This window comes from Enterobacter sp. K510 (assembly GCF_055804875.1).
On sequence record NZ_JBNRLQ010000009.1, the window covers coordinates 172869 to 224292 of the forward strand.

The window sequence follows — 51424 nt, forward strand, 5'->3', positions numbered from 1 at the left end:
AGTTTTACCCGCCGCAGCCTGACTGTTATGCTGCCCGCTACTTTAAATGCGATGAAAGGAAAACCCATGACAACCCCGACTTTTGACACTATCGAAGCGCAGGCAAGCTACGGCATTGGCCTTCAGGTAGGGCAACAACTGAGCGAGTCTGGCCTGCAGGGGCTGTTACCGGAAGCGCTGGTAGCGGGCATTGCTGACGCGCTGGCAGGCAAACAGCCGGCGGTACCGGTCGACGTCGTACACCGCGCGCTGCGTGAAATCCACGAACGTGCTGACGCCGTCCGTCGCGAGCGCTTCGAAGCGATGGCGTCTGAAGGCGTGAAATACCTGGACGAAAACCGTGAGAAAGACGGCGTGAACAGCACCGAATCCGGTCTGCAGTTCCGCGTGCTGACCCAGGGCGAAGGCGCAATCCCGTCCCGTACTGACCGCGTGCGCGTGCACTACACCGGTAAACTGATCGACGGCACCGTGTTCGACAGCTCTGTCGCCCGTGGCGAACCGGCTGAATTCCCGGTTAACGGCGTGATCCCAGGCTGGATCGAAGCGCTGACCCTGATGCCGGTTGGCTCGAAGTGGGAACTGACCATTCCGCAGAACCTGGCGTACGGCGAGCGTGGCGCAGGCGCGTCTATCCCTCCGTTCAGCACCCTGGTCTTTGAAGTGGAATTACTGGAAATCCTGTAATTTCCCGCAAAGTAACCCTCTCCCGTAACCGGGAGAGGGTATTTTCTCTCCGCACATATGCCGTTCTTTAGCTCAGAGTCGATATTTAATGTTGCAAATGCATTTGTTGCGTGTATTTTTGTGACCTGATTCGCACAGACGAAGTGATATAACACTCAGTTTAAACATAAATTTAACATCTCATTCAAAACACAGTATTCATCCCTCCGATTCTTACCTACTATCGATGAGTCAAAAAACCAAGGCATTGTCACGCACGTGACACTATGAAAGGCCAGAAGAGCCTCAACAACGCAGACAGGTACAGGAATAAATACATGGTAGATCAAACGAAGGTCGCCGCTGACCAGCAGGCTCCGGCGGAGCAATCGCTACGGCGCAATCTCACCAACCGTCACATCCAGCTTATCGCCATCGGCGGCGCTATCGGCACCGGCCTGTTTATGGGCTCAGGAAAAACCATCAGTCTGGCCGGGCCGTCGATCATATTTGTCTATATGATCATCGGCTTTATGCTGTTTTTCGTGATGCGCGCGATGGGCGAACTGCTGCTGTCAAATCTGGAATATAAATCGTTCAGCGATTTCGCCGCCGATTTGCTGGGGCCGTGGGCGGGTTACTTTACCGGCTGGACCTACTGGTTTTGCTGGGTGGTTACCGGCATGGCCGACGTGGTGGCGATCACCTCTTACGCACAGTTCTGGTTCCCCAACTTATCGGACTGGGTGGCTTCGCTGGCGGTGATCCTGCTGTTGCTGAGCCTCAACCTCGCGACGGTGAAGATGTTCGGCGAAATGGAGTTCTGGTTCGCGATGATCAAGATTGTCGCTATTGTCGGCCTGGTCGTGGTGGGTCTGGTGATGGTGCTGACCGAATTCACCTCGCCGAGTGGCGTACAGGCCTCTTTCGCGCATCTGTGGAATGACGGCGGCTGGTTCCCGAAAGGCATCAGCGGTTTCTTTGCCGGTTTCCAGATCGCGGTGTTTGCCTTTGTGGGGATTGAACTGGTCGGCACGACGGCCGCAGAAACGAAGGATCCGGAAAAATCCCTGCCGCGCGCCATCAACTCCATTCCGATCCGTATCATCATGTTCTACGTGTTCGCGCTGATTATTATTATGTCGGTGACGCCGTGGAGCTCGGTAGTGGCAGAGAAGAGCCCGTTCGTTGAGCTGTTCGTGCTGGTCGGCTTACCGGCGGCGGCAAGCATTATCAACTTTGTGGTGCTGACCTCGGCCGCCTCGTCGGCAAACAGCGGCGTGTTCTCCACCAGCCGTATGTTGTTCGGTCTGGCACAGGACGGGGCCGCGCCGAAAAGCTTCGGTAAGCTGTCCAAGCGCGCCGTACCGGCCACGGGCCTGACCTTCTCCTGCATCTGTCTGCTGGGCGGCGTGGTGATGCTGTATGTTAATCCGAGCGTGATCTCTGCCTTCACCATGATCACCACGGTGTCGGCGATCCTGTTCATGTTTGTGTGGACCATTATTCTTTGCTCGTATCTGGTCTACCGCAAACAGCGCCCGCACCTGCATGAGAAGTCGATTTATAAGATGCCGCTCGGCAAGCTGATGTGCTGGGTGTGTATGGCGTTCTTCGTCTTCGTGCTGGTTCTGCTGACGCTGGAAGAAGATACCCGCCAGGCACTGATCGTCACGCCGCTGTGGTTTATCGTGCTGGGTGTGTTCTGGTTCTTAGTGGGTAAGAAACGTATGGCGCGTATGCGCCGCTAGTCGCCTGTAATGCAGGATGGCGCTGCGCTTATCCGGCCTGGACAATAATCCCGTTCACGTAGGCCCGGTAAGCGTAGCGCCACCGGGCAACGTCGTTACTCCCCGCTTAACGCCCGCGGAAACAGCACATTATTTTCCAGGCTGATGTGCTCCATCAGATCGTCAATCAGTTCATTAATGCCGTTATACATCGCTTTCCAGGTGGTGCAGGCTTCCGGCGGCGGCGTCACGTTATTGGTGGTGTGTTTGATCACCTCCAGCAGTTCCCCCGCTTCATCATGTTCGCTCTCCATGACGTTAATCGGCCCGGCGGCGTGGCTGCCCATGCCCTGTTTGATCATCGGGAAGAGGATCTGTTCTTCTTTCATCATGTGGCTGGAAAGCTCCTGATGCAGCATGGTCAGGTATTTGGTCAGGCCGCGCGGCACGTTGGGCTTATCGGCGTGGACACGTTCGACTTTGGTTGCCTGTAAGATCAGCTCCGGCAACTGCTCGCGGTGGCGATCGTGATAGCGCACGATGATATGGTCGATGATGTTGGCAAGCGGTTCCACGCGCCAGTCTTTCTCCACCGGCTGTTCGGCCAGTTTCGCCAGCTGCGCTTCAATGACCGCTACGTCCAGCTCTTTGCGCGCCGCGGCACGTGCCAGCGTTTGCTTGCCCCCACAGCAGTAATCCATATCGTATTGACGGAACAGGGCAGAAGCGCGGGGGATAGACAGCGCCAGCTCACCTAAAGGTTGATCGCGAAAGGCCATGACAGTTACCTCGTTAGTCGGAATATAAGATGCATTTTAAATGCATCTTTAAGCCGCGGCTATACCCCTTATGAGTGACGGGATTTATTTGCTGTAAATTGTGCGCTACGTCACAAAAATTTACTTACCATAACGTATTGAAACCCCTTGCGAAAGTGAACGACTGGTATCGAGCCTGCAATATCTTCGTTAAACAAGCGTTAAAACCTGCCGATATACCCCCGTCACATAAAAATCCTGCATCCGATAAAAGGTTCCCGATGTTTAAACGTGTAAAAGTTATAACCCTGTTGATAATGGTGCTTTTCGTGCTCGGCGCGATGCAACTGATTGCTGCGGCCGTTTTTATCGGCGCACTCAACAATGACAAACAGAATTTTAATGTCTCCCAGGTCTCCAGCCAGAACGTGGCGGAATTTACCGACGCCTGGATCAGCCTGAACCAGGCCCGCGTGACGCTTAACCGCGGGATGTTACGTCTGCAAAGCAGCACCGCGAGCCAGATCAACGGCGGCGAACTGGGTGAGCTGGTAAAAACCGCGAAACGCCTGCTGGACGATGCGCAAAAGCACTATGAAATCTACGATGCGTTGCCGGAAACGCCGGGCATGAACCCCAGCCTGCCGCCGGAGCTGGAAAAGCAATACGGCATCTATTCCACTACCCTGACCGAAATGAACCGTCTGCTGGCAGCAGGCGATCTGGAGGCGATGTTCAGACAGGGCGCAGAGAGCAAACAGGTCGCTATGCAGAGCGTCTATCGCGAATGGCGTGCCGCGCAGGCTGAGCTGGCGAACAAAGGCGTCATCGATAACGAAAATGATTATCAGCGCATCATGTGGATCCTCAGCGCCATCATGCTGCTGGTGGTACTGGTGATCGTCGCCAGCTGGATCGCCATGCAGCGCGTGCTGCTGAAGCCGTTACATGAAGTGATGGCCCACATCCGCCACATCGCGGCGGGCGATCTGACCCATGAAATCGATGCGGAAGGCAAAAACGAAATGGCGCTGCTGGCGTCAAACGTACGTGAAATGCAGCAGGCGCTGGCGACCACCGTCAGCGTGGTGCGCGATGGCGCAGACACTATCTTTACCGGCGCCGGTGAGATCTCCGCAGGCAGCAACGATCTCTCCTCCCGTACCGAGCAGCAGGCCGCTTCGCTGGAAGAAACCGCTGCCAGTATGGAACAGCTGACCGCGACCGTGAAGCAGAACGCCGATAACGCCCGTCAGGCGACGCAGCTGGCGAAAACCGCCTCGGAAACCGCGCAGAAAGGCGGCGCAGTGGTCGACGGTGTGGTGCGTACCATGGATGAAATCGCCACCAGTTCCAGCAAAATCGCGCAGATCACCAACGTAATCGACGGTATTGCCTTCCAGACCAATATTCTGGCGCTGAACGCCGCGGTGGAAGCCGCCCGTGCCGGTGAGCAGGGTCGTGGCTTTGCGGTGGTAGCCGGTGAAGTTCGCACCCTGGCAAGCCGCAGCGCGCAGGCCGCCAAAGAGATCAAAGCCTTGATCGACGATTCCGGCAGCCGCGTGGATGCAGGTTCGGCGCTGGTGCACGAAGCCGGTGAAACCATGGCGGAAATCGTCAGCGCCGTAACCCGTGTGACCGATATTATGGGCGAAATCGCCTCGGCGTCCGACGAGCAGAGCCGTGGTATCGACCAGGTGGGTCAGGCTGTGGCGGAGATGGATCGTGTGACGCAGCAGAACGCCTCGCTGGTGGAAGAATCCGCGGCAGCAGCAGCGGCGCTGGAAGAGCAGGCCTCCCTGCTTAACGATACCGTGGCGGTGTTCAAAGTGAAACGTCGCGCCCCGGCTGCCGTAGCAAACGCGCGTCCGGCGGCGGTGAAAATGAAGCCGGTTGCCGCGACTACAGACGCGAACTGGGAAACCTTCTAAGCCTGATGCCCGGCGGCGCAGGCTTGCCGGGCCTACATACTACATGTTCATCATCATGTAGGCCGGGTAAGGCGAAGCCGCCACCCGGCACTATCACACGTTCACCACCCGTTTTACCCGCACCGCGATCACCACTCCCACCACCAGCAGCGCAATCCCCGACACCGTCAACAGCGGCGGCACGCTCTGGCGCAGCAAAAAGGTATACAGCAAGCCCGCCAGCGTTTCGAAGACGATCAACGGTCCAAGGATCACCGTCGGCAATTTCTGGCTGGCCAGGTTCCAGCACAGCGCCCCCACCCATGAACACAAAATGGCAATGGCGGTCATCAGGCCAATAAATACCAGCGGGCGTGGACCAAACGGCAGCGCAAATCCCGGCTGATCCGCCTGTAACCACACACAGGCCGCAATATAGCCCACCAGCGACACCGGCAGCGTCACCAGGCCCTGCGCCGTCGCCCACATCATCGGATGTCGCGTCGGGTTTTCCCGCAGCCAGCGGGCATTGCGCAGCGCATACCATGCCCAGCACGCCACCGACACCAGCGCCAGCGCGATCCCCGAACCATAGCGCCACCCGCTGAAATTCGGCAGCCCGTGCCGCAGTTCGGCGATATTCACACACACCAGCCCTGCGGCGATGCACAGCAGCGCGGGCGCAAGGCGCAGCCACGGCAGCTTGCCGTCACGCTTGCTGTAGAGCAGATTCGCCAGCACCGGCAGCACCACCGGCAGCGTGCCGATGATCATCGTTGAGACGGGCGCGCCGGTACGCTGAATAGCGCTGGCGAGACAAACGTAATAAACCAGGTTGCCCGACAGGGTCAGCGCCAGGGCGATCAGCCAGTCGTTACGGCTTAACTGACGCAGACGTACGCGCCCCAGCCAGGCCAGCGGCACGGCGATAAGCCCGAGCGCCAGATAACGTCCGGTCGACTGCAAAATCGCCGGATAGTCCGGCACCAGCAGCGGCCCGACAAAAATCAGTCCCCACATTAACCCTGCGGCCAGGGCATACAGCACACCACTAATCATCCTGCCATCCATATTATTCATGTTGATCGGCAGTGTAGGGCAGGGCAGAGGAAGAATATTGTATGAGGTTGCGCATCAGCGGCGGGCGACCTGCTTCTGGTAGCGTACCGGCGTGATGCCATAACGGCGGGTAAAGGCGCGGGTCAGGTGCGACTGATCGGTCAGCCCGGTCAGGGCGGCGACATCGGCGGCGGGCAGGCCGTGGGTGAGGAAATTCTTTGCCCGCCACAGGCGGATCGCCATCAGCATCTGGTGCGGGGTGACGTGATAATGGGCTTTAAACTGACGCTGGAAATGGTACGGGCTGAGGGACGCCACGCGCGCCAGTTCGTCGAGGGTCAGCGGCTGCATATAGTTATCATGCAGATACTCCCGTACGCGCTCAAAACGGTGCGCCCCTTCGGCACTGACCGGCGCATGACGGGCCAGCGGCTGAAAAGCGTCGATCAAATCGAGCAAATACCCCTGCTGCGCCAGGGTGTCATCGCTATGCCACAGGGCATGGATCAGGGCGCAAATCTGCCGCGAACGCAGCGGATCGTGACGGGAGGCGTCAGCAAACCACCAGTGACGGATGCCTGTGACCTGCTCCAGCAGTTCAGGCTCCAGATAAATCATGCGATAGCGCCAGCCGTCAGCGGTTTCCGCCTCGCCGGTGTGCAGTTCATCAGGATTCATGGTGACGACGGAGTTCACCGGGGCGACGTGCTGCGCGCCGCGATAGCGAAAACGCTCGGCACCGGCTTCTATAGCGCCAATGCCGAAGGCTTCGTGGGTGTGCGGCTCAAAGGCGTAGCGGGAGATATGGGCCTGATACAGTTCGACGCCCGGTAACTGCGGCAGGTGCCGAAAACGGGCGCGGTCTTTCTCATCGCTGAACTGTTCCGGTACGCCTTGCACATTCACTCTCCGCCTGGGCCATGCCTTCATTATTAAGGATGACCCGGCGGCATGCTACAAAAATTAACCAGTTTGTAACAATTACAGTATGGCTTTGATGCTCGTGGCAATCGGCGTGGTCGGGCGACCAATCAGTTTGCTGAGCGTATGGCTGTCATCAAACAGACCGCCTTTAGACGCGCCGGTGTCGGAGTCCGCCAGCAGGCTGGCAAAGGCATCCGGCAGGCCGACACCGCGCAGGGCGGCGGCAAAATCAGCTTCGCTGAGGTTCTGATAGACCACGGTTTTACCGCTCTGCTTAGACAGTTCCGCCGCCAGCTCGCTCAGCGTCCAGGCCTGATCGCCCGCCAGTTCATACACCTTACCGGCATGGCCGTCTTCGCTGACCACTTTTGCAGCGGCAGCGGCGTAGTCCTCACGGGTTGCCGAGGCGATTTTACCGTCGCCCGCCGCGCCGATAAACACGCCGTGCGCCAGCGCAGGCGGAGCGCTGGCGAGATAGTTTTCGCTGTACCAGCCGTTACGCAGCAGGGCGTAAGGAATGCCGGAGGCGGCGAGCAGTTTCTCCGTTTCGATATGTTCTGCGGCGAGGCCGAGCGGTGAGGTATCCGCATGCAGCAGGCTGGTATAGGCAATGAAACTGACGCCTGCGGCTTTGGCTGCGTTGATCACATTGCGATGCTGAGCGGTGCGCTGACCCACTTCGCTGGAGGAGATGAGCAGCAGTTTCTCAACGCCTTCCAGCGCACGGGTTAATGCCGCTTCGTCGCCGTAATCCGCCTGACGAACGACAACGCCCTGTTGCGCCAGCGCGTCGGCTTTCGCGGGGTTACGCACAATGGCGACGATCTGGCTGGCGGGAACGGTTTTTTGCAGGGCGGCGACAGCTAACTGACCAAGCTGGCCGGTGGCTCCGGTAATAGCAATCATGGAAAACTCCTTCGTCTCTGGGTTGTGTTATGAGACACTACCACCCTGACTCACTTTTAGTAAGTACGTACAAAAAGGTTAGTATGAAGAAAGTTGAACGTCCTGCCACCCTCAGCGAGCAACTGCGTGACGGCAATTTATTCGCCGAGCAGTGTCCGTCCCGGGATGTGCTTAAACATGTGACCAGCCGCTGGGGGGTGTTGATCCTGGTGGCATTACGCGACGGCACGCACCGTTTCAGCGAACTGCGCCGCAAGATGGGTGGCGTCAGTGAGAAAATGCTGTCGCAAAGCCTGCAATGGCTGGAGCAGGACGGCTTTATCAATCGGGTGTCCTATCCGGTGGTGCCGCCCCATGTGGAGTACAGCCTGACGCCGCTGGGCGAGCAGGTGAGCGAGAAAGTGGCCGATCTGGCGGACTGGATCGAGCTGAATCTGCCGCAGGTGCTGGCGCTTCGCGACGAGCGTGCGGCGTAAACCGTGATATATGCCGGGTGGCGGCTTCGCCTTACCCGGCCTACGGGATGGTGAACATGTAGGCCCGGCAAGCCTGCGCCGCCGGGCGTTTAGTCGGTTGATGTGCGGCGTGATTTATTTGCCGCTTAAATCTAACTGATAAATCGCGAAACCGATGTCATCGGTGCCGGTATTTTTCATCGGATACTGCGCTTTCTCTTTGATAAAGGCCGCCGCTTTTTCCGACGGCGAGGTTTCAAAGCGAATATCGAGCGGCGCTTTACTGTGGATAGGGGCCAGACGCCAGTTGTTATCCGCCGCCGGGTGGATCTCGCCCGCGCGCGCCGACTCGTCGCCGATCCATTTCGCCAGCACCGCGCGGTTTTCATCCGGCGAGGCAAAAGCGATATGGCTGTCGCCGGTACCGGCAAACTTGCCGCCGTAAGCGCGGTAGTTATTGGTGGCGACAAGGAAGGTCGCCGCCGGATCGACAGCTTTGCCGTTGAAGGTCAGATCTTTAATGCGCTCCGCTTGCGGATTCACGCTCTGGCATTCACCGTCGTAACGCGCGGGCTGGGTGATGTCGATCTGATATTTTACGCCGTCGATGACATCGAAGTTATAGGTGCGGAAACCGTCCCAGTTGATCAGCGACTGCGGTTTGATGCTGTTCACATCGATCTGATTAAACTGCCCGGCGGAGCACTCCAGCCACTCTTTCAGTTCGCTACCGCTGACTTTCACCACCACCAGGGTGTTCGGATACAGATAGAGATCGGCGGCGTTACGGAAGGTAAGCTGGCCTTTTTCCACCTCAACAAAGCTCGCCGGATCGTTTTTACGACCACCCACTTTGAAGGGCGCGGCGGCAGACAGCACCGGCAGTTTCGCCAGATCCGGATCGCCCTGAATGAAATGCTCAACGTAGGCTTTTTGCGCGTTGTTCACCACCTGCACCGTCGGGTCGTCCTGCACCAGCGCCAGATAGCTGTACATGTTGTCGGCGGATTTGCCGATCGGCTTGCTGACAAATTCCCGCGTCGCGTCGTGGTCATGCTTCAGCACGTCCACCAGTTTGCTGTCTTCAGCGGCCAGCGATTTTTTCGCCACCGCGTCGTAAATCGGACGCGCTTCTGCTTTCGACTGCGTGACCTGCCACTTGCCGCTGTCATTGCTCAGCGTCAGATCCACCACGCCAAGATGATCGCCCCACATGCCCGGCATCACTGACGGCACGCCGTTCAGCTTGCCGTTCTCCACGTCTGCGCCCTTGATACTGGCGAAGTCTTTCGACGGGAAAACGGCATGGGCGTGGCCGAACAAAATGGTATCCACGCCCGGCACCTGACTTAAGTAGTACACAGAGTTTTCCGCCATCGCCTGATACGGATCGGCAGACAGGCCGGAGTGGGCCACTACCACCACCAGATCCGCGCCTTTCTCACGCATCTCCGGCACATAACGGCGCGCGGTTTCGGTGATGTCGTTGACCGTGACTTTACCGTCGAGATTGGCTTTATCCCAGGTCATGATCTGCGGCGGCACGAAGCCGATATAGCCGATACGCAGCCTATGCTCTTTACCGTCTTTATCTTTAACCTGAGTGTCTTTAATGATGTAAGGAGTGAACAGCGGCTTTTTGGTGTTAACGTCGATGATATTGGCGTTAACGTACGGGAATTTCGCCCCTGCCAGCGCGTTGTGCAAGAAATCCAGACCATAGTTGAATTCATGGTTGCCGAGGTTGCCCACCGCATAATCCAGGGTATTTAACGCCTTATAAACCGGGTGCACCTCGCCTTTTTTCAGTCCGTGGCTGGCAACATAATCGCCGAGCGGGCTGCCCTGGATCAGGTCGCCGTTATCCACCAGCACGCTGTTAGTGACTTCACTGCGGGCGGCGTTGATCAGGCTGGCGGTACGCACCAGGCCGAATTTTTCTGTCGCGCTATCTTTGTAGTAATCGAAGTCCATCATATTGCTATGCAAATCAGTGGTTTCCATAATGCGGAGATCCACCGTTGCGGCCTGCACGCTGGCGGCGATCAGCGTGGCCAGGAGCGTTGCGCTAAACTTAATCATCAGAGATGTCCTTTTTAAGATCTAAGCCACAAAAGAGAATGTATTTACATTTTGTTGCTTACAGAATTGTGAATCTTGCCATAAAAGTTGCCATGGAAACCGGAATCACTATCACAGATGGCGGATCCCTTTATGATGCGATATAAGTAAAACAACGAGTTAACCCACTGAAATAAAAAAGAGGTGGACGATGTTAGATGCAATTTGTCAGCTTGCCCGCGAGGCAGGGGATGCGATTATGCAGGTGTACGACGGCCATCAGCCGATGGACGTCACCAGTAAAACCGATGACTCACCCGTAACGGCGGCAGACATTGCCGCTCATCAAATTATTGTGCAGGGGCTGGTGGCATTAACGCCGGATATTCCTGTGCTCTCGGAAGAAGATCCGCCGTCCTGGGAAATTCGTCAGCACTGGCAGCGCTACTGGCTGGTGGATCCGCTGGACGGCACCAAAGAATTTATCAAACGCAACGGCGAGTTCACGGTGAACATTGCGCTGATCGAAAACGGCAAGCCGGTGCTCGGCGTGGTCTACGCGCCGGTGCTTAACGTGATGTACAGCGCCGCCGACGGCAAAGCCTGGAAAGAAGAGAGCGGCATCCGCAAGCCCATTCAGGTGCGCGATGCCCGTCCGCCGCTGGTGGTGATCAGCCGCTCGCACAGTGATGATGAGCTGAAAGAGTACCTGCAACAGCTGGGCGAGCACCAGACCACGTCCATTGGCTCGTCGCTGAAATTCTGCCTGGTGGCAGAAGGGCAGGCGCAGCTTTATCCGCGCTTTGGGCCGACCAACGTCTGGGATACGGCGGCGGGCCATGCGGTGGCCGCCGCCGCCGGGGCGCACGTTCACGACTGGCAGGGTAAAACCCTTGACTATACGCCGCGTGAATCCTTCCTCAACCCCGGCTTCCGGGTTTCTATTTACTGAGCAACTGGCGCAGCAGGGCGACCACCTGCTGCGCTTCGGCTGGCGTCAGCGCGCCATCTTTCGCCCACTGGACCCGTCCGTCTTTATCCAGCACCGCCACCGCAGAGCTTTCTTCATCCAGTTGCCAGGCTTTACGCGCCACGCCGTCGCTGTCGACGATAAACTGTGACCAGGGATAGAGCTTTTTATTGCTCTCAATGCTGCTGCGCACAAACATCGCCGAACCGGGAATGGCATCATCGGTATTAATGATGGTGGTGGTCTGGTAACGGTCGTGGGGCAAATTCGCCGATTTGATCGCTTCGATCAGCGCGGCATTTTTCTCTTTTGCTGACGAACGACCGGCAATATGTTGCACCACCCGCACTTTTCCAGGCAGCTGCGCGCTGTTCCATTTTTTGTAGCTAAACTCATTATTACTGAGGATCAGCTCCCCTCTGTCGGCGATGCCGACCGGCGGAACGCGCTGATTGTTCTCAAAGCGATGGGCAGAGGCCATCAATGGCAGGAGCAGGCAGGTGGCTGCCAGCAGAGTGCGTAAGGTCATGAGGTTTCCTTCTGTATTATTGTTTGCAGGTGATCCGACCACTTGGTCTTAACATTTTAATCATAAGTGCGATCAATGGTGTTTTCCCGCAATCCCGGTGCCACTTTGCGGCGTAACGCACACATCTGTAAAAAAACGACGACTTATACTGCCTCTGATTAAGCATGGAAAAGAATATTCTGATTAATTGTCATGAAACGGTAAATAACCTGCTGCAAACTGGGTAACAGGTGGTTTGTGATCTATAGTCATTGGGCAACAAAATTTGCGTTCATAACAGTCGGTCCGATTGTGGTACCGCAAGGGCGTAGACTCAGCAGAAGAGAGACAACAATGAAAATTTTCCAACGTTACAACCCGCTTCAGGTAGCAAAATACGTAAAAATCCTGTTTCGTGGACGGTTGTACATCAAGGACGTCGGGGCTTTCGAGTTTGATAAGGGTAAAATCCTGCTGCCGAAAGTAAAAGACAAACAGCATTACTCCGTAATGTCTGAAGTTAACCGCCAGGTACTGCGTTTGCAGTCTGATTTGGCGTAATCGATGTGCTATGCAGTAATTAGTGAATAACTAAAATGCAAACGGCCCCTGAAGGGGCCGTTGATGTTTCTGGCACAGGTAAAAGTTATGCCGCGCCTTTCTCACTGCCATCCGGCATCTTCGGCACCAGCACCGTTGGCTTGCTGTCGATACGCGTCACCAGCAGCTGATCGATGCGGAAGTTATCAATATCCACCACTTCGAACTTAAAGCCGTTGAATTTCACCGAGTCGGTGCGTTTCGGGATTTTACGCAGCATGAACATCATAAAACCGCCGATGGTTTCATAGTTGCCGGACTGCGGGAACTCGTCGATATCCAGTACGCGCATCACGTCGTCAATCGGCGTACCGCCGTCAATCAGCCATGAGTTCTCGTCACGCGCTACGATCTGCTCTTCCTGACCCTGGCCTACCAGATCGCCCATCAGCGTGGTCATCACATCGTTCAGCGTGATAATGCCCACCACCAGCGCGTATTCATTCATGATCACCGCGAAGTCTTCACCCGCCGCTTTGAAACTTTCCAGCGCTTCCGAAAGCGTCAGCGTATCCGGCACGATCAGGGTGTTGCGGATCTGCACGCCGTTCACCAGCGTCAGGCTCTGGTTGCCAATTACACGGTTCAGCAGATCCTTGGAATCCACATAGCCGATGATATGGTCAATATCTTCATTACAGACGAGGAATTTGGAGTGCGGATGCTGCGCCACTTTATTCTTCAGGCTCTGCTCATCTTCATGCAAATCGAACCAGATGATGTTCTCGCGCGAGGTCATGGACGACGGCACGGTACGGGATTCCAGTTCAAAGACGTTCTCGATAAGCTCGTGCTCCTGCTTACGCAGCACGCCCGCCAGCGCGCCCGCTTCCACCACCGCATAAATATCGTCGGAGGTGATGTCATCTTTGCGCACCATCGGCAGTTTGAAAATGCGGAAAATCACGTTTGCCAGGCCATTAAAGAACCACACCAGCGGCGTGAAGATAAACAGGCAGAAGCGCATCGGGTTGATGATGCGCAAAGCCACCGCTTCTGGCGCAATCATACCGATGCGTTTCGGAGTGAGATCCGCAAACAGGATGAACATACTGGTAACAAGGGTGAAGGAGATCATAAAGCTCAGCTGATCCGCCAGCTCCGGTGACATGAAGTTGATTAGCACGCTGTAGAAGGCCGGGGAGAACGCCGCATCGCCCACGATACCGCCGAGAATGGCGACCGCATTCAGGCCGATTTGCACCACCGTAAAGAACATACCCGGCGTTTCCTGCATTTTCAGGATGCGCATGGCATTGATATTGCCCTCATCGGCCAGCAGCTTAAGTTTAATTTTACGGGACGCCGCGAGCGAAATCTCCGACAGCGAGAAAAACGCACTCACAGCGATCAGACAGAGTATTAGTAAAATACTGTTTAACATATCTTATCCAGCCATAGGCCAGATCCTCGAAAGGGGGAAGGTTGAAAATCTATGTGGTAAAGCTAAGTAAAAGCGGGCCGTGGAAGGTTGACCCGCAATTTCAGGGGGTAGTATAGCCTAAGGCAGCGTTGGGTTGCCAGAACGGGCTTGGTCAGTAATACACCGCCTTCATTGCGCCAGGCTTATCCATTGCCGGATCTGCGAGGAGCGGTAGATCGCCTCGACTATCGCCTGCGCGCATGCGGCATCCTCAAGGGAGATATGCACAGGCCGTGTGGGATCGCGCACGGTGGCATAAAACTGCTGGATCGCCCGCCGGTGGCCGTCGCCCCAGTAGTTTCTGGCATCGCCTTCAGGCGGCGTATCCTGCGCCAGCAGCGTGCGGGCATTGCCGGTAATGCGCCAGAGCTGATTTTCCTCCAGCCGTAAGCGTCCCCGTTCGCCGTCGATCTCAAGGGAAAGCGCGGCATCTGCTGAGTAGCAGGTGGTGGCATGAAACACGCCATACGCCCCGCCGCTGAATTCCAGCGTCGCCATCGCGCTGTCTTCCGTCTCGATCACCCCGCTTAATAAAGTGCTGTCGACCACGCCTTTCACCCGCGTCACGCCGCCCGCGAACCACTGCATCAGATCGAGGGTGTGGATCGCCTGGTTGATCAGCAGGCTGCCGCCCTCGGTGGCAAAGCGTCCGCGCCAGCCGCCAGGCCTGTAGTAATCCCCGCCGCGCGACCACGTCAGGCTGGCCTTCATGCCCCGCAGTTGGCCGATGCCGCCATCCGCCAGCTGCGCCCGGATCGCCTGGCTGGTGGGGTTATAGCGATTCTGAAAGCACAGGCCGAGCACGCCCTCAGCACCGGCAGCCGCTTCACGGATCTGCGCCACCTCTGCCAGCGACAGGCCGACCGGCTTTTCGCTGAACACCTGCTTTCCGGCGGCAAGCGCCGCGATGATCATCTCCCGGTGCAGATGGTGCGGCGTACAGATATGTACCGCGTCGATGTTCATATCCGTGAGCATCTCACGATAATCCTGATAAAAGCGGCAGCCGTAGCGGCGGGCCAGCGCCGCGCCTTTTTCAGCGTCAATGTCCACCAGCGCGCGCAGCGCCACCCCAGGCGTATGTCGCAGCGCCGCCACGTGACAGCCGTGGATTGCCCCCGCGCCCGTAATGGCGACGTTAAGCCTGTCCATTTACGCCTCCGGCTGACGGGCGTTCGCCAGCATTTGCGCCCGTACGCACAGCTCTGCCGCTTTGAACGCGTGAGCCTGGGTCATGGCGTTTTCGGTGCGGTGCAGACAGTCGAGTATCAGCGCGCCAAAATAGGGGAAGCCAATTTTTCCGGCGACGGGATAACGGAATTCGCCCGCCTGATTCACCAGATAGACCACGTCCTGCTCGCCGCGCGACAGGTCGATGTATTTGCGGATCTCGATATAACCTTCGGTGCCGAGCAGCGTCAGGCGGCCGTCGCCCCAAGTGGACAGTCCGTCCGGCGTGAACCAGTCACAGCGGAAATAGCCGCTCGCGCCGTTCTCCCCCGCCAGCATGGCATCGCCAAAATCCTCAAAGGTGGGGTACTGCGGATGGTTAACATTGCGCACCTGGCTTGCCAGAATGCGCGCGTCCTGGTTGCCGGTATAAAACAGAAACTGTTCGATCTGATGGCTGCCGATGTCGCAGAGAATGCCGCCATAATAGCGGCGATCGTAGAACCAGTCCGGGCGGCCGTGGCCTTCGCGGTGCGGCCCAGTGCCGAGCGTCTGGATCACCCGACCAATCGCCCCCTGCGCCACCAGTTGTCCGGCAAAGACCGCGCTTTCCACATGCAGCCGCTCGCTGTAGTAGACCGCGTATTTGCGCCCGGTTTTCGCCACCATCGCCTTCGCGTCCGCCAGCTGTTCCAGGCTGATAAGCGGCGCTTTGTCGGTGAAATAATCTTTTCCGGCGGCCATTACCTTAAGCCCCAGCGGGCAGCGTTCCGATGGAACCGCCGCTGCCGCCACCAGCTTCACCTCAGGATCGTTGAGAATGGCGTCCAGCGACGCTGCCGCCTGCGCCTGCGGATACTGCTGACAGAATTTTTCGACCTTCGCCGCATCCGGATTGTAAACCCATTTCAGGGTCGCGCCTGCCTCCGTCAGGCCGTTGCACATACCGTAAATATGCCCGTGATCGAGCGCCACGGCGGCAAAGACAAATTCCCCGGGCACCACCACCGGCTGCGGTTTGCCCGTCGGGGCATAATGCATTCCATCCTGCTTGTTCATCTCTGTCTCCTTTGGCAATCACCAGGTACCGGAAGCGTCCAGGGTGCGGTTTTCAACGTTTTTCTCTGCCGATTGCGCGATGCGCTCCTGCAACAGTTGCAGATAGCGCGCTTCGTCCAGCGGCAGTTCAACCCAGTCGTCCGTCCAGGTGGAGAGGTGCATGGCGTTGGAGAGCGTCAGGCCGTGGATGCCTTCACAGCCTGGCGCTATCAGCGGCTCGCCGCGCAGAATGGCGGCGGTGAAATTGGCGGTAATAACCTGATGATCGCTGCACGGCGCGGCGACGGGTAGGGTAACTTGCCAGCATTCCGGCTCGCCAAAACCGTGCTGCCAGCGGGCATTGAAGTCCGGTTCGGATTCGCGCAGACGCCAGAAGCGTAAAGCGCCGTCTTCCACCACCACTTTGCCGCGATCGCCTGCGATCTCCAGGCGATTAGTCCCCGGCGTTTCGGCGACGCTGGTAATAAACACGCCGGTTGCGCCGTTGGCGTATTCGGCGTAGGCGGTAACCTCATCTTCCACTTCAATCTGCCGGCGCTTGCCGAAGTGACAAAACGCCCGCAGGCGCACCGGCATCCCCACCAGCCACTGCCAGAGATCGAGCTGGTGCGGATCCTGATTCAGCAGCACGCCGCCGCCTTCGCCTTTCCACGTCGCCCGCCAGCCGCCGGAGTTGTAATAGCTCTGCGAGCGATACCAGTTGGTGATGATCCAGGTCGAGCGGCGAATTTCTCCCAGTTCGCCGCTGACAATCAGATCCTTCACTTTCTGATACAGCGGCATCGGGCGCTGGTTGTACATGATGCCGAACACCACATCGCACTCGCGCGCGCAGGCGTTCATCTCCCGCACCTGAGCGGTGTAGACGCCCGCCGGTTTTTCGCACAGCGTATGGATACCCTGGCGCATCGCCATCATCGACAGCCGGGGATGATCGTAGTGCGGCGTGGCGACGATCACCGCGTCGATAAGCCCGCTTTGCAGCATCGCCCGGGCGTCATCAAACAGCGGCACGGCCTCGCCCACCAGCGCGCGTATCGCCGCATGTTTCGCAGAATTGTTATCACAGACGGCGGCAAGGCAGGCGTCGCCGATTTTTCCGGCCAGCAGATAGCGGGCGTGCACCGTGCCGATATTGCCGATGCCGATAATGCCAAAACGAACCTTTTTCATTGCTCACCTTTGGGGATCAGGGGGAATAACGGGAAAATAGAGACGCGGCAAACCGGCGACAAACACAATTTGTGAGAATGCTCGCAGGGAGGCGAGGAAACTGCGCGGCACTCTGAAAAAGGGTTTTAAAATCATCATACTGGCGCTGCAAAAATTTGCAGGCATTGATTGCGAGCAGGATCACACTATGGCAGGAAAGCTGAAAATGGACGCCATTGCCGCGCAGACGGGCTACTCCGTCAGCACCGTCTCGCGGGTATTAAGCGGCAAAGCCGCCACCAGCGCGAAGGCGCGTGAGACGATTGTCAGCTGCGCGCGGCGGCTCGGCGTGCTCGATGCGCTGGCCTGCGGCCGTCTGCTGATCAACGACATTGCCGTATTCGCCCCGGCACGCACTTTCAGCATGGGTGGCGATCCCTTTTATCACGCGGTGACGCGCGGTATTGCCGGGGCCACCGCCGCCCATGATGTTCACCTGAGCTATTGCAGCCTGGAGGAGCAGGACGCCGATCTGGCGCGCTTTCTGGCAAAAGCGGGCCATAAAAATATCAGCGCGCTGATCATTATCGGCATCGACGATCCGGCGGTTCACCGGCTGGCGCAGACGCTCGGTAAACCCTGCGTGCTGATCAACGCCAGTAACCGTGAAAGCCGCCTCGACGCGGTGTCGCCGGATCACCGCGCCATCGGTTTTAACGCCGCGCGGCATCTGCTGGCCCACGGGCACCGGCGCATTCTCACCATCACCACCCTGCGGCGCGAAACCCTGTCTGTGCGGCTGGAAGGCATCCTGGAGGCGTACCGTCATTTTCATGTGGCCTTTGAGGCGGCAACAGATCTGCTGGTGACGGAAGGCTTTGGCGGCGACGAGGCCGCCCAACGGCTGGCGCAGTGGTATGACACCCGGCCTGCGGATCAGTGGCCGCAGGCGCTGCTGTGCGGCAGCGCCGATATGACGGCGGGTATTCAGCGGATGCTGGCGCAGCGCGGGCTGCAGGTACCGCAGGATGTGTCGCTTATCAGCACGGATGTGGAAGGGCAACTGGACGGCAGCGTGACCGGTATTGCGGTGCCCTGCCGTGAGCTGGGCGTGGAGGCGGTACATCTGTTACAGACACGGCTTAACCGCCCGCAGGCCCCGGTGTTTAATCTGCTGCTACCGGGGCGGCTGGTGGAGTTCGGGACGGTCAGCCAGGCGACCCGCCATGCAGCGCAGGCGGGGTAAGCTTACGCCGTGCCCTGCGGTGGCAGACAGACGCCGATACCGCCGATACCGCAGTAGCCGTACGGGTTTTTATGCAGATACTGCTGGTGATCATCTTCCGCATAGTAAAACGGCCCGGCGGTCTTGATTTCGGTGGTGACCGTGCGGTCATCCCCCGCCGCGCGCATGGCGGCCTGGAAACGCTCAAGGCTGGCTTTCGCCGCGGCGTCCTGTTCCGGCGTCAGGGGGTAAATCGCCGAGCGGTACTGGGTGCCGTGATCATTGCCCTGACGCATCCCCTGAGCGGGATCGTGATTTTCCCAGAACACCTGCAACAGCTGTTCATAGCTGATAACGTTCGGATCGTAGACCACGCGCACGGCTTCGGCATGGCCGGTCTGGCCGCTGCACACTTCGCGGTAGGTCGGGTTCGGCGTGTAACCGCCCATATAGCCTGCGGCGGTGCTGTAAACGCCGGGTAAAACCCAGAACAAACGTTCAACGCCCCAGAAGCAGCCCATGGCGAAAAATGCGACGTCCATCCCGTCCGGGACATGCGTCATCGAGTGTTCATTGACCGCATGCAGACTGGCAACCGGCATCGGCGTGTTACGGCCCGGCAGTGCATCCGACTGAGTAACAAGGTGTTTTTTATCAAATAGACTCACGGTGTGGCCTCCGGGGAAAGGGAATTGTGGTTAGGGTTGTAACGGCGCTCGTCTTTTAACACAATAAGTGCCTTAAATACGGCTAAATTTAAACATAAGAAATATTGAGGTTGTCGTCTGTTTTTCAACCCGCATTGTTGAATTATTGTTAAGCCGGGAGCGGCATTTTGGTTTCCTTCCAGGGCCAGGACAAGGATATTCAGGAGAGAACGTGCCACAGATCCGTCTTATAGGTATTGCCACTTTACTGCTGGCAAGCGGTCACGCCTTTGCGGCAAACGTCCGTTTGCAGGTAGAGGGGTTATCAGGCGCGCTACAAAAAAACGTCCGCGCACAGCTGTCGACGATTGAAAGCGATGAGGTCACCCCCGATCGCCGCTTTCGCGCTCGCGTGGATGACGCCATCCGTGACGGTCTGAAAGCGCTTGGCTACTACGAGCCGACCATTGAATTTGATCTGCGCCCGCCGCCGGCCAAAGGTCGCCAGGTGCTGATCGCCCGCGTATCGCCGGGCGAACCGGTGCGTATCGGCGGTACGGATGTGATCCTGCGCGGCGGCGCCCGCACCGATCATGACTATCTCGACCTGCTGAAAACCCGTCCGGCTACCGGCACCGTACTGAATCATCACGATTACGACAGCTTTAAAAAATCTCTCACCAACGTTGCCCTGCGCAAAGGCTATTTCGACAGCAAGTTTAATAAAAGCCAGCTGGGCGTCGCCCTCGATCGCCATCAGGCGTTCTGGGATATTGATTACGACAGCGGCACGCGCTACCGCTTTGGTGAAGTGACTTTCGAAGGCTCGCAAATTCGCGATGAGTACCTGCAAAATCTGGTGCCCTTTAAGGAGGGCGATTATTACCAGACCAAAGACCTGGCAGAGCTGAACCGGCGTCTGTCCGCCACCGGCTGGTTTAACTCGGTGATCGTCGCGCCGGAATTTGAAAAGTCGCGCAAAACCAAAGTGCTGCCGCTGCATGGCGTGGTATCGCCGCGCACGGAAAACACCATTGAAACCGGCGTGGGTTACTCCACCGACGTCGGGCCGCGGGTGAAGGCGTCGTGGAAAAAGCCGTGGATGAACTCTTACGGCCACAGCCTGATCACCAACGCCAGTATTTCCGCCCCGGAACAGCAACTGGATTTCAGCTACAAAGTACCGCTGCTGAAAAATCCGCTGGAGCAGTATTACCTGGTGCAGGGCGGCCTTAAGCGCACCGATCTGAACGATACGGAAGCGGATTCCACCACGCTGGCGGTGTCCCGCTACTGGGATCTCTCCAGCGGCTGGCAGCGAGCCATTAACCTGCGCTGGAGTCTCGATCACTTTACCCAGGGCAACGTTACCAACACTACCATGCTGCTCTATCCGGGTGTAATGATCAGCCGTACCCGCTCGCGCGGCGGCCTGATGCCGACCTGGGGCGACTCCCAGCGCTACTCCATTGATTACTCCAACACCGCATGGGGTTCGGACGTCGATTTCTCGGTGTTGCAGGCGCAGAACGTCTGGATCCGCACCCTTGCCGACCGCCATCGCTTTGTGGCGCGCGGCAATCTCGGCTGGATCGAGACCGGCGATTTCGACAAAGTGCCGCCGGATCTGCGCTTCTTCGCCGGGGGCGATCGCAGTATCCGCGGTTATAAATACAAATCCATTTCGCCGAAGGATGACGACGGCAAGCTGAAAGGGGCGTCGAAACTGGCGACCGGCTCGCTGGAGTACCAGTACAACGTCACCGGGAAATGGTGGGGCGCGACCTTCATCGACAGCGGCGAAGCGGTGAGCGACATTCGCCGCAGCGATTTCAAAACCGGCGCGGGCGTCGGCGTACGCTGGCAGTCGCCGGTCGGCCCCATTAAGCTCGATCTCGCCGTGCCCATCGGCGACAAAGACGAACACGGATTACAGTTTTACATCGGTCTGGGGCCTGAATTATGAGTTTGTGGAAGAAAATAAGCCTCGGCGTACTGATCTTCATCCTGCTGCTGCTGGGCACCGTCGCCTTTCTGGTGGGCACCACTACCGGCCTGCATACGCTGTTTAAAGCGGCGAACCGCTGGGTGCCAGGGCTGGAAATTGGCCAGGTCACCGGCGGCTGGCGCGATCTGCATCTGAAAAATCTTAGCTACACCCAGCCTGGCGTGGCGGTTAACGCCGGGGATATTCATCTGGCGGTAAAGCTCGGCTGCCTGCGTGACTTCAGCCTGTGCGTTAACGATCTGTCGCTGAAAGACATCAACGTGGCGATAGACAGCAAGAAAATGCCGAAGTCGGAACAGGTGGAAGAAGAGGATACCGGCCCGCTGGATCTCTCCACACCTTACGCCATCACCTTAAGCCGCGTGGCGCTCAATAACATCAACATTAAAATCGACGACACCACCGTGTCGGTGATCGAATTCACCAGCGGGCTGAACTGGCAGGAGAAAAACCTGACGCTGAAGCCAACGAATTTGCAGGGCCTGCTGATCGCGCTGCCGAAAGTGGCGGAGGTGGCGCAGGAAGAGGTGGTGGATCCGAAGATCAATAACCCTCACCCGGATGAAAAGCCGCTTGGCGAAACGCTGAAAGAGCTGTTCTCGAAGCCGGTACTGCCGGAGATGACCGATGTGCACCTGCCGCTGAATCTCAATATCGAGGAGTTTCGCGGCGAATCCCTGCGTCTGACCGGCGATACCGATATTCTGGTGCGCACCATGCTGCTGAAAGTCAGTACGCAGGACGGCAATATGGCGCTTGATGCGCTGGATATCGACTCGAACCAGGGCACGGTGAACGCCACCGGTACCGCGCAGCTCAGCAATAACTGGCCGGTGGATCTGACACTGAACAGCACGCTGAACGTCGATCCGCTGAAAGGCGAAAAAGTGAAGCTCAAGGTCGGCGGCGCGCTGCGTGAAACCCTCGATGTCGGCATCAATCTTTCCGGTCCGGTGGATATGGTACTGCGCGCGCAAACTCAGCTCGCCGAAGCGGGTCTGCCCCTGAATCTGGAAGTGGTGAGCGAACAGCTGTACTGGCCCTTTACCGGCGAGCGGCAGTATCAGGCCGACGATCTGAAGCTGAAGCTCAGCGGCAAAATGACCGATTACACCCTGTCGTTCCGCACGGCGGTCAAAGGGCAGAGCGTACCGCCCGCCACCATCCTGCTGGATGCGAAGGGCAATGAGCAGCAGATCAATCTCGACAAGCTGACCGTCGCGGCGCTGGAGGGGAAAACCGAGCTGAAAGCGCTGCTCGACTGGCAGCAGGCGATCAGCTGGCGCGGCGATCTGACGCTCAACGGCATCAATACCGCCAAAGAATTCCCGGACTGGCCGTCAAAACTGAACGGCGCGATCAAAACCCGCGGTAGCCTGTACGGCGGCAGCTGGCAGATGGATGTCCCGCAGCTGAAAATCACCGGCAACGTCAAACAAAACAAAGTGAATGTGGAAGGTTCCCTGAAAGGGAACAGCTATCTGCAATGGGTGATCCCTGGTCTGCATCTGCAACTGGGGCCGAACAGCGCCGACGTCAAAGGCGAGCTGGGCGTTAAAGATCTTAACCTTGATGCGGTGATAAACGCGCCGGGGCTGGATAACGCGCTGCCGGGTCTGGGCGGCACGGCGAAAGGTCTGGTGAAAGTGCGCGGCACCGTCGATGCGCCGCAGGTGCTGGCGGATATTACCGCCCGTGCGCTGCGCTGGCAGGAGCTGTCGGTCGCCAGCGTGCGTGTGGATGGCGATGTGAAATCCACCGATCAGATCGCCGGTCACCTCAACGTGCGCGCCGAGCGCATTGCGCAGCCGGGCGTTAACCTGAGCCTGGTACAGCTGGATGCAAAAGGCAGCGAAAAGCAGCACGAGCTGCAACTGCGTGTACAGGGTGAGCCGGTATCCGGCCAGCTTAAACTGGCGGGCAGCTTTGACCGCGCCACCCAGCGCTGGAAAGGCAATCTGAGCGACACCCGCTTCGCCACCCCGGTCGGCCCCTGGTCCCTCAACCGGGCGATTGCGCTGGATTACCGTAACAGCGAGCAGAAGATCAGCATCGGGCCGCACTGCTGGACTAACCCGAATGCAGAACTGTGCGTACCGCAAACTATCGATGCCGGGGCCGAAGGGCGCGCGGTGGTGAACCTTAATCGCTTCGATCTGGCGATGGTAAAACCCTTTATGCCGGACGCCACCCAGGCCAGCGGCATTTTCAGCGGCAAAGCCGACGTCAGCTGGGATACAACGAAAGAGGGCCTGCCGCAGGGGGAAGTGACCCTCTCCGGGCGCAACGTGCGCGTGACGCAAACCATCAACGACGCGCCGCTGCTGGTGGCCTTCGACACGCTTAACCTTAACGCGCGGCTGCGGGATAACCGCGCCGATCTCGGCTGGATGATGCGGCTGACCAATAACGGTCAGTTTGATGGCCAGGTGCAGATCACCGATCCGCAGGGGCGGCGTAATCTGGGCGGCAACGTTAATATCCGCAACTTCTCTATCGGCATGGTCAACGCCATCTTCTCCCGCGGCGAAAAAGCGGCGGGTACGCTGAGCGCCAATCTGCGCCTCGCCGGGGATGCGCAAAGCCCGCAGCTCTTCGGGCAGATGCAGCTGAACGGCGTGGATATCGACGGCAACTTTATGCCGTTCGACATGCAGCCGAGCCAGCTGGCGATGAACTTCAACGGCCAGCGCTCCACATTGCAGGGCGTCGTGCGCACCCAGCAGGGGCAGATCAACCTCAGCGGCGATGCGGACTGGAGCCAGCTGGATAACTGGCGCGCGCGGGTTGCCGCCAAAGGCAGCAAAGTACGCATCACCGTACCGCCGATGATCCGCCTGGATGCCTCGCCGGACGTGGTGTTTGTCGCCACGCCGGATCTGTTCACCCTCGACGGCAGCATTGATATTCCGTGGGCGCGCATCGTGGTGCACGACGTGCCGGAGAGCGCGGTCGGCGTATCCAGCGACGAAGTGATGCTCAATGCCAACCTGGAGCCGGAGAAACCGCAGTCCGCCAGCATCCCGATCAACAGTAACCTGATCGTGCATGTGGGCAATAACGTACGTATGGACGCCTTTGGCCTGAAAGCGCGTCTGAACGGCGATTTAAAAGTTGCGCAGGATAATCAAGGGCTTGGCCTGAACGGGCAAATAAATATCCCTGAAGGGCGCTTCCATGCCTACGGTCAGGATTTGATTGTGCGCAAAGGTGAGTTATTGTTCTCGGGCCCACCGGATCAACCTTTACTTAACATTGAAGCGATCCGTAACCCCGAGGCCACCGAAAACGACGTTATCGCAGGCGTACGGGTGACAGGTACCGCCGATGAACCTAAGGCGGAGATCTTCTCCGACCCGGCGATGTCGCAGCAGGAAGCGCTTTCTTATTTACTGCGCGGCCAGCCGCTCGACAGCGATCAGAGCGACAGCGCGGCAATGACCTCGGCCCTTGTTGGCCTGGGGGTTGCACAAAGTGGGCAGGTTGTGGGTAAAATCGGCGAGACGTTCGGCGTCAGCAATCTGGCACTGGATACTGCCGGGGTGGGGGACTCCTCCCAGGTGGTGGTCAGTGGCTACGTACTGCCGGGTCTGCAGGTGAAGTATGGGGTGGGTATTTTTGATTCTCTGGCAACGCTCACGCTGCGCTATCGCCTGATGCCTAAGCTTTATCTCGAAGCGGTGTCTGGCATAGATCAGGCACTTGATTTGCTCTATCAGTTTGAGTTTTAGCAATGCGAATATTTGTCTACGGCAGTTTACGACGCAAGCAAGGCAACAGCCACTGGATGACCAACGCTCAGTGGCTGGGCGATCATAATGTTGAAGATTTTCGACTGTACAGTCTGGGTCACTACCCTGGCGCGGTGCCCGGTGCGGGCCATGTGCAGGGGGAAGTCTATCGTATCGATTCGGCGACCCTTGCCGAACTGGATGCGCTACGCACCGCAGGCGGTGAGTATAAACGTCAGTTGATCCAGACACCGTACGGCAGTGCATGGATGTACGTGTACCAGCGTCCGGTCGACGGGCGCACCTGGATTGAAACGGGAAACTGGCTGGATCGGGACCGGTATTAATACAACGCCACCTTCGGGTGGCGTTGTTTTTTGTTGTTCTGCTAAAGCAGAAATGTGGACGATTCCGCAGACATAATATAATGCCTTATCCCACTATATCTCGTATGTCAAAAGGAGACAGAGGGATAATAAGGGATGAGTAATATTGTTTACCTGAAAATAACAGGGCAGCAACAGGGCGATATTTCTGATGGATGCGGTACGACTGAATCCATAGGGAATCGATGGCAAAATGGACATGAGAATGAAATTTTAACGCTTTCATTAACTAATCAATTAACGAGTACTCGTAACAACGCTAACTACAGAGAACTATTTTTTAATAAACTCATTGATAAAAGTTCGCCGTTACTGGTCAATTCACTAGTCAATAATGAGCAACTCTTTCTTGAATTCTTCTTTTACAGGCTAAACCGGTACGGGCGATGGGATAAATACTACTTTATCCAACTCAGAGGCGTCAGGCTCTCCGCAATTAGTAGTTGCTTCACTAATAATAATTTTGATACGGAAATGGTGTCCGTCAGATATAGTTATATTCTGTGCAAACATCTTATCAGTAATACTGAATTTTACTCGCTCGTATTCCCTGAGGATTACAACCAGCTCTTTGTCCCCTCTACGCCCAACAAACCCGGCACGATTAATAGTGCCGCGGCTGGACGTCTGTTGGCCGCAGGCGGCATTTATAATGGCAATATTCAAGGTTTCAGAGAGACCGCCGAGAAACTGGGCGGTGATGCCGTTCGGGGTTACGACCAGGTACTGAATCAAAAAACGGTCGGCGCGGCAATAGCCGTCGCCTCTGTCGCCGCAGGCCTGGGAGTTGGAAGGCTCGGTATAGCCAGCGAGCTGGCACAGCTTGAAAAAACAACCCCAGGCCTGCATGTGCTGGGCAAAATTGAAGGGGAGTATTCGGCGATAAATCCAGGCCCGTTATTATCAAAGTATGCAAAAACATTTGCGGGAGGCGTATATAAAGAGATTACGCTATCGCAGGATACGGTGTTCTACCGCAGTGGAAGGGAGGGACGCGAGTGGGGAGAATTTCTGGCCTATGAGCAGCCGCTTGGCGTATTGCAGTCGCGTATTGATAAAGCGATACGCCCCGTTTGGCCGGATGGAGGAAAATCTCCTGCTAATCGATTTTATGAACTGCAAATCCCGGTCGGGACAAAGGTCTATGTCGGGAAGGTCGGTTATCAAACCGATCTCTATTCAGGCGGGACAGAACAGGTCGTCGTTCTTTCTCCCTGGGCAATTCCTGAAGCAAAGGTATTGAGTAACGGAGTTTTAAAATGAAAAGTGAAATTAAACGCACCATTGAAAAAATGATCCCGCTTCTTGTATTCGGTGAAGAGGATAACTGGGTCAGATTCTTCGAGCGCGCGCTGCTTGAACTGGATCGGGATTATGAAGAGACGGTCGATATTTTAAAAAGGCAGTTTGGCGGGATGGGGTCCTTTAATGACGTGGTATTACATAAAAACTGCATCCCCTTGCTGGCAGAAAATGATGAGCTGAAAGCGCTGAAGCAGCAATTGTTCGAATTACTTGAAGCGGAGATTGAATCAAGGAGCAAACGTTAATCGCTGACAGGCAGGGCGAACGCCCTGCCTGAAAGGAAATTATTTCTTCGCCGCGCGCTCGAAAGAAGCCACGATTTCAGCTTTAGCCGCTTCTGCGTTGTCCCAGCCGTCCACTTTCACCCATTTGCCTTTTTCGAGATCTTTATAGTGCTCGAAGAAGTGAGTGATCTGCGCTTTCAGCAGTTCCGGCAGGTCGTTCACATCTTTGATGTGATCGTATTCTTTGCTCAGTTTGGTGTGCGGAACCGCAACCAGCTTGGCGTCTTCGCCCGCTTCGTCGGTCATTTTCAGCACGCCAACCGGACGGCAGCGTACAACAGAGCCTGGCTGTAACGGGTACGGCGTCGGTACCAGCACGTCTACCGGGTCGCCGTCCAGAGACAGGGTGTTGTTGATGTAGCCGTAGTTGCACGGATAGAACATTGCAGTCGACATGAAGCGGTCAACGAAAAGCGCGCCGGTGTCTTTGTCGATTTCGTATTTGATCGGATCGGCATTGGCCGGGATCTCGATAACAACGTAGATGTCTTCTGGCAGATCTTTGCCGGCAGGTACGTTCAATAAGCTCATGTTTGTTTCCTTTAAAATGTGTGCAAACAAGTGCCGGGTATTATAGCTAACTCCCTGGGAAAGTCTCTGGCTGTTTTCAGCCGTGTCGTCTGTTGATAACGGATTCAGGAGCAATCTGACGCGCGGATTGTCCATAAAGTTAGCTGCATACTGAATAAATTTGTGGAAGCGTTTACACAGCGCGATTTGCGACCACGTCAAACGCAAAAATTCCGCAAATGCCAGGTATGTCATAGGTCTGTTAAAACATCACTTTTCGCGCGCTGGATCTCATCTGGTTGTTAACCTTTCGTTCACTTTTCTGAAGTGTGATGTAACGCATTCTGTTACATCTCTGGTTGTCTATAGTGTCCGGGCAGGTGAAGTTATAGCCAACAATAACCCTACGAGGATGTCCCTATGTGGAAGCGCTTACTTCTTGTCACAGCAGTTTCGGCAGCCATGTCGTCTATGGCGATGGCCGCACCCTTAACCGTCGGTTTTTCGCAGGTCGGATCTGAATCCGGCTGGCGCGCCGCAGAAACCAGCGTTGCGAAAAGCGAAGCGGAAAAGCGTGGAATTACCCTGAAAATTGCCGATGGTCAGCAAAAACAGGAGAACCAGATCAAAGCCGTTCGTTCCTTTATTGCCCAGGGCGTGGATGCGATCTTTATCGCGCCTGTGGTGGCGACAGGCTGGGAGCCGGTCCTGAAAGAAGCGAAAGAGGCGGAGATCCCGGTCTTCCTGCTTGACCGTAATATTGATGTGAAAGATAAGTCGCTCTACATGACCACAGTGACCGCCGACAACGTGCTGGAAGGCCGCTTGATCGGCGAATGGCTGGCAAAAACCGTCGGCGACAAACAGTGTAACGTCGTGGAGTTGCAGGGCACCGTTGGCGCAAGCGTAGCCATCGACCGTAAGAAAGGTTTCGCCGAGGCGATCAGCAAAACGCCGAATATCAAAATCATCCGTTCCCAGTCCGGCGACTTCACCCGCAGTAAAGGGAAAGAGGTCATGGAAAGCTTCATCAAGGCGGAAAACAACGGCAAAAACATCTGCATGGTTTACGCCCATAACGACGACATGGCGATCGGCGCGATCCAGGCGATCAAAGAAGCGGGCCTCAAACCGGGCAAAGATATTCTGACCGGCTCCATTGACGGCGTGCCGGATATTTATAAAGCGATGATCGACGGCGAAGCCAACGCCAGCGTTGAGCTGACGCCGAACATGGCCGGCCCGGCCTTCGACGCGCTGGAAAAATTCAAAAAAGACGGCACGCAGCCGGAAAAAGTCACCATCACCAAATCGACGCTCTACCTGCCGGATACCGCGAAAGAAGAGTTAGAGAAGAAGAAAAACATGGGCTACTAAGCCTTTAACCTGCCGGGTGACGCTGCGCTTACTGACCTGAGACGTGCTTTTACAGGCCGGTAAGCGTAGCGCCATCCGGTTTGACGCAGGGGGAACCATGACCACAGAACAACACCAGGAAATCCTCCGGACAGAGGGCTTAAGCAAATTCTTCCCCGGCGTGAAGGCGCTGGATAACGTCGATTTCAGCCTCAGGCGCGGCGAAATCATGGCGCTGCTCGGTGAAAACGGCGCGGGAAAATCGACGCTGATTAAGGCGCTGACCGGGGTCTATCACGCCGATCGCGGCGCTATTTATCTGGAAGGCGAACGCATCGCGCCCAAAAATACCGCCCATGCCCAGCAACTGGGGATCGGCACCGTTTATCAGGAAGTGAACCTGCTGCCGAACATGTCGGTGGCGGATAACCTGTTTATTGGCCGCGAACCCCGGCGATTCGGTTTTTTGCGCCGTAAAGAGATGGAAAAACGCGCCACCGCACTGATGGAGTCCTACGGCTTCTCCCTCGACGTGCGTGAACCGCTGAACCGGTTTTCCGTGGCGATGCAGCAGATCGTCGCCATTTGCCGCGCCATCGATCTCTCGGCAAAAGTGCTGATCCTTGATGAACCTACCGCCAGCCTGGATACCCAGGAAGTGGAGATGCTGTTTACCCTGATGCGTCAGTTGCGCGACCAGGGCGTGAGCCTGGTTTTTGTCACTCACTTTCTCGATCAGGTGTATGAGGTCAGCGACCGCATCACCGTGCTGCGTAACGGCAGCTTTGTCGGCTGCAAAGAAACGCGCGAGCTGCCGCAAATTGAGCTGGTCAAAATGATGCTTGGCCGCGAGCTGGATAACAACGCGCTGCAACGCGCCGGGCGCACGCTGCTCAGCGACAGACCGGTCGCCGCATTCAAAGACTTTGGTAAAAAAGGCGTTATTGCCCCCTTCGATCTGGAGGTTCGTCCGGGTGAGATCGTCGGGCTGGCGGGGCTGTTAGGCTCCGGACGCACCGAAACTGCCGAGGTGATCTTCGGTATCAAACCCGCCGATCAGGGCACCGCGCTGATCAAGGGCAAACCGCAAACGCTGCGCTCGCCGCACCAGGCTTCCTGCCTCGGCATCGGTTTTTGCCCTGAAGACCGCAAAACCGACGGCATTATCGCCGCCGCCTCGGTGCGGGAGAATATCATTCTGGCGCTACAGGCCCAGCGCGGCTGGCTGCGGCCCATCCCGCGTAAAGAGCAGAACGAGATCGCGGCGCGCTTTATTCGCCAGTTGGGGATCCGCACACCGAGTGCAGAACAGCGAATTGAATTTCTCTCCGGCGGCAATCAGCAAAAGGTGCTGCTCTCCCGCTGGCTGCTGACGCGGCCGCAGTTCCTGATCCTCGACGAACCGACGCGCGGCATTGACGTGGGGGCCCACGCCGAGATCATCCGCCTTATCGAAACCCTCTGCGCCGACGGCCTGGCGCTGCTGGTCATCTCCTCCGAACTGGAAGAACTGGTCGGCTATGCCGATCGGGTGATCATCATGCGCGATCGCAAACAGATCGCGGAGATCCCGCTGGCGGAACTTACTGTGCCGGCGATCATGAACGCCATTGCGGCCTAAGGAGAAGCATGTGATGCCTCAATCTCTGCCCCGCGCGGGGGAACCTAAACGCCGCTTCAGCTGGCCGGTGGGGACGCCGCAAATCATCGCCCTGCTGCTGGTGCTGGTAGTCGACAGCCTGGTCGCGCCGCACTTTTATCAGGTGATTTTGCAGGATGGCCGCCTGTTCGGCAGTCCCATCGATATTCTTAACCGCGCCGCGCCCGTTGCGCTGCTGGCGATTGGTATGACGCTGGTGATCGCCACCGGCGGCATCGATCTCTCCGTCGGCGCGGTGATGGCCATCGCCGGCGCGACGGCGGCCTCAATGACCGTCGCCGGACACAGCCTGCCGGTGGTGATACTGGCTGCGCTGGGATCCGGCGTGCTGGCGGGATTGTGGAATGGCGTGCTGGTGGCGATCTTAAAGATCCAGCCTTTTGTTGCCACGCTGATCCTGATGGTGGCCGGGCGCGGCGTGGCGCAGCTCATCACTTCCGGGCAGATCGTCACCTTTGACGCGCCCAGCCTGTCGTGGCTGGGCAGCGGTTCGCTGCTGCTGTTTCCGACGCCGGTGATGATTGCGCTGTTAACGCTCATCCTGTTCTGGCTGTTCACCCGTAAAACGGCGCTCGGCATGTTTATCGAAGCGGTGGGGATCAACATCCGCGCGGCGAAAAATGCTGGTGTGAATACCCGTATGGTGGTGATGCTGACCTACGTATTGAGCGGCCTGTGCGCGGCCATTGCCGGTATTATCGTCACCGCCGATATTCGCGGTGCCGATGCGAATAACGCCGGACTCTGGCTGGAGCTGGACGCCATTCTGGCGGTGGTGATCGGCGGCGCGTCGCTGATGGGCGGACGCTTTAATCTGCTGCTGTCGGTGGTGGGGGCGCTGATCATCCAGGGGATGAATACCGGCATCCTGCTTTCCGGTTTCCCGGCTGAACTCAACCAGGTGGTGAAAGCCGTCGTGGTGCTGTGCGTGCTGATTGTCCAGTCGCCGCGCTTTATTTCCTTCATTAAACGGAGCCGTGGTCATGATCAAACGTAACTTACCGCTGATGATCACGCTTGGCGTGTTCGTGCTCGGCTATCTGTATTGTCTGACGCAGTTTCCCGGCTTTGCCTCCACGCGGGTGATCTGCAACATCCTGACGGATAACGCCTTCCTCGGCATTATCGCCGTCGGCATGACCTTTGTGATCCTCTCAGGCGGTATCGATCTGTCGGTCGGCTCGGTGATCGCCTTTACCGGCGTCTTCCTTGCGAAGGCGATCGGTTTCTGGGGCATCTCGCCGCTGGTGGCCTTTCCGCTGGTGCTGGCGATGGGCTGCGCCTTTGGCGCTTTTATGGGGCTTTTAATCGACGGGCTTAAAATCCCGGCCTTTATTATCACCCTGGCGGGAATGTTCTTTCTGCGCGGCGTCAGCTATCTGGTGTCTGAAGAATCCATTCCCATTAACCACCCGGTGTACGACACGCTTTCAAGCCTGGCGTGGAAAATCCCCGGCGGCGGGCGGCTCAGCGCCATGGGGCTGCTGATGCTCGGCGTGGTGGTGATCGGCATTTTCCTCGCGCACCGTACGCGCTTTGGCAATCAGGTTTACGCCATCGGCGGCAGCGCCACCTCGGCGAATCTGATGGGGGTTTCCACGCGCAGTACCACCATCCGCATCTATATGTTATCTACCGGCCTTGCGACCCTGGCGGGCATCGTCTTCTCGGTGTATACCCAGGCGGGCTATGCGCTGGCGGGGGTCGGCGTGGAGCTGGACGCCATCGCGTCGGTGGTCATTGGCGGCACCCTGTTAAGCGGCGGCGTCGGCACGGTACTGGGGACGCTGTTCGGCGTGGCCATTCAGGGGCTGATCCAGACCTACATTAACTTTGACGGCACGCTCAGCTCCTGGTGGACGAAGATCGCCATCGGCATCCTGCTGTTTATTTTTATCGCGTTACAGCGCGGCCTGACCGTCCTGTGGGAGAATCGCCAGAGCTCGCCGGTAACACGTATCAGCACGGCGGCAACAAAGCCATAACGCACTGAATTGGTTAAAAAACGTTAAAGATTTTCCGGTGGCAGCCGATAACTCAAAATTACGCTCTGTTTGCGCCACGAAGTATCCCTGCTACCGGAATCATCATCATGCTAAAAACGCTATCGATTCGCACCGGCTTGCTGTCTTTACTGGCCGTTATGACATTACTCCTGCTGCTGGTCAGCGGCATCGGGATTTACGCCCTCACGCAAAGTTCCTCCTCTCTGCAACGCATCAATCACCTTCAGGGTGAGCAGATGGCGCGTCTGAATGAAGGATATAACCTGATTTTACGCGCCCGCAACGAGGCCGGTCAGGCCGTACGCATGATGGAAGTCGGGCTGCTGGACGACGCCGGGAAATCCGTCAAAGGGATCAACAGCGAAATCGCGCAGGCGCAGAAAGGCCTGCAGGCGGTGATCGATGCGGGCGTGGATGACGAAGCCGGTAAACCGCTGCTGGATCGTCTGGCGAAAAGCTATGCTGACTACAATAGCCAGGGCATCGTGCCAATGCAGACAGCGCTGAACGAGCAAAGCCCCGACGGCTATTACGATCTGCTGGAAAACAAGCTGATTCCGGTGTCGCGTCAGTTTGATAACGACATGCAGGCATTCCTGAAATGGGGCGAAACCCGTGGCCAGGCGGAAGTGAAGGCGGTGCAAAGCAGTAAAAACCGCGTCATGGTGTTTATCGTCATTGCCGCGCTGTTGACGGCGGGCGTCATCGTGCTGGCGTGGTTGGTGCTGCGTCATATGCTGTTAAAACCGCTGGATGCGTCAATCCGTCAGCTGGAGCAGGTGGCCGCAGGCGATCTCACGCCGGTCAGCGCCGCGCCCGCCAGCAAGGAGTTCAACCGCCTGATCGCCGCCATCGATGAGATGCGCCATTCACTGGTGGGATCGGTCACCCGCGTACGCGATGCCAGCGCGCAAATTGATACCGGCAGCCGCGAGCTGACCGCCGGCAATATGGATCTGGCGCAGCGCACCGAATCCACCGCCAGCTCCCTTGAGCAGACGGCGGCGAGCATGGAAGAGATCACCGCCACGGTGAAACAGAACGCTGACAACGCCGAACAGGCGCACCAGCTGGCGAAAACCGTCTCGGATACCGCCGATCGCGGCAGCGAAATGGTGTGCTACGTGATTGAAAAAATGAGCGATATCGCCGGCAGCGCCAACCGTATCGCCGACATCCTCAGCGTTATTGACGGCATTGCCTTCCAGACCAATATCCTTGCGCTGAACGCCTCGGTGGAAGCCGCGCGGGCAGGGGAGCAGGGGCGCGGTTTTGCGGTGGTCGCCGCAGAAGTGCGTAATCTTGCCGGTCGCAGCGCCGATGCCGCGAAAGAGATCCGCACCCTGATCAGCGATTCCAAAGCGCACGTCAGCGAAGGCAACGATCTGGCGATCCAGGCCGGAGAAACCATGGATGAAATCGCCGGTGAAGTGATGCGTATGACCAAACTGCTGCGTGAAATCGCCAGCGCCTCGCACGAGCAGAGCCGCGGGATTGAACAGGTGAATATTGCGGTCAATCAGATGGACGAGACGGCGCAGCAGAACTCTGCGCTGGTGCAGCAATCCTCCGCCGCGACCCGCTCGCTGGAAGAGCAGTCGCGTGAACTGATGGAAGCGATGGCGTCGTTCAGATTGCAGATGGTGGGGTAAGAGGCTGAATTGCCCGGCACACTAATGAGTAGGCCGGGTAAGCGTCAGCGCCACCCGGCGAACCGTATCAACAATCTAAAAATTACGCGTCCGGGTACTCACGCATAAAGCGCTCGACGTCATTCACCATATGCTCGTTGCCGACGAAGAACGGGCGGCGCTGGTGCAGGCTTTCCGGCACGATGTCCAGAATACGCTCTTTACCGTCGCTCGCTTTACCGCCAGCCTGCTCCGCCAGGAACGCCATCGGGTTACCTTCATACAGCAGACGCAGCTTCCCTTCCGGGTGGCTTGCGGTGCTCGGGTAAAGGTAGATGCCGCCTTTCAGCAGGTTACGGTGGAAATCCGCCACCAGCGAACCGATATAGCGCGAGGTATACGGGCGATGGGTGGCCTGATCTTCTTCCTGGCAGAACTTCAGATACTTCTTCACGCCCTGCGGGAATTTAATGTAGTTGCCTTCGTTAATGGAGTAGGTGTAACCCTTTTCCGGGAAGCGCATACGCTCCTGGCACAGGCAGAAGACGCCCAGTGACGGATCGTAAGTGAAGGCATGTACGCCGCAGCCGGTGGTGTACACCAGCATGGTGGAGGAGCCATACACCACATAACCGGCGGCAACCTGCTTGTTACCCGGTTGCAGGAAGTCTTCTTCCGTTACCGGCGTACCGACCGGCGTGACGCGGCGGTAAATAGAGAAGATGGTCCCGACAGAAACGTTAACGTCGATGTTGGAAGAGCCGTCCAGCGGATCCATCAGCACCACGTACTTCGCATGTTCGCACCCTTCGAAAACCACGATTTCGTCTTCTTCTTCGGAGGCAATGCCCGCCACGATGTCGCGTGCTTTCAGTGCAGATTTCAGTTTTTCATTGGCGAACAGGTCGAGTTTTTGCTGCACCTCTCCCTGGACGTTTTCGGCACCACTGGCGCCCAGAATATCAACCAGACCGGCTTTGTTAATATCCCGGTGGATGATTTTGGCCCCCAGTTTTATCGCCGACAACAGTGACGTGAGCTCACCCGTGGCATGTGAAAACTCATGCTGCTTTTCAACGATAAATTCACCTAACGTTTTCATAACACTTCCCTACATTCTATGTGGAGTAAAGCGACTGCAACAATCTTAACAAAGTTTCAAAAGATTGCGCACAGGTGAATCGCGCCAGCAAACTACGGAATATCCTGAAATGCATTTATCTGACCCCGGACATGTGGGTAAAATGTGCGCCAGATTAAAGAAGGATAACGACGTATGCGCATTCATATATTGGGGATTTGTGGCACCTTTATGGGCGGCCTGGCAATGCTGGCCCGTTCCCTGGGCCATGAGGTAACGGGTTCGGACGCCAATGTGTATCCGCCAATGAGCACGCTTTTATCAGAACAAGGGATTGATTTAATTCAGGGTTACGATCCATCGCAGCTCGATAACGCGCCGGATCTGGTGATCATCGGCAACGCCATGACCCGCGGCAATCCGTGTGTGGAAGCGGTGCTGGAAAAGAACATTCCTTATATGTCCGGCCCGCAGTGGCTGCACGATTTCGTGCTGCGCGACCGCTGGGTGCTGGCGGTGGCCGGTACCCACGGTAAAACCACCACCGCCGGTATGGCGACCTGGATCCTCGACGTCTGCGGCTATAAACCTGGCTTTGTGATCGGCGGCGTGCCGGGCAATTTTGAGGTTTCCGCGCGTCTGGGTGAAAGCCCGTTCTTCGTCATCGAAGCCGACGAATATGACTGCGCCTTCTTCGACAAGCGTTCCAAATTCGTGCACTACTGCCCGCGCACCCTGATCCTCAACAATCTTGAGTTCGATCACGCGGATATCTTCGACGATCTGAAAGCGATCCAGAAGCAGTTCCACCACCTGGTGCGCATCGTGCCGGGGCAGGGCAAAATCATCTGGCCGGAAAACGACATCAATCTGAAGCAGACGATGGCGATGGGCTGCTGGAGCGAGCAGGAGCAGGTGGGCGAGCAGGGACACTGGCAGGCGAAAAAGCTGACCACCGATGCTTCCGAATGGGAAGTGTGGCTCGACGGCGAAAGCGTGGGCCGCGTGAAGTGGGATCTGGTGGGCGAGCACAACATGCATAACGGCCTGATGGCGATCGCCGCGGCGCGTCATGTGGGCGTTGCGCCTGCGGATGCGGCTAATGCGCTGGGATCGTTCATCAACGCCCGCCGCCGTCTGGAGCTGCGCGGCGAAGCCAACGGTGTGACGGTGTATGACGATTTCGCCCATCACCCGACGGCGATCCTTGCCACCCTGGCCGCGCTGCGCGGGAAAGTGGGCGGCACCGCGCGCATTCTCGCCGTGCTGGAGCCGCGCTCAAACACCATGAAAATGGGTATCTGCAAAGATGATTTAGCGCCGTCGCTGGGACGCGCCGATGAAGTGTTCCTGCTTCAGCCGCAGCATATTCCATGGCAGGTGGCCGAAGTGGCGGAAGCCTGCATTCAGCCTGCGCACTGGCATGCGGATGTGGATACCCTGGCAGAGATGGTGGTGAAAACCGCGCAGCCTGGCGATCACATTCTGGTGATGAGCAACGGCGGTTTTGGTGGTATTCATCAGAAACTGCTGGACGGGTTAGCGAAGAAAGCGGCGGCGGCTGCCGAGCCGGTGTAATACAGCGCCCGGTGGCGCTTCGCTTACCGGGCCTACAAAACCATCAAACCGGGAACCGTAGGCCGGGTAAGGCGCAAGCCGCCACCCGGCAAAATGTTAACCGGTGCTTACTCCGCGTCGGCTTCAGCCAGCTCGCGCAGGTACTGGAAAATCAGACGCGCAGACTTCGGCGCTTTATTCCCTTCTTTCTCTTTTTTCGCATTGCGGATCAGCGAGCGCAGCTGCTGACGGTCGGCATGCGGCCACAGGTTCAGCACGTCCGGCACCGCATCATCGCCTTCTTCAATCAGACGGTCGCGGATGTGTTCCAGCTTATGGAAAAACGCAACCTGCTGGTTGTGGCGGTTTTTCAGCTTATCCAGCGCCTGGCGGATCGGATCCACATCGCGCTGACGCAGCATTTTGCCGATCAACTGCATCTGGCGGCGGCGGCCTTCTTTCTTGATACGCTGCGCCAGTTCAATGGCGGCACGCAGATCGTCATCCAGCGGAATTTTGTCGAGGGCATTTTTGCCCAGCTCAACCATCTCCGCGCCGAGGCGTTTTAATTCTTCGGCATCACGCTTAATTTCACTTTTACTGACCCAGATGATCTCATCATCTTCATCATCGATCTCATCACCGGGCACGTCGTCGAGCCAGTCTTCGGGCTGCTTGGTCATCTCAGGCTCCTTAAAAAAGAGGCTAATACTAACACCCTGGGAGCACACTGAGAATGGGTTCTCTGTTAGACTTCTTTGAAACTCCCCTTACATTATGGCATTGGCGATGAAAGTAATCACACAAGTTGCAGAGCAACGCAAAGCGCTGGAAGAAGCCGTCTCCACCGCACTGAGTTTAGCCGCTGGCAAATCGGATGGCGCGGAAGTGTCAGTATCGAAGACGACCGGCATTGGCGTGAGCACCCGTTACGGTGAGGTGGAGAACGTTGAATTTAACAGCGATGGTGCGCTGGGCATCACCGTTTACCATCAGAATCGCAAAGGCAGCGCCTCCTCCACCGACCTGAGCCCGGACGCCATCGCGCGCACCGTGCAGGCGGCGCTGGACATTGCGCGCTACACCTCGCCGGATCCTTACGCGGGCGTGGCGGATAAAGAGCTGCTGGCCTTTGACGCGCCGGATTTAGACCTCTTCCACCCGGCAGAGATCACCCCGGACGAGGCGATTGCCTTTGCCGCGCGCGCTGAACAGGCCTCCCTCGCCGTTGATAAGCGCATCACCAACACCGAAGGCGGCAGCTTCAACAGCCACTACGGTATCCGCGTATTCGGCAACAGCCACGGCATGCTGCAAAGCTACTGCTCCAGCCGCCATTCCCTCTCCAGCAGCGTGATTGCCGAAGAAAATGGCGATATGGAGCGCGATTACGCCTATACCATCGGGCGCGCGTTAGACGATCTGCAATCCCCGGAATGGGTCGGCGCGGAATGTGCGAAACGCACGCTGTCCCGCCTGTCGCCGCGCAAACTCTCCACCATGAAAGCGCCGGTGATTTTTGCCAATGAAGTGGCGACCGGGCTGTTTGGCCATCTGGTGGGCGCCATTGCCGGCGGCGCGGTGTACCGCAAATCCACCTTCCTGCTGGACTACCTCGGCAAACAGATCCTGCCGGAATGGCTGACCATCGACGAGCAGCCGCATCTGCTTAAAGGCCTTGCCTCGACGCCGTTCGACAGCGAAGGCGTACGCACAGAGCGCCGCGAAATTATCAAAGACGGCATTCTGACCCAGTGGCTGCTGACCAACTATTCCGCGCGCAAGCTGGGGCTGAAAAGCACCGGTCACGCGGGCGGCATTCACAACTGGCGCATCGACGGTCGCGGCCTCAGCTTTGAGCAACTGCTTAAAGAGATGGGCACCGGGCTGGTGGTGACCGAGCTGATGGGCCAGGGCGTAAGCGGCATTACCGGCGATTACTCCCGCGGCGCGGCGGGCTTCTGGGTGGAAAACGGCGAAATCCAGTATCCGGTAAGCGAAATTACCATTGCGGGCAACCTTAAGGACATGTGGCGCAACATCGTTACCATTGGTGACGATATTGAAACACGCAGCAATATTCAGTGTGGTTCAGTGCTGTTACCGGAGATGAAAATCGCCGGTCAGTAATTATCAATAAAAACAAAAAGGAAGTGAGCAATGCGTAAAAACATGCTGGCGTTACTGGCCATATCATCCCTCTTTGTAGGTCAGGCGGCGCTCGCCGATCTGGGCGATGATATGGATACGCTGAATGAAAACCTGAAAGTGGTGCAGAAAACCGATAACGCCGATGAAATGAAAGACGCGTTAACGAAAATGCGCACCGCCGCGCTGGATGCGCAGAAAGAAACGCCGCCGAAAATGGAAGATAAAGCGGCAGACAGCCCGGAAATGAAAGAGTACCGCCACGGTTTTGATATTCTGGTGAGCCAGATTGACGGCGCGATGAAGCTGGTAAACGAAGGCAAGGTCAAAGAAGCGCAGGCCGCCGCCGAAGAAATAAAAACCACCCGCAATACGTATCATAAGAAATTCCGTTAAGCGTATTTACCCGGCCTGCAACCTGTAGGTCGGGTAAGCGAAGCGCCTCCCGACATCAGCTACATCCGCCCATAAGCCTTTCCAATACTTGCCACAAAAACCCCGTTTATCTCACAGATCGGCATTTTCTTTTATGCCGGACGCCGCGCGGAACACGGCGTTATACCGTGATGAAACTCACACTATTCCAGCCAAAAATCTTCTCAGTCGCTTTTTCTGTGGAACAGATCACTGCCGCCACTGACCTTTCCACTTCGAAGTGGAAAACAACTCGCTACAAACTCTTAACCTGCGCCGTTAGTTTTAACCCGGAGACATTAACGGGGTAAGACGAGTGAATAACGGAGCGGTAAACAACGACGCGGGGCGTCTGGCGGACACCATGTTAACGCAGGTCTACAGCCTGCTGGCCCGCCACAACATCATCCCCAACGCGGTACAGGAACAGATGCTGACCTCGCACGTCCGTGCCATGGCGCACCGTTCGATAACCGGCGAACCACTGCCGGAGGTCGATGCCAGCCTGTTTGACGAGATCTCAGAAGATTCAATGTCACTTGCCCGTGAAATCGTGGCGGCGTTTGGCAACCTTCCCGAAGAAGAGGCCTGGCTGCTGTCGGTGCACTTCGAAGTGGCGAAAGACAACCTGTAAGGAGCAAAAGATGGAACAGATTACCGTAGTGATTGGCGATCGCCTGGGCAAAGGTCAGAAAGTGGCAGCCGGTGTGGAAAAAGCGGGTGGCCGCGCCGTGGTGGTGCCGGGCGTGGCGGCGGACATGAAACTGGGCGACGTCATGAAAGCAGAAAATGCCACCTTTGGCATTTCATTCTGCGGCAGCGGCGGCGCAGGGGCCATCACCGCGCAGACCAAATATGGCTACAAAGCCAAATACGGCATGCGTTCTGTGGATGAGGGCGTCACCGCCATCAACGAAGGCTGCAACGTGCTCGGCTTCGGCTTTATGGATAAAGAAGAGTTAGGCGAGCGCCTGGTGCTGGCGTGGCAGAAAAAGCACGGCGCATGAGTATGAAAGAGCATTTCACCACCACGGTGAGAGTTAACGGCAAAGGCGAGTCGAAATCGCGCGCCTTTGCGGATGCCCTGAACCAGGTTCAGGGCGCGGTGATGAAAGCATCGCCGCATATTTTACTGCGTATTGAGCCACAGGATGTGCAGGTTGTTCATGCGCGTGAAGCGGTGCGCAAAGAAGCGTTTCTGTTTTTCTTTCTGCGCCGGGAGCGACGCACGTTCAGCGTGGAGCTGGACGTTACCGTCAACGTGACCGCCATTAATCTCGATAAAGTGGCATTCGTCACGCACACCTGATTTTCACCATAGGGTTTAACTATGTTCCTGATAATTTTAATAAAATCTCTTATCATCGGCGGCCTTGTCGGCGTGGGTGTGGGAGCCGGGGCTGCACGCATGTTTCACGCGCCAACCACCCAGGGAATGGGGGCGTTTCGTACCTTAGGCGAGCTGAACTCCTGTGAAGGGGATCCGGCGTCGCACTTCTCCTTTGGACTGGGCTTTTTCTTCAACGCCTGGGCCTCGTCCGTAGCGGCGGGATCCTTCACCCAGGACGTCGATCATCGCATCATCCCGAACTGGGGCGCGGCGGCGCTGATGATCAAAAACCGCAACGTCGCCGAGACGCTGCACGATCCGAAAAAGATGGCCATTGCCTGCGGCGTGATCGGCATGATCGTCGTCGCCTTCCTCAACTCCACCGCCTCGGCGGTACCGGCGGCCTTACAGGTGACGGCGGTAAAAGTGCTGGTGCCGGCGGCGAACCTGCTGGTGAACACCGTCATGCCGGTGATCTTCTGGCTGGCGGCCATTGATGCCGGTAAAAAGTCCGGCTTCTGGGCGACCATTTTCGGCGGCGCAGCGCAGCTGATCATGGGCAACGCCGTACCGGGTCTGGTACTCGGCATTCTGATTGGCAAGGGCGTGGAAGAGAGCGGCTGGAACCGCGTCACCAAAGTGATGATGAGCGCCATCATTGCGCTGTTCGTGCTGAGCGCCTTCTTCCGCGGCTTCGACATGAAAATGATCGAATCCTTCCACCTCACCGTGCCGAACTGGCTGGATCTGATCCACAACGCGGTAAGCGGCAAATAACAGGAGCCTGACATGGAACAGAACAAAGGTTTTTGGTACGCCGACTGGTCATTTCCGATCTTCGTTGGCCTGCTCTCCTCCGGCGTTTTTGCCGGGACACACATGTATTACCTCTACGGCATAGGCGCGTTTAACGAAGTGGCCTTTGTGTCGATGCTGCGGGCGGGGATGGACACCGGCGTTTACGGCGCGGTGGCGGCGTTCGGCGCAAGCTTCCTGTTTGCGCGCATCATTGAAGGATCGCTGGTGGGTATTCTCGACATCGGCGGCGCGATCCAGACCGGCGTTGGCCTGGGCGTCCCGGCGCTGCTGTTAGGCGCGGGCTTTGTCTTCCCGGTGGCGAACTTTGGCGCCTCGCTGGTCACCGGCCTGCTGATTGGTCTGGCGATCGGCTACCTGATCATCCTGGCGCGTAAATTCACCATCAATCAGAGCGACTCCACCTACGGGGCGGACGTGATGATGGGCGCGGGTAACGCTTCCGGACGTTTCCTCGGGCCGCTGATCATTCTCAGCGCAATGACCGCCTCGATCCCGATTGGCATTGGCTCGCTGATTGGCGCGCTGCTGTTCTACATCTGGCAGAAGCCGATCACCGGCGGGGCGATCCTCGGCGCGATGATCCTCGGCTCCATCTTCCCGGTGGCGCTGTAATCAAACTCAAGGAGATGCGCATGTATGATTTACTCCTGCGCCGCGCGCGGCTGGTGGACGACACTATCGTCGATATTGCCGTGCAGGACGGGCAGATCGCGGCGATCGGCGAGATCGACGCCGGGGCCGCGAAAACCCTCGATCTGAACGGTGAGCACTACGTCAGCGCGGGCTGGATCGACTCTCACGTTCATTGCTACAGCCGCTCGCCCATCTACCGCGACGAGCCGGACAGCATCGGCATCGCCACCGGCGTCACCACCGTGGTGGACGCGGGCAGCACCGGCGCGAACGACGTGGACGATTTCTATACCCTGACGCGCAGCGCGGTGACGGAGGTTTACGCGCTGCTCAATATCTCCCGCGTCGGGCTGATCGCCCAGAACGAGCTGGCAGACATGGCGAATATCGACGGCGACGCGGTGCGGGCGGCGGTTAAACGTCACCCGGACTTCATCGTCGGGCTGAAAGCGCGCATGAGCGGCAGCGTGGTGGGCGATAACGGTATCGCGCCGCTGGAGCGCGCCCGAACCTTTCAGAAAGAGAACGGCGATCTGCCGCTGATGGTGCACATTGGCAATAACCCGCCGAACCTCGACGACATCGCCGCACGGCTGACGTCAGGCGACATCATCACCCACTGCTACAACGGCAAGCCGAACCGCATCCTGACGCCTGCGGGCGAGTTGCGCGCCTCGATGATCGACGCCCTGCGTCGCGGCGTGCGCCTTGATGTCGGCCACGGCAGCGCCAGCTTCAGTTTTGAGGTGGCGAAGCAGGCCATCAGCCTCGGCATTCTGCCGTACACCATCAGCTCGGATATTTACTGCCGCAACCGTATTAACGGCCCGGTGTTTTCGCTGGCGCGGGTGATGTCGAAATTTCTCGCCATCGGCATGTCGCTGCCGCAGGTGATCGAATGCGTTACCGCCAGCGCCGCCGACGGCCTGCGGCTGAAACGCAAAGGTCGCCTGGCGGTGGGCTTTGACGCCGATCTGACGATTTTCGACTGGCGGCACCAGCCGGTGCTGTTCACCGATGCAGAAAACGACAGCCTGCATGCCGACAGCGTGCTGGTGCCGCTGGCGGCGATCCGCGCAGGCAAAGGTTATATGACACCACAAGGGAGTGAAGAACATGTCTTCGATTTATGAAAAATACGCGCTCAAACAGGTCATTAACGCCTCCGGGCGCATGACCGCGCTTGGCGTCTCCACCCCGCGCCCGGAAGTGGTCGAGGCGGTGCTGACCGGCATGAACCACTATTTTGAGATGAAAGATCTGGTGAATAAAACCGGGGACTACATCGCAAAACTGCTGGAAGTGGAAGGCGCGACCGTCGTCTCCTGCGCCTCGGCAGGCATTGCGCAGTCGGTGGCGGCGGTGCTGGTGAAAGACAGCGACTGGCTGCTGGAAAACCTGCACAGCACGCCGATCGAAAACAACGAAATCGTGCTGCCGCGCGGGCATAACGTCAACTTTGGCGCGCCGGTCGGCACCATGGTGGCGCTGGGCGGCGGTAAAGTCGTGGAAGCCGGTTACGCCAACGAGTGCTCGGCGGCGCAGCTGGCGGCAGCCATCACCCCGCGCACGGCGGCCATCATGTACATCAAATCGCACCACTGCGTGCAGAAAAGCATGCTCAACGTCGAGCAGGCGGCGGTGGTGGCGCGTAAACACAATCTGCCGCTGATCGTCGATGCCGCCGCCGAAGAAGATTTGCAGTGCTACTACCGCGCTGGGGCTGATCTTGTGATCTACAGCGGGGCGAAAGCTATCGAAGGGCCGACCAGCGGCCTGGTGATCGGCAAACAGCAGTATGTCGAATGGGTAAAACGTCAGACGGCGGGCATTGGCCGCGCCATGAAAGTGGGCAAAGAGGGCATTCTTGGCCTGACCTGCGCCATCGAACACTACCTCTCCGCGCAGAAAGAGAGCGGCGCGGAAATGGTGGCAAAAATGACGCCATTCATTGACGGACTGAATACGCTGGACGGCGTGACCGCGCGCGTGGTGTGGGACAGCGCCGGGCGCGACATCGCGCGGGCAGAGATCAAATTTGATGAAGCCGTCACCGGTATCGCCACCGGCGAGCTGGTTAACGCACTGAAACAGGGCGAGTACGCCATCTATTTCCGTGGCTATAAAGCCAACGAAGGCATTATCGAAGCGGACGTGCGCAGCGTCAGCGCCAACCAGCTGGACATTATCATTCGCCGCATTGCCGACGTACTGAACAAGGAGCAAACCGCATGACCCTGACGCCCAATTTCTACCGCGACCGTGTCTGCCTGAACGTGCTGGCAGGCTCGAAAGAGAATGCCCGTGAAATTTACGACGCCGCCGAAGGCCATGTGCTGGTGGGCGTGCTGTCGAAGAACTATCCGGACGTGGCGAGCGCCGTGGCGGACATGCGCGAGTATGCCGCGCTGATTAATAACGCGCTCTCCGTCGGCCTGGGGGCAGGCGATCCCAATCAATCGGCGATGGTCAGCGCCATTTCCCGCGAGGTACAGCCGCAACACGTCAACCAGGTCTTTACCGGCGTGGGCGCGAGCCGCGCGCTGCTCGGCCAGGCGGAAACCGTGGTCAACGGTCTGGTTTCCCCCACCGGTACGCCGGGGCAGGTGAAGATCTCCACCGGGCCGCTGAGTTCCGGCGCACCGGCGGGTATCGTGCCGGTGGAGACCGCCATTGCGCTGTTAAAAGACATGGGCGGCAGCTCGATCAAATATTTCCCGATGGGCGGGCTGGACTGCCGTGATGAGTATCAGGCGGTGGCGGAAGCCTGCGCCCGCCATGACTTCTGGCTGGAGCCGACCGGCGGTATCGATCTGGATAATTACAGTGAGATCCTGCGCATCGCGCTGGACGCCGGTGTACCGAAAATCATTCCTCATATTTATAGTTCCATTATTGATAAAGTAAGCGGTAATACCCGCCCGGAAGACGTGCGCCAGCTGCTGGCGATGACCAGGGCGCTACTGCCGTAACCAGAGGACACCGACGTGCGATTTCCGAACCAACGTTTAGCGCAGCTGTTCGACATGCTGCAAAACGAGACGCTGCCGCAGGACGAGCTGGCGCAGCGGCTGTCGGTGTCCACGCGTACCGTGCGGGCCGATATCACCGCGCTGAATGCGCTGCTCGCCAGCCACGGCGCGCAGTTTATCCTCAGCCGCGGCAACGGCTATCAGCTGAAAATTGACGACGCCACGCGCTTTCACTCCCTGCAAACGGATCGCCCGCGCGCGCTGCGTATTCCGCGCAGCGGCCAGGAGCGGGTGCACTATCTGGTGGTGCGTTTTTTGACGTCGGCCTTCTCCCTCAAGCTGGAAGATTTAGCTGATGAATGGTTTGTCAGCCGGGCGACGCTGCAAAGCGATATGGCGGAAGTGCGTGACTGGCTACAGCGCTACCATCTGACGCTGGAAACGCGCCCGCGTCACGGCATGAAGCTGTTCGGCAGCGAAATGGCGATCCGCGCCTGTCTGACGGATCTGCTGTGGGAGCTGGCGCAGCAGGACGCCCACAGCCCGCTGTTAACCGAGGAGGCGCTGAACCGCGGCGTGCCGGAACAGCTTGAGAGGCTGCTGCATCAGTGCTTCACCCGCCATCATATTCGCCTGACGGATGAGGGCGAGCTGTTTATCCGCCTCTACTGCGCGGTGGCGGTGCGGCGCATCAGCGAAGGCTATCCGCTGCCGGAATTCACGGCGGACGATGGCGATGAAAATGTCCACCTCGCCGCGCGGGAGATCGCCGCCACCCTGCAACAGCTGGCGCAGAAACCGCTCGCCCCGTCTGAAGAAGCCTGGCTGCGGGTGCACATCGCCGGGCGACAGGTGCAGGAGATCGCGCCGAGCGCTATCAATGCCGATGACGACGAAGCGCTGGTCAACTATATCCTTGGCTTTATCAATACCCACTACAACTACAATCTGCAAAACGATGCCCAGCTGCATGCGGATCTGCTGACGCACATTAAGACGATGATCACCCGTGTGCGCTACCAGATCATGATCCCCAATCCGCTGCTGGATAACATCAAACAGCACTATCCGATGGCGTGGGACATGACCCTCGCGGCGGTGTCGGGCTGGGGCAAATACACGCCCTGGACGATCAGCGAAAATGAAATCGGCTTCCTGGTGCTGCATATCGGCGTCGGGCTGGAGCGCCATTACAATATTGGCTATCAGCGGCAACCGCGCGTGCTGCTGGTGTGCGATGCCGGTAACGCCATGGCGCGCATGATCGAAGCGGTGCTGCAACGCAAATATCCGCAGATCGAGGTCACCAGTACGGTGACCCTGCGGGATTACGAACAACGCGACAGCATCAGCGAGGATTTCGTTATCGCCACCGCGCGCATCAGCGAAAAAGACAAGCCGGTGGTGACCATCGCGCCCTTTCCCACGGATTACCAGTTAGAGCAGATCGGCAAACTGGTGCTGGTGGATCGCACGCGTCCCTGGATGCTGGAGAAGTATTTCGATGCCAGCCATTTCCGCATTATCGATCGCAGTGTCGATCAGCAGACGCTGTTTGCGATGCTGTGCAGCCAGCTGCATGAGGAGGGCTTTGTCGATGCGGAGTTCGTCGATTCGGTGGTGGAGCGTGAGGCCATCGTCAGCACCATGCTTGGCGACGGCATCGCGCTGCCCCACGCGCTGGGACTGCTGGCGAAAAAAACCGTGGTCTATACCGTGCTGGCGCCGGAAGGCATCCAGTGGGGGGATGAAGTCGCGCATATTGTTTTCCTGCTGGCGATCAGCAAAAGCGAATATGAAGAAGCGATGGCCATTTACGATATTTTTGTCACCTTCCTGCGGGAACGCGCGCTGACCCGCTTATGCGCCTGCAAAGATTTTACCGAATTTAAAACCGTCGCCATGGAATGCGTGAGCCGGTTTTAATTAAGGTAAAATATTTATATTAATGCCTGCGCTAGCGGGTATTTTTATTTTTACAAGTTTCCCCGTTAAGATATTTATCTTTTCGGTGGAAGATCCTGCGGCAGTATTTCCTGCCCGGTAATGGCATCGACAATTTGCTCTGAGCCATCAGGATATTTGGTTACAGATACCAGTCTGCCGCCGTACAGCGGGATGCCGGACATCTCTATCGTATAATCCGTTTTCTTAATTTCCAGCTTCTTAAGTTCTTGCTGCTTCTTGATTTCTTCCGGCGTCTGCGAAGACAGCGTAATCTTCGTCGCGCTTTCTTCGGCGTCCAGCGGCGACTTGTCAGTATTAACGTCTGTGGATTTACTGTTATTCCAGACAGTCGGGTTATTATCCTGATTAGATAAAAGTGATTCACCGTGCGTATTAGTGGCGGTGATTTTTTCAATACCGTTCATCATCATCTCCGGGTCGAAAATGCAATAGGGTGCAGGACGCGGCGCGCTCTTTTTGGGAAGAGGGCGCAGCATCTGCAAGGGATAAACGTGACAAAAAGGTTATCGGCGGGGCAGCGAAATAATTTAATACAAAATAATCAACGTGCGGTCGTTCTGTTTTTTTGAAGGATAAGGACAAATTGTTCTACTTTCATGATTGCGCCGTCAGGCTTACTCTGTAAGAACAGCCGACAGAATTTGAAGTGAAAAACATTCAGGAGAATCTATGTCAGACAACTTTATTTCGCTCGCGACACAACGCAGAACCATCTATGCACTGGGCAAGGACCTGCCGGTATCAGAAGATGAAGTGATTGCCACCATTCAGGAAGCCATTCGTCAGGCGCCTTCGGCATTCAACTCGCAGAGTTCCCGCGCGCTGATCCTGCTCGGCAACGAACACAATAAATTCTGGGAGATTGTGCGTGAACAGTTGAGAAAAATTGTTCCTGCAGAGAGCTTCCACGCCACTTCCGACAAGCTGGACGGCTTCGCCGCCGCCGCGGGTTCGGTACTCTTCTTCGAAGATCAGGACGTGGTTACCCGTCTGCAGGAGCAGTTTGCAGCTTATGCCGATAACTTCCCGATCTGGTCAGAACACAGCACCGGTATTGCTCAGTACGCGGTATGGCTGGCGCTGGCAGAGAAGGGCATTGGCGCGAACCTTCAGCACTATAACCCGCTGGTTGACGCAGATGTGCAGCAGGCCTGGAATATCCCGGCCAGCTGGAAACTGCGTGGACAGATGAACTTTGGCGCTATCCTCGCACCGGCGGGCGATAAAGCCTTTATGGACGACGACAAACGTTTTGTGGTTGCCCGTTAATTAAAAATGCCGCCAGCAGGCGGCATTTTTATTGTCGTAGGTCGGGTAAGCGCAGCGCCACCCGACAAACAAGCCCAATTACCGTAAATAATGCACCACCTGGTTGCTACTCCCGCGCCAGATCAGCGACGGATCTTTCAGATCCTGCACAAACTTCCCGTCCACCAGCACGTTAATCAGATCCACCACCGCCATTTGCGCGGCAGTTAACTCCTCAAGCTTATAACCCGTCCACACCCAGATATCCTTGCCGGGGCATTCGGCACGAATGCGCTGCACCAGCGCCAGGATCTCCGGCACGTTTTGCAGATGCAGCGGATCGCCGCCGGACAGGGAGATCCCCTGGCGTTTGATCCGCGTATCGTTCAAATCACCGATAATTTGATCGGCCATCTCGCGGGTGAACGGCTGCCCGGAATTGAGCCGCCAGGTGCTTTTGTTGTAGCAGCCGGGGCACTCGTGCACGCACCCGGAGACAAACAGCGTGCAGCGCGTTCCGGGGCCGTTCACGATATCGACGGGATAATATTGATGAAAATTCATAATGCATAACCTTGCCGGGTGGCGCTTCGCTTACCCGGCCTACAGTGACAGCCGGGTGGCGTTGAAGGACACAGACTCAACCGATCTGCCCGTTCCCTAAATGCTTCACACGGCGCTTCACTTCTTCCTGCTTACCGGCGTTAAACGGACGCGCATCCGGGCTGCCCAGATAACCGCATACGCGGCGGGTCACCGACACCCGTGCGGCATCGTGGTTGCCGCATTTCGGACAGGTGAAGCCTTTGCTGGTGCATTCAAACTCGCCGGTAAAGCCGCACTCGTAACACTCATCAATCGGCGTATTAGTGCCGTAATAGGGCACATGCTGATAGCTGTAATCCCACACGTCTTCCAGCGCTTTCAGGTTGTGTTGAATGTTCGGGTATTCGCCGTAACAGATGAAACCGCCATTCGCCAGCGGCGGGTAGGGGGCTTCGAAATCGATCTTATCGTACGGATTTACTTTTTTCTCCACGTCGAGGTGGAAACTGTTGGTGTAATAACCTTTGTCAGTGACGCCCGGCACCACGCCGAACTCGGCGGTATCCAGACGGCAGAAACGATCGCACAGGTTTTCGCTGGGTGTGCTGTAGAGGCTGAAGCCGTAGCCGGTCTCTTCTTTCCACTGATCCACCGCCTGACGCAGACGTTCGACAATGGCAATGCCTTTCGCGCGCAGCGTCTCGCTGTCATACATGTGTTCGCCGCCCGCCAGCGCGTTAATGGTTTCATGGATGCCGATATAGCCCAGCGAAATGGACGCGCGCCCGTTTTTGAAAATTTCCGACACCTCATCGTCCGCCTTCAGACGCACGCCGCAGGCCCCTTCCATATACAGAATGGGCGCGACGCGGGCTTTCACGCCTTCCAGACGGGCGATACGGGTCATCAGCGCTTTCCGCGCCAGCTGCAGACGGGCGTCCAGCAATTTCCAGAACGTGGCTTCGTCGCCTTTCGCTTCCAGCGCGATACGCGGCAGGTTCAGGCTGATCACGCCGAGGTTGTTGCGCCCGTCGTGGATCTGCTCGCCGTTTTCATCTTCCCAGACGCCGAGGAAGCTGCGACAGCCCATCGGGGTTTTGAACGAGCCGGTGACTTTCACCACCTGATCGTAATTGAGAATATCCGGGTACATGCGCTTGCTCGCGCATTCCAGCGCCAGCTGTTTGATGTCGTAGTTGGCATCGCCGGGCTTGTGGTTCAGGCCGTCGCGGATGGCGAACACCAGTTTCGGGAACACGGCGGTTTTACGATTTTTGCCCAGTCCCGCGATGCGGTTACGCAGAATCGACTGCTGGATCAGCCGCGATTCCCAGCTGGTGCCCAGACCAAAACCAAAGGTGACGAACGGCGTCTGGCCGTTGGCGGTGTGCAGCGTATTCACTTCGTATTCCAGCGACTGAAAAGCGTCGTAGCACTCCTTTTCGGTACGGGAATGGGCGTAGCCGTCCGCATCCGGGATTTGCCACTCTTCCGCCGTTTTGCGGTGTTTTTTGAAGCTGGCGGTGACAAAAGGCGCCAGCACTTCGTCGATGCGGTTAATGGTGGTGCCGCCGTAAATATGGCTGGCGACCTGGGCGATGATCTGCGCGGTCACCGCCGTGGCGGTGGAGATGGATTTGGGCGGTTCGATCTCCGCGTTACCCATTTTAAAGCCGTGGGTCAGCATGCCTTTCAGATCGATGAGCATGCAGTTGAACATCGGGAAGAAGGGCGAGTAGTCGAGATCGTGATAATGAATATCGCCGCGCTCGTGCGCCAGCACCACGTCACGCGGCAGCAGGTGCTGACGGGCGTAGTGTTTGGCGACGATGCCCGCCAGCAGGTCACGCTGGGTGGGGATCACTTTGCTGTCTTTGTTGGCGTTTTCGTTAAGCAGCGCGGAGTTGGTTTGCTCCACCAGACCGCGGATCTCCTGATTGAGGCGGCCACGTTTTTCACGCTCAATATCCCGGTCATGGCGATATTCAATGTAGGCGCGCGCCAGCTGCTTGTACGGGCCGGACATCAGCTGGTTTTCTACCGCAGTCTGAATTTCACTGATATCGACCTGACTGCGGCCCTTCATCTGCTGTCCCACGACCTCTGCGACGGTGGCGCAATAATCTGCGTCATCGACTCCCGCTGCTTTAGCTGCACGCAAAATTGCTTCCTGAATGCGCTCTGAGTTGAAAGGCACTTTACAGCCATCTCGTTTCATCACATGCGGTGTCATGATCTCTCCATTTAGAAACAGGTTATCCACAAAAGCGGAATAATATTCACAGCGGGCATACGTCTGTGCCAGCAGGTTTTTCCTCGCGCACGGTCTTTTTTATCCACAAATCTGAGGGATAAACCAGCGGTGTGGTTGTTGCAATATTAGACAATTAATACAACATATTGGGTCGGGGCGGGATTTTAAGTCCTATATATAGTGATTTGCATCAAACAAGTTTGCGATTTTATTGATGCAGGACAAGGTAAAAACATGACCGTACAGATGGCGGGCGTTGCGGGGAATGTAAATTAGCATCGGGCATTTTCGGGGGAGTATGAGGTAAGTTGCGCTCTTTTTGTCATCCGGGAACGGCGTCGGGTTGTGGCGCAC

At 57.3% G+C, this 51424-nt stretch carries 48 protein-coding genes; 30 read left to right on the plus strand and 18 right to left on the minus strand.

All coding sequences use genetic code 11. The features are described 5' to 3' along the window. Nucleotides 1-66: 66 nt before the first annotated feature. Nucleotides 67-687 carry an FKBP-type peptidyl-prolyl cis-trans isomerase gene (fklB, locus tag ACQUTD_RS16690; RefSeq protein ID WP_318376720.1) on the plus strand — a complete coding sequence of 207 codons (621 nt, stop codon included), beginning with the start codon at nucleotides 67-69 and terminating at the stop codon, nucleotides 685-687. Nucleotides 688-1004: 317 nt separating this feature from the next. Further along, nucleotides 1005-2417, plus strand: coding sequence for a D-serine/D-alanine/glycine transporter (cycA, locus tag ACQUTD_RS16695; RefSeq protein ID WP_072570309.1), 1413 nt, complete (start codon nucleotides 1005-1007; stop codon nucleotides 2415-2417). A 95-nt stretch (nucleotides 2418-2512) separates the two neighbouring features. Here the strand turns inward: cycA and ytfE are convergent, their stop codons facing one another. Next, complete coding sequence (ytfE, locus tag ACQUTD_RS16700; protein ID WP_318364469.1) at nucleotides 2513-3175, minus strand: iron-sulfur cluster repair protein YtfE; 663 nt, start codon at nucleotides 3173-3175, stop codon at nucleotides 2513-2515. A gap of 260 nt (nucleotides 3176-3435) precedes the next feature. Between ytfE and ACQUTD_RS16705 the strand changes: the two genes are divergently transcribed. Continuing rightward, nucleotides 3436-5085 carry a methyl-accepting chemotaxis protein gene (locus ACQUTD_RS16705; protein ID WP_473276805.1) on the plus strand — a complete coding sequence of 550 codons (1650 nt, stop codon included), beginning with the start codon at nucleotides 3436-3438 and terminating at the stop codon, nucleotides 5083-5085. A gap of 93 nt (nucleotides 5086-5178) precedes the next feature. Here the strand turns inward: ACQUTD_RS16705 and ACQUTD_RS16710 are convergent, their stop codons facing one another. The 3 genes from ACQUTD_RS16710 to ACQUTD_RS16720 all read right to left on the minus strand — a co-directional run bounded on the left by ACQUTD_RS16710 (nucleotide 5179) and on the right by ACQUTD_RS16720 (nucleotide 7953). Beyond that, nucleotides 5179-6123, minus strand: coding sequence for an EamA family transporter (locus ACQUTD_RS16710; RefSeq protein ID WP_473276804.1), 945 nt, complete (start codon nucleotides 6121-6123; stop codon nucleotides 5179-5181). A 75-nt stretch (nucleotides 6124-6198) separates the two neighbouring features. Then, nucleotides 6199-7023, minus strand: a complete 825-nt coding sequence (locus tag ACQUTD_RS16715) for an AraC family ligand binding domain-containing protein (protein WP_473276802.1) — start codon at nucleotides 7021-7023, stop codon at nucleotides 6199-6201. An 81-nt stretch (nucleotides 7024-7104) separates the two neighbouring features. After that, on the minus strand, nucleotides 7105-7953 hold the full coding sequence (locus tag ACQUTD_RS16720; protein ID WP_473276800.1) for an NmrA family NAD(P)-binding protein: 849 nt from the start codon (nucleotides 7951-7953) through the stop codon (nucleotides 7105-7107). An 83-nt stretch (nucleotides 7954-8036) separates the two neighbouring features. Between ACQUTD_RS16720 and ACQUTD_RS16725 the strand changes: the two genes are divergently transcribed. After that, nucleotides 8037-8429, plus strand: coding sequence for a winged helix-turn-helix transcriptional regulator (locus ACQUTD_RS16725; protein WP_318364464.1), 393 nt, complete (start codon nucleotides 8037-8039; stop codon nucleotides 8427-8429). A 114-nt stretch (nucleotides 8430-8543) separates the two neighbouring features. Here the strand turns inward: ACQUTD_RS16725 and ACQUTD_RS16730 are convergent, their stop codons facing one another. Further along, complete coding sequence (locus ACQUTD_RS16730; RefSeq protein ID WP_473276796.1) at nucleotides 8544-10490, minus strand: bifunctional 2',3'-cyclic-nucleotide 2'-phosphodiesterase/3'-nucleotidase; 1947 nt, start codon at nucleotides 10488-10490, stop codon at nucleotides 8544-8546. 190 nt (nucleotides 10491-10680) lie between these two features. Here ACQUTD_RS16730 and cysQ point away from each other — a divergent pair, with 190 nt between their 5' ends. Continuing rightward, on the plus strand, nucleotides 10681-11421 hold the full coding sequence (gene cysQ, locus ACQUTD_RS16735; RefSeq protein ID WP_318364462.1) for a 3'(2'),5'-bisphosphate nucleotidase CysQ: 741 nt from the start codon (nucleotides 10681-10683) through the stop codon (nucleotides 11419-11421). Here the strand turns inward: cysQ and ACQUTD_RS16740 are convergent. Further along, entirely contained in the window at nucleotides 11411-11968 is a 558-nt protein-coding gene (locus tag ACQUTD_RS16740) for a YtfJ family protein (protein ID WP_318364461.1), read from the minus strand. The two genes, cysQ and ACQUTD_RS16740, sit on opposite strands and share 11 nt — an antisense overlap. Nucleotides 11969-12301: 333 nt before the next feature. Here ACQUTD_RS16740 and ACQUTD_RS16745 point away from each other — a divergent pair, with 333 nt between their 5' ends. Next, nucleotides 12302-12508, plus strand: a complete 207-nt coding sequence (locus ACQUTD_RS16745) for a DUF1107 domain-containing protein (protein WP_072570318.1) — start codon at nucleotides 12302-12304, stop codon at nucleotides 12506-12508. Nucleotides 12509-12593: 85 nt separating this feature from the next. On the opposite strand, the gene paeA is transcribed toward ACQUTD_RS16745, so the two are convergent. The 4 genes from paeA to ACQUTD_RS16765 form a co-directional block, all read right to left on the minus strand. Further along, nucleotides 12594-13931, minus strand: a complete 1338-nt coding sequence (gene paeA / locus ACQUTD_RS16750; protein ID WP_072570319.1) for a polyamine export protein PaeA — start codon at nucleotides 13929-13931, stop codon at nucleotides 12594-12596. Nucleotides 13932-14099: 168 nt separating this feature from the next. Beyond that, nucleotides 14100-15122, minus strand: coding sequence for a Gfo/Idh/MocA family oxidoreductase (locus ACQUTD_RS16755; protein ID WP_473276793.1), 1023 nt, complete (start codon nucleotides 15120-15122; stop codon nucleotides 14100-14102). Beyond that, a complete protein-coding gene (locus ACQUTD_RS16760) occupies nucleotides 15123-16199 on the minus strand; it encodes a Gfo/Idh/MocA family protein (protein ID WP_473276791.1) in 1077 nt (358 codons plus the stop codon). Nucleotides 16200-16217: 18 nt separating this feature from the next. Then, a complete protein-coding gene (locus ACQUTD_RS16765; RefSeq protein ID WP_473276789.1) occupies nucleotides 16218-17372 on the minus strand; it encodes a Gfo/Idh/MocA family protein in 1155 nt (384 codons plus the stop codon). Nucleotides 17373-17559: 187 nt separating this feature from the next. Between ACQUTD_RS16765 and ACQUTD_RS16770 the strand changes: the two genes are divergently transcribed. Then, nucleotides 17560-18597 (plus strand): substrate-binding domain-containing protein, encoded by a 1038-nt coding sequence (locus ACQUTD_RS16770; RefSeq protein ID WP_473276787.1) that lies wholly within the window; start codon nucleotides 17560-17562, stop codon nucleotides 18595-18597. A 2-nt stretch (nucleotides 18598-18599) separates the two neighbouring features. On the opposite strand, the gene msrA is transcribed toward ACQUTD_RS16770, so the two are convergent. Further along, nucleotides 18600-19244 (minus strand): peptide-methionine (S)-S-oxide reductase MsrA, encoded by a 645-nt coding sequence (gene msrA, locus ACQUTD_RS16775; protein WP_072570324.1) that lies wholly within the window; start codon nucleotides 19242-19244, stop codon nucleotides 18600-18602. Nucleotides 19245-19455: 211 nt separating this feature from the next. Between msrA and tamA the strand changes: the two genes are divergently transcribed. From tamA to ACQUTD_RS16800, 5 genes are all read left to right on the plus strand, one after another. Then, nucleotides 19456-21189: an autotransporter assembly complex protein TamA gene (gene tamA / locus ACQUTD_RS16780; RefSeq protein WP_072570325.1), complete on the plus strand. Its 1734-nt coding sequence runs from the start codon at nucleotides 19456-19458 to the stop codon at nucleotides 21187-21189. Beyond that, nucleotides 21186-24962, plus strand: coding sequence for an autotransporter assembly complex protein TamB (tamB, locus tag ACQUTD_RS16785; RefSeq protein WP_318364456.1), 3777 nt, complete (start codon nucleotides 21186-21188; stop codon nucleotides 24960-24962). The genes tamA and tamB overlap by 4 nt, the downstream gene beginning before the upstream one ends. A gap of 2 nt (nucleotides 24963-24964) precedes the next feature. Further along, nucleotides 24965-25309, plus strand: a complete 345-nt coding sequence (locus tag ACQUTD_RS16790; protein ID WP_072570327.1) for a gamma-glutamylcyclotransferase family protein — start codon at nucleotides 24965-24967, stop codon at nucleotides 25307-25309. Between the two features lie 135 nt (nucleotides 25310-25444). Then, entirely contained in the window at nucleotides 25445-26611 is a 1167-nt protein-coding gene (tssD, locus tag ACQUTD_RS16795; protein ID WP_473276783.1) for a type VI secretion system tube protein TssD, read from the plus strand. After that, complete coding sequence (locus tag ACQUTD_RS16800; RefSeq protein WP_473276782.1) at nucleotides 26608-26898, plus strand: DUF6966 domain-containing protein; 291 nt, start codon at nucleotides 26608-26610, stop codon at nucleotides 26896-26898. The genes tssD and ACQUTD_RS16800 overlap by 4 nt, the downstream gene beginning before the upstream one ends. 39 nt (nucleotides 26899-26937) lie before the next feature. Here ACQUTD_RS16800 and ppa read toward each other — a convergent pair whose 3' ends face one another. Further along, nucleotides 26938-27468, minus strand: a complete 531-nt coding sequence (gene ppa / locus ACQUTD_RS16805; RefSeq protein WP_072570329.1) for an inorganic diphosphatase — start codon at nucleotides 27466-27468, stop codon at nucleotides 26938-26940. Nucleotides 27469-27867: 399 nt separating this feature from the next. Here ppa and ytfQ point away from each other — a divergent pair, with 399 nt between their 5' ends. From ytfQ to ACQUTD_RS16830, 5 genes are all read left to right on the plus strand, one after another. After that, nucleotides 27868-28824: a galactofuranose ABC transporter, galactofuranose-binding protein YtfQ gene (gene ytfQ / locus ACQUTD_RS16810; RefSeq protein ID WP_318364452.1), complete on the plus strand. Its 957-nt coding sequence runs from the start codon at nucleotides 27868-27870 to the stop codon at nucleotides 28822-28824. A 97-nt stretch (nucleotides 28825-28921) separates the two neighbouring features. Further along, a complete protein-coding gene (ytfR, locus tag ACQUTD_RS16815; RefSeq protein ID WP_473276779.1) occupies nucleotides 28922-30424 on the plus strand; it encodes a galactofuranose ABC transporter, ATP-binding protein YtfR in 1503 nt (500 codons plus the stop codon). A gap of 10 nt (nucleotides 30425-30434) precedes the next feature. Then, nucleotides 30435-31460, plus strand: coding sequence for a galactofuranose ABC transporter, ATP-binding protein YtfT (ytfT, locus tag ACQUTD_RS16820; protein ID WP_099458807.1), 1026 nt, complete (start codon nucleotides 30435-30437; stop codon nucleotides 31458-31460). Beyond that, the gene (gene yjfF / locus ACQUTD_RS16825) at nucleotides 31447-32448 is read left to right on the plus strand and encodes a galactofuranose ABC transporter, permease protein YjfF (RefSeq protein ID WP_072570333.1); all 1002 of its coding nucleotides are present in this window, start codon (nucleotides 31447-31449) and stop codon (nucleotides 32446-32448) included. Before ytfT ends, yjfF begins: the two co-directional genes overlap by 14 nt. A 107-nt stretch (nucleotides 32449-32555) precedes the next feature. Beyond that, on the plus strand, nucleotides 32556-34121 hold the full coding sequence (locus tag ACQUTD_RS16830; RefSeq protein WP_473276778.1) for a methyl-accepting chemotaxis protein: 1566 nt from the start codon (nucleotides 32556-32558) through the stop codon (nucleotides 34119-34121). A gap of 82 nt (nucleotides 34122-34203) precedes the next feature. Here ACQUTD_RS16830 and fbp read toward each other — a convergent pair whose 3' ends face one another. Next, nucleotides 34204-35202 (minus strand): class 1 fructose-bisphosphatase, encoded by a 999-nt coding sequence (gene fbp / locus ACQUTD_RS16835; protein ID WP_072570335.1) that lies wholly within the window; start codon nucleotides 35200-35202, stop codon nucleotides 34204-34206. Between the two features lie 174 nt (nucleotides 35203-35376). Here fbp and mpl point away from each other — a divergent pair, with 174 nt between their 5' ends. Further along, nucleotides 35377-36759 (plus strand): UDP-N-acetylmuramate:L-alanyl-gamma-D-glutamyl-meso-diaminopimelate ligase, encoded by a 1383-nt coding sequence (gene mpl, locus ACQUTD_RS16840; RefSeq protein ID WP_473276777.1) that lies wholly within the window; start codon nucleotides 35377-35379, stop codon nucleotides 36757-36759. A gap of 107 nt (nucleotides 36760-36866) precedes the next feature. On the opposite strand, the gene yjgA is transcribed toward mpl, so the two are convergent. Then, nucleotides 36867-37421 (minus strand): ribosome biogenesis factor YjgA, encoded by a 555-nt coding sequence (gene yjgA, locus ACQUTD_RS16845; RefSeq protein ID WP_318364446.1) that lies wholly within the window; start codon nucleotides 37419-37421, stop codon nucleotides 36867-36869. A gap of 94 nt (nucleotides 37422-37515) precedes the next feature. Between yjgA and pmbA the strand changes: the two genes are divergently transcribed. From pmbA to ACQUTD_RS16900, 11 genes are all read left to right on the plus strand, one after another. Beyond that, nucleotides 37516-38868 (plus strand): metalloprotease PmbA, encoded by a 1353-nt coding sequence (gene pmbA / locus ACQUTD_RS16850; RefSeq protein ID WP_318364445.1) that lies wholly within the window; start codon nucleotides 37516-37518, stop codon nucleotides 38866-38868. A 30-nt stretch (nucleotides 38869-38898) separates the two neighbouring features. Beyond that, nucleotides 38899-39282: a cytochrome b562 gene (gene cybC, locus ACQUTD_RS16855; protein ID WP_473276774.1), complete on the plus strand. Its 384-nt coding sequence runs from the start codon at nucleotides 38899-38901 to the stop codon at nucleotides 39280-39282. A 334-nt stretch (nucleotides 39283-39616) separates the two neighbouring features. Further along, nucleotides 39617-39934, plus strand: a complete 318-nt coding sequence (locus tag ACQUTD_RS16860; protein ID WP_072570340.1) for a glycine dehydrogenase — start codon at nucleotides 39617-39619, stop codon at nucleotides 39932-39934. A gap of 10 nt (nucleotides 39935-39944) precedes the next feature. Further along, nucleotides 39945-40307: an SFCGS family glycine-rich protein gene (locus tag ACQUTD_RS16865; RefSeq protein WP_072570341.1), complete on the plus strand. Its 363-nt coding sequence runs from the start codon at nucleotides 39945-39947 to the stop codon at nucleotides 40305-40307. A 2-nt stretch (nucleotides 40308-40309) separates the two neighbouring features. Beyond that, entirely contained in the window at nucleotides 40310-40609 is a 300-nt protein-coding gene (locus ACQUTD_RS16870; RefSeq protein ID WP_072570342.1) for a DUF4312 family protein, read from the plus strand. Nucleotides 40610-40630: 21 nt separating this feature from the next. Then, nucleotides 40631-41407 carry a DUF4311 domain-containing protein gene (locus tag ACQUTD_RS16875; RefSeq protein WP_473276773.1) on the plus strand — a complete coding sequence of 259 codons (777 nt, stop codon included), beginning with the start codon at nucleotides 40631-40633 and terminating at the stop codon, nucleotides 41405-41407. A gap of 12 nt (nucleotides 41408-41419) precedes the next feature. Beyond that, nucleotides 41420-42061, plus strand: a complete 642-nt coding sequence (locus ACQUTD_RS16880) for a DUF4310 family protein (protein ID WP_318364443.1) — start codon at nucleotides 41420-41422, stop codon at nucleotides 42059-42061. Between the two features lie 20 nt (nucleotides 42062-42081). Continuing rightward, a complete protein-coding gene (locus ACQUTD_RS16885) occupies nucleotides 42082-43215 on the plus strand; it encodes an amidohydrolase/deacetylase family metallohydrolase (protein ID WP_473276771.1) in 1134 nt (377 codons plus the stop codon). Continuing rightward, nucleotides 43199-44317, plus strand: a complete 1119-nt coding sequence (locus ACQUTD_RS16890) for a DgaE family pyridoxal phosphate-dependent ammonia lyase (protein WP_473276770.1) — start codon at nucleotides 43199-43201, stop codon at nucleotides 44315-44317. The genes ACQUTD_RS16885 and ACQUTD_RS16890 overlap by 17 nt, the downstream gene beginning before the upstream one ends. Next, on the plus strand, nucleotides 44314-45054 hold the full coding sequence (dagF, locus tag ACQUTD_RS16895; protein WP_318373328.1) for a 2-dehydro-3-deoxy-phosphogluconate aldolase: 741 nt from the start codon (nucleotides 44314-44316) through the stop codon (nucleotides 45052-45054). Before ACQUTD_RS16890 ends, dagF begins: the two co-directional genes overlap by 4 nt. Before the next feature lie 15 nt (nucleotides 45055-45069). Beyond that, nucleotides 45070-46980, plus strand: a complete 1911-nt coding sequence (locus tag ACQUTD_RS16900; RefSeq protein ID WP_321988513.1) for a BglG family transcription antiterminator — start codon at nucleotides 45070-45072, stop codon at nucleotides 46978-46980. A 74-nt stretch (nucleotides 46981-47054) separates the two neighbouring features. Here ACQUTD_RS16900 and ACQUTD_RS16905 read toward each other — a convergent pair whose 3' ends face one another. Further along, a complete protein-coding gene (locus tag ACQUTD_RS16905) occupies nucleotides 47055-47504 on the minus strand; it encodes a hypothetical protein (protein ID WP_473385709.1) in 450 nt (149 codons plus the stop codon). Between the two features lie 187 nt (nucleotides 47505-47691). Between ACQUTD_RS16905 and ACQUTD_RS16910 the strand changes: the two genes are divergently transcribed. Then, nucleotides 47692-48291: a nitroreductase family protein gene (locus tag ACQUTD_RS16910; protein ID WP_072570350.1), complete on the plus strand. Its 600-nt coding sequence runs from the start codon at nucleotides 47692-47694 to the stop codon at nucleotides 48289-48291. A gap of 78 nt (nucleotides 48292-48369) precedes the next feature. Here ACQUTD_RS16910 and nrdG read toward each other — a convergent pair whose 3' ends face one another. The 3 genes from nrdG to ACQUTD_RS16925 form a co-directional block, all read right to left on the minus strand. Continuing rightward, nucleotides 48370-48834 carry an anaerobic ribonucleoside-triphosphate reductase-activating protein gene (nrdG, locus tag ACQUTD_RS16915; RefSeq protein WP_473276768.1) on the minus strand — a complete coding sequence of 155 codons (465 nt, stop codon included), beginning with the start codon at nucleotides 48832-48834 and terminating at the stop codon, nucleotides 48370-48372. 76 nt (nucleotides 48835-48910) lie between these two features. Then, nucleotides 48911-51049, minus strand: a complete 2139-nt coding sequence (gene nrdD, locus ACQUTD_RS16920; protein ID WP_473276767.1) for an anaerobic ribonucleoside-triphosphate reductase — start codon at nucleotides 51047-51049, stop codon at nucleotides 48911-48913. A gap of 192 nt (nucleotides 51050-51241) precedes the next feature. After that, the coding region (locus tag ACQUTD_RS16925; RefSeq protein WP_473385712.1) for a hypothetical protein at nucleotides 51242-51424 on the minus strand (183 nt) is incomplete at its 5' end.

What these genes read in the sequence shown, in the direction of transcription:
- ACQUTD_RS16870 (WP_072570342.1), top strand. Translation starts at nt 40,310, where the DNA reads ATGAAAGAGCATTTCACCACCACGGTGAGAGTTAACGGCAAAGGCGAG.
- ACQUTD_RS16875 (WP_473276773.1), top strand. Translation starts at nt 40,631, where the DNA reads ATGTTCCTGATAATTTTAATAAAATCTCTTATCATCGGCGGCCTTGTC.
- tssD (WP_473276783.1), top strand. Translation starts at nt 25,445, where the DNA reads ATGAGTAATATTGTTTACCTGAAAATAACAGGGCAGCAACAGGGCGAT.
- yjgA (WP_318364446.1), bottom strand. Translation starts at nt 37,421, where the DNA reads ATGACCAAGCAGCCCGAAGACTGGCTCGACGACGTGCCCGGTGATGAG.
- fklB (WP_318376720.1), top strand. Translation starts at nt 67, where the DNA reads ATGACAACCCCGACTTTTGACACTATCGAAGCGCAGGCAAGCTACGGC.
- ACQUTD_RS16755 (WP_473276793.1), bottom strand. Translation starts at nt 15,122, where the DNA reads ATGGACAGGCTTAACGTCGCCATTACGGGCGCGGGGGCAATCCACGGC.
- ACQUTD_RS16765 (WP_473276789.1), bottom strand. Translation starts at nt 17,372, where the DNA reads ATGAAAAAGGTTCGTTTTGGCATTATCGGCATCGGCAATATCGGCACG.
- ppa (WP_072570329.1), bottom strand. Translation starts at nt 27,468, where the DNA reads ATGAGCTTATTGAACGTACCTGCCGGCAAAGATCTGCCAGAAGACATC.
- ACQUTD_RS16725 (WP_318364464.1), top strand. Translation starts at nt 8,037, where the DNA reads ATGAAGAAAGTTGAACGTCCTGCCACCCTCAGCGAGCAACTGCGTGAC.
- nrdG (WP_473276768.1), bottom strand. Translation starts at nt 48,834, where the DNA reads ATGAATTTTCATCAATATTATCCCGTCGATATCGTGAACGGCCCCGGA.
- ACQUTD_RS16910 (WP_072570350.1), top strand. Translation starts at nt 47,692, where the DNA reads ATGTCAGACAACTTTATTTCGCTCGCGACACAACGCAGAACCATCTAT.
- nrdD (WP_473276767.1), bottom strand. Translation starts at nt 51,049, where the DNA reads ATGACACCGCATGTGATGAAACGAGATGGCTGTAAAGTGCCTTTCAAC.
- tamB (WP_318364456.1), top strand. Translation starts at nt 21,186, where the DNA reads ATGAGTTTGTGGAAGAAAATAAGCCTCGGCGTACTGATCTTCATCCTG.
- ACQUTD_RS16790 (WP_072570327.1), top strand. Translation starts at nt 24,965, where the DNA reads ATGCGAATATTTGTCTACGGCAGTTTACGACGCAAGCAAGGCAACAGC.
- dagF (WP_318373328.1), top strand. Translation starts at nt 44,314, where the DNA reads ATGACCCTGACGCCCAATTTCTACCGCGACCGTGTCTGCCTGAACGTG.
- ACQUTD_RS16865 (WP_072570341.1), top strand. Translation starts at nt 39,945, where the DNA reads ATGGAACAGATTACCGTAGTGATTGGCGATCGCCTGGGCAAAGGTCAG.
- fbp (WP_072570335.1), bottom strand. Translation starts at nt 35,202, where the DNA reads ATGAAAACGTTAGGTGAATTTATCGTTGAAAAGCAGCATGAGTTTTCA.
- ACQUTD_RS16745 (WP_072570318.1), top strand. Translation starts at nt 12,302, where the DNA reads ATGAAAATTTTCCAACGTTACAACCCGCTTCAGGTAGCAAAATACGTA.
- cycA (WP_072570309.1), top strand. Translation starts at nt 1,005, where the DNA reads ATGGTAGATCAAACGAAGGTCGCCGCTGACCAGCAGGCTCCGGCGGAG.
- cysQ (WP_318364462.1), top strand. Translation starts at nt 10,681, where the DNA reads ATGTTAGATGCAATTTGTCAGCTTGCCCGCGAGGCAGGGGATGCGATT.
- mpl (WP_473276777.1), top strand. Translation starts at nt 35,377, where the DNA reads ATGCGCATTCATATATTGGGGATTTGTGGCACCTTTATGGGCGGCCTG.
- ACQUTD_RS16880 (WP_318364443.1), top strand. Translation starts at nt 41,420, where the DNA reads ATGGAACAGAACAAAGGTTTTTGGTACGCCGACTGGTCATTTCCGATC.
- ACQUTD_RS16740 (WP_318364461.1), bottom strand. Translation starts at nt 11,968, where the DNA reads ATGACCTTACGCACTCTGCTGGCAGCCACCTGCCTGCTCCTGCCATTG.
- ACQUTD_RS16885 (WP_473276771.1), top strand. Translation starts at nt 42,082, where the DNA reads ATGTATGATTTACTCCTGCGCCGCGCGCGGCTGGTGGACGACACTATC.
- paeA (WP_072570319.1), bottom strand. Translation starts at nt 13,931, where the DNA reads ATGTTAAACAGTATTTTACTAATACTCTGTCTGATCGCTGTGAGTGCG.
- ACQUTD_RS16710 (WP_473276804.1), bottom strand. Translation starts at nt 6,123, where the DNA reads ATGATTAGTGGTGTGCTGTATGCCCTGGCCGCAGGGTTAATGTGGGGA.
- ACQUTD_RS16890 (WP_473276770.1), top strand. Translation starts at nt 43,199, where the DNA reads ATGTCTTCGATTTATGAAAAATACGCGCTCAAACAGGTCATTAACGCC.
- ACQUTD_RS16770 (WP_473276787.1), top strand. Translation starts at nt 17,560, where the DNA reads ATGGCAGGAAAGCTGAAAATGGACGCCATTGCCGCGCAGACGGGCTAC.
- ytfE (WP_318364469.1), bottom strand. Translation starts at nt 3,175, where the DNA reads ATGGCCTTTCGCGATCAACCTTTAGGTGAGCTGGCGCTGTCTATCCCC.
- ACQUTD_RS16705 (WP_473276805.1), top strand. Translation starts at nt 3,436, where the DNA reads ATGTTTAAACGTGTAAAAGTTATAACCCTGTTGATAATGGTGCTTTTC.
- ytfQ (WP_318364452.1), top strand. Translation starts at nt 27,868, where the DNA reads ATGTGGAAGCGCTTACTTCTTGTCACAGCAGTTTCGGCAGCCATGTCG.
- ytfR (WP_473276779.1), top strand. Translation starts at nt 28,922, where the DNA reads ATGACCACAGAACAACACCAGGAAATCCTCCGGACAGAGGGCTTAAGC.
- pmbA (WP_318364445.1), top strand. Translation starts at nt 37,516, where the DNA reads ATGGCATTGGCGATGAAAGTAATCACACAAGTTGCAGAGCAACGCAAA.
- cybC (WP_473276774.1), top strand. Translation starts at nt 38,899, where the DNA reads ATGCGTAAAAACATGCTGGCGTTACTGGCCATATCATCCCTCTTTGTA.
- ACQUTD_RS16760 (WP_473276791.1), bottom strand. Translation starts at nt 16,199, where the DNA reads ATGAACAAGCAGGATGGAATGCATTATGCCCCGACGGGCAAACCGCAG.
- ACQUTD_RS16730 (WP_473276796.1), bottom strand. Translation starts at nt 10,490, where the DNA reads ATGATTAAGTTTAGCGCAACGCTCCTGGCCACGCTGATCGCCGCCAGC.
- ACQUTD_RS16830 (WP_473276778.1), top strand. Translation starts at nt 32,556, where the DNA reads ATGCTAAAAACGCTATCGATTCGCACCGGCTTGCTGTCTTTACTGGCC.
- ACQUTD_RS16720 (WP_473276800.1), bottom strand. Translation starts at nt 7,953, where the DNA reads ATGATTGCTATTACCGGAGCCACCGGCCAGCTTGGTCAGTTAGCTGTC.
- ACQUTD_RS16800 (WP_473276782.1), top strand. Translation starts at nt 26,608, where the DNA reads ATGAAAAGTGAAATTAAACGCACCATTGAAAAAATGATCCCGCTTCTT.
- yjfF (WP_072570333.1), top strand. Translation starts at nt 31,447, where the DNA reads ATGATCAAACGTAACTTACCGCTGATGATCACGCTTGGCGTGTTCGTG.